54 protein-coding genes and 1 riboswitch (1 of these 55 running past the window's edge) are annotated in these 55,028 nt (G+C 64.5%); of the genes, 23 read left to right on the top strand and 31 right to left on the bottom strand.

The features are described 5' to 3' along the window. The 3 genes from glsB to HBJ55_RS16130 form a co-directional block, all read left to right on the top strand. Positions 1 to 528, top strand: partial view of a glutaminase B gene (glsB, locus tag HBJ55_RS16140; protein WP_338072037.1) — the 3' portion only. 429 nt of this gene lie to the left of the window's left edge; 528 of the gene's 957 nt are visible here — the last part of the coding sequence; its start codon lies beyond the left edge, outside the window; it ends in the stop codon at positions 526 to 528. Between the two features lie 117 nt (positions 529 to 645). Continuing rightward, positions 646 to 1,815 (top strand): zinc-dependent alcohol dehydrogenase, encoded by a 1,170-nt coding sequence (locus tag HBJ55_RS16135; RefSeq protein WP_167117210.1) that lies wholly within the window; start codon positions 646 to 648, stop codon positions 1,813 to 1,815. Between the two features lie 43 nt (positions 1,816 to 1,858). Continuing rightward, on the top strand, positions 1,859 to 2,452 hold the full coding sequence (locus HBJ55_RS16130; protein WP_167117206.1) for a hypothetical protein: 594 nt from the start codon (positions 1,859 to 1,861) through the stop codon (positions 2,450 to 2,452). Positions 2,453 to 2,581: 129 nt separating this feature from the next. Here HBJ55_RS16130 and HBJ55_RS16125 read toward each other — a convergent pair whose 3' ends face one another. Continuing rightward, positions 2,582 to 2,761, bottom strand: a complete 180-nt coding sequence (locus HBJ55_RS16125; protein WP_167117203.1) for a hypothetical protein — start codon at positions 2,759 to 2,761, stop codon at positions 2,582 to 2,584. A 157-nt stretch (positions 2,762 to 2,918) separates the two neighbouring features. Here HBJ55_RS16125 and HBJ55_RS16120 point away from each other — a divergent pair, with 157 nt between their 5' ends. Then, positions 2,919 to 4,256 (top strand): deoxyguanosinetriphosphate triphosphohydrolase, encoded by a 1,338-nt coding sequence (locus HBJ55_RS16120; RefSeq protein ID WP_167117200.1) that lies wholly within the window; start codon positions 2,919 to 2,921, stop codon positions 4,254 to 4,256. 4 nt (positions 4,257 to 4,260) lie between these two features. Beyond that, positions 4,261 to 5,037 carry a ribonuclease T2 family protein gene (locus HBJ55_RS16115; protein ID WP_167117197.1) on the top strand — a complete coding sequence of 259 codons (777 nt, stop codon included), beginning with the start codon at positions 4,261 to 4,263 and terminating at the stop codon, positions 5,035 to 5,037. Between the two features lie 34 nt (positions 5,038 to 5,071). Here the strand turns inward: HBJ55_RS16115 and HBJ55_RS16110 are convergent, their stop codons facing one another. Continuing rightward, a complete protein-coding gene (locus tag HBJ55_RS16110) occupies positions 5,072 to 5,986 on the bottom strand; it encodes a nuclease-related domain-containing protein (protein ID WP_167117194.1) in 915 nt (304 codons plus the stop codon). 150 nt (positions 5,987 to 6,136) lie between these two features. On the opposite strand from HBJ55_RS16110, the gene HBJ55_RS16105 reads away from it, so the two are divergent. Continuing rightward, positions 6,137 to 7,006 carry an NAD-dependent protein deacetylase gene (locus tag HBJ55_RS16105; RefSeq protein ID WP_167117191.1) on the top strand — a complete coding sequence of 290 codons (870 nt, stop codon included), beginning with the start codon at positions 6,137 to 6,139 and terminating at the stop codon, positions 7,004 to 7,006. Here the strand turns inward: HBJ55_RS16105 and HBJ55_RS16100 are convergent. From HBJ55_RS16100 to HBJ55_RS16090, 3 genes are all read right to left on the bottom strand, one after another. Next, the gene (locus HBJ55_RS16100) at positions 6,978 to 7,382 is read right to left on the bottom strand and encodes a YbaY family lipoprotein (protein ID WP_167117188.1); all 405 of its coding nucleotides are present in this window, start codon (positions 7,380 to 7,382) and stop codon (positions 6,978 to 6,980) included. The genes HBJ55_RS16105 and HBJ55_RS16100 overlap by 29 nt on opposite strands. Before the next feature lie 13 nt (positions 7,383 to 7,395). Continuing rightward, a complete protein-coding gene (locus HBJ55_RS16095; protein WP_167117185.1) occupies positions 7,396 to 7,770 on the bottom strand; it encodes a translation initiation factor Sui1 in 375 nt (124 codons plus the stop codon). A 125-nt stretch (positions 7,771 to 7,895) separates the two neighbouring features. After that, positions 7,896 to 8,594 (bottom strand): HAD family hydrolase, encoded by a 699-nt coding sequence (locus HBJ55_RS16090; RefSeq protein ID WP_167117182.1) that lies wholly within the window; start codon positions 8,592 to 8,594, stop codon positions 7,896 to 7,898. 438 nt (positions 8,595 to 9,032) lie between these two features. On the opposite strand from HBJ55_RS16090, the gene HBJ55_RS16085 reads away from it, so the two are divergent. Beyond that, the gene (locus HBJ55_RS16085) at positions 9,033 to 9,551 is read left to right on the top strand and encodes a hypothetical protein (RefSeq protein ID WP_167117180.1); all 519 of its coding nucleotides are present in this window, start codon (positions 9,033 to 9,035) and stop codon (positions 9,549 to 9,551) included. A 148-nt stretch (positions 9,552 to 9,699) separates the two neighbouring features. Here the strand turns inward: HBJ55_RS16085 and HBJ55_RS16080 are convergent, their stop codons facing one another. From HBJ55_RS16080 to HBJ55_RS16020, 13 genes are all read right to left on the bottom strand, one after another. Beyond that, positions 9,700 to 10,275, bottom strand: coding sequence for a COG4315 family predicted lipoprotein (locus HBJ55_RS16080; RefSeq protein WP_167117177.1), 576 nt, complete (start codon positions 10,273 to 10,275; stop codon positions 9,700 to 9,702). A 63-nt stretch (positions 10,276 to 10,338) separates the two neighbouring features. Then, positions 10,339 to 10,695 (bottom strand): hypothetical protein, encoded by a 357-nt coding sequence (locus HBJ55_RS16075; RefSeq protein ID WP_240936159.1) that lies wholly within the window; start codon positions 10,693 to 10,695, stop codon positions 10,339 to 10,341. Positions 10,696 to 10,748: 53 nt separating this feature from the next. Then, complete coding sequence (locus HBJ55_RS16070; RefSeq protein WP_167117174.1) at positions 10,749 to 11,447, bottom strand: HAD-IA family hydrolase; 699 nt, start codon at positions 11,445 to 11,447, stop codon at positions 10,749 to 10,751. A 53-nt stretch (positions 11,448 to 11,500) separates the two neighbouring features. Further along, complete coding sequence (locus HBJ55_RS16065; protein ID WP_167117172.1) at positions 11,501 to 12,808, bottom strand: TRAP transporter large permease; 1,308 nt, start codon at positions 12,806 to 12,808, stop codon at positions 11,501 to 11,503. Further along, positions 12,808 to 13,425 carry a TRAP transporter small permease gene (locus HBJ55_RS16060; protein WP_167117169.1) on the bottom strand — a complete coding sequence of 206 codons (618 nt, stop codon included), beginning with the start codon at positions 13,423 to 13,425 and terminating at the stop codon, positions 12,808 to 12,810. Before HBJ55_RS16060 ends, HBJ55_RS16065 begins: the two co-directional genes overlap by 1 nt. Before the next feature lie 55 nt (positions 13,426 to 13,480). Then, complete coding sequence (locus HBJ55_RS16055) at positions 13,481 to 14,494, bottom strand: TRAP transporter substrate-binding protein (protein WP_167117166.1); 1,014 nt, start codon at positions 14,492 to 14,494, stop codon at positions 13,481 to 13,483. Between the two features lie 70 nt (positions 14,495 to 14,564). Next, complete coding sequence (locus HBJ55_RS16050) at positions 14,565 to 15,632, bottom strand: LacI family DNA-binding transcriptional regulator (RefSeq protein WP_167117163.1); 1,068 nt, start codon at positions 15,630 to 15,632, stop codon at positions 14,565 to 14,567. 101 nt (positions 15,633 to 15,733) lie between these two features. Continuing rightward, a complete protein-coding gene (locus HBJ55_RS16045; protein WP_167117161.1) occupies positions 15,734 to 16,717 on the bottom strand; it encodes a 2-hydroxyacid dehydrogenase in 984 nt (327 codons plus the stop codon). 26 nt (positions 16,718 to 16,743) lie between these two features. Further along, positions 16,744 to 17,727, bottom strand: coding sequence for a sugar kinase (locus tag HBJ55_RS16040; RefSeq protein ID WP_167117158.1), 984 nt, complete (start codon positions 17,725 to 17,727; stop codon positions 16,744 to 16,746). Further along, positions 17,724 to 18,797 (bottom strand): LacI family DNA-binding transcriptional regulator, encoded by a 1,074-nt coding sequence (locus tag HBJ55_RS16035; RefSeq protein ID WP_167117155.1) that lies wholly within the window; start codon positions 18,795 to 18,797, stop codon positions 17,724 to 17,726. Before HBJ55_RS16035 ends, HBJ55_RS16040 begins: the two co-directional genes overlap by 4 nt. Positions 18,798 to 18,972: 175 nt before the next feature. Then, positions 18,973 to 20,037, bottom strand: a complete 1,065-nt coding sequence (gene fba / locus HBJ55_RS16030) for a class II fructose-bisphosphate aldolase (protein ID WP_167117152.1) — start codon at positions 20,035 to 20,037, stop codon at positions 18,973 to 18,975. A 75-nt stretch (positions 20,038 to 20,112) separates the two neighbouring features. Next, positions 20,113 to 21,279, bottom strand: a complete 1,167-nt coding sequence (locus tag HBJ55_RS16025) for a phosphoglycerate kinase (protein ID WP_167117149.1) — start codon at positions 21,277 to 21,279, stop codon at positions 20,113 to 20,115. A gap of 49 nt (positions 21,280 to 21,328) precedes the next feature. Next, positions 21,329 to 22,369, bottom strand: a complete 1,041-nt coding sequence (locus HBJ55_RS16020; protein WP_167117146.1) for a type I glyceraldehyde-3-phosphate dehydrogenase — start codon at positions 22,367 to 22,369, stop codon at positions 21,329 to 21,331. 248 nt (positions 22,370 to 22,617) lie between these two features. Between HBJ55_RS16020 and HBJ55_RS16015 the strand changes: the two genes are divergently transcribed. The 3 genes from HBJ55_RS16015 to HBJ55_RS16005 all read left to right on the top strand — a co-directional run bounded on the left by HBJ55_RS16015 (position 22,618) and on the right by HBJ55_RS16005 (position 24,723). Further along, positions 22,618 to 23,079: an Hsp20/alpha crystallin family protein gene (locus HBJ55_RS16015; RefSeq protein ID WP_167117143.1), complete on the top strand. Its 462-nt coding sequence runs from the start codon at positions 22,618 to 22,620 to the stop codon at positions 23,077 to 23,079. A 51-nt stretch (positions 23,080 to 23,130) separates the two neighbouring features. Then, a complete protein-coding gene (locus HBJ55_RS16010; RefSeq protein WP_167117140.1) occupies positions 23,131 to 23,520 on the top strand; it encodes an Hsp20/alpha crystallin family protein in 390 nt (129 codons plus the stop codon). 150 nt (positions 23,521 to 23,670) lie between these two features. Further along, complete coding sequence (locus tag HBJ55_RS16005; RefSeq protein ID WP_167117137.1) at positions 23,671 to 24,723, top strand: class I fructose-bisphosphate aldolase; 1,053 nt, start codon at positions 23,671 to 23,673, stop codon at positions 24,721 to 24,723. A gap of 81 nt (positions 24,724 to 24,804) precedes the next feature. Here the strand turns inward: HBJ55_RS16005 and tkt are convergent, their stop codons facing one another. Then, positions 24,805 to 26,796, bottom strand: coding sequence for a transketolase (gene tkt, locus HBJ55_RS16000; RefSeq protein WP_167117134.1), 1,992 nt, complete (start codon positions 26,794 to 26,796; stop codon positions 24,805 to 24,807). 302 nt (positions 26,797 to 27,098) lie between these two features. Between tkt and metK the strand changes: the two genes are divergently transcribed. From metK to HBJ55_RS15980, 4 genes are all read left to right on the top strand, one after another. Next, the gene (metK, locus tag HBJ55_RS15995; protein ID WP_167117131.1) at positions 27,099 to 28,319 is read left to right on the top strand and encodes a methionine adenosyltransferase; all 1,221 of its coding nucleotides are present in this window, start codon (positions 27,099 to 27,101) and stop codon (positions 28,317 to 28,319) included. Between the two features lie 154 nt (positions 28,320 to 28,473). Then, a complete protein-coding gene (locus HBJ55_RS15990) occupies positions 28,474 to 28,899 on the top strand; it encodes a hypothetical protein (RefSeq protein ID WP_167117128.1) in 426 nt (141 codons plus the stop codon). A 158-nt stretch (positions 28,900 to 29,057) separates the two neighbouring features. After that, positions 29,058 to 29,148, top strand: a riboswitch (S-adenosyl-L-homocysteine riboswitch). 16 nt (positions 29,149 to 29,164) lie between these two features. Beyond that, positions 29,165 to 30,574 (top strand): adenosylhomocysteinase, encoded by a 1,410-nt coding sequence (ahcY, locus tag HBJ55_RS15985; RefSeq protein ID WP_206022704.1) that lies wholly within the window; start codon positions 29,165 to 29,167, stop codon positions 30,572 to 30,574. 172 nt (positions 30,575 to 30,746) lie between these two features. Next, positions 30,747 to 31,079 carry a four-helix bundle copper-binding protein gene (locus HBJ55_RS15980; protein WP_167117123.1) on the top strand — a complete coding sequence of 111 codons (333 nt, stop codon included), beginning with the start codon at positions 30,747 to 30,749 and terminating at the stop codon, positions 31,077 to 31,079. A 14-nt stretch (positions 31,080 to 31,093) separates the two neighbouring features. Here HBJ55_RS15980 and HBJ55_RS15975 read toward each other — a convergent pair whose 3' ends face one another. The 5 genes from HBJ55_RS15975 to HBJ55_RS15955 all read right to left on the bottom strand — a co-directional run bounded on the left by HBJ55_RS15975 (position 31,094) and on the right by HBJ55_RS15955 (position 33,690). Further along, complete coding sequence (locus HBJ55_RS15975; protein WP_167117120.1) at positions 31,094 to 31,558, bottom strand: hypothetical protein; 465 nt, start codon at positions 31,556 to 31,558, stop codon at positions 31,094 to 31,096. 9 nt (positions 31,559 to 31,567) lie between these two features. Beyond that, the gene (locus tag HBJ55_RS15970; protein WP_167117117.1) at positions 31,568 to 31,918 is read right to left on the bottom strand and encodes a DUF6152 family protein; all 351 of its coding nucleotides are present in this window, start codon (positions 31,916 to 31,918) and stop codon (positions 31,568 to 31,570) included. Positions 31,919 to 31,984: 66 nt separating this feature from the next. Then, on the bottom strand, positions 31,985 to 32,914 hold the full coding sequence (locus HBJ55_RS15965; protein ID WP_167117114.1) for an AEC family transporter: 930 nt from the start codon (positions 32,912 to 32,914) through the stop codon (positions 31,985 to 31,987). 92 nt (positions 32,915 to 33,006) lie between these two features. Beyond that, a complete protein-coding gene (locus tag HBJ55_RS15960) occupies positions 33,007 to 33,351 on the bottom strand; it encodes a hypothetical protein (protein WP_167117111.1) in 345 nt (114 codons plus the stop codon). 27 nt (positions 33,352 to 33,378) lie between these two features. After that, positions 33,379 to 33,690, bottom strand: a complete 312-nt coding sequence (locus HBJ55_RS15955; RefSeq protein WP_167117109.1) for a hypothetical protein — start codon at positions 33,688 to 33,690, stop codon at positions 33,379 to 33,381. A gap of 352 nt (positions 33,691 to 34,042) precedes the next feature. Between HBJ55_RS15955 and metF the strand changes: the two genes are divergently transcribed. Beyond that, positions 34,043 to 34,897, top strand: a complete 855-nt coding sequence (gene metF / locus HBJ55_RS15950) for a methylenetetrahydrofolate reductase [NAD(P)H] (RefSeq protein WP_167117106.1) — start codon at positions 34,043 to 34,045, stop codon at positions 34,895 to 34,897. Between the two features lie 56 nt (positions 34,898 to 34,953). Beyond that, complete coding sequence (sodC, locus tag HBJ55_RS15945) at positions 34,954 to 35,496, top strand: superoxide dismutase family protein (RefSeq protein WP_167117103.1); 543 nt, start codon at positions 34,954 to 34,956, stop codon at positions 35,494 to 35,496. Positions 35,497 to 35,582: 86 nt separating this feature from the next. On the opposite strand, the gene HBJ55_RS15940 is transcribed toward sodC, so the two are convergent. The 4 genes from HBJ55_RS15940 to prlC form a co-directional block, all read right to left on the bottom strand. After that, positions 35,583 to 37,778 (bottom strand): TRAP transporter permease, encoded by a 2,196-nt coding sequence (locus HBJ55_RS15940; RefSeq protein WP_167117100.1) that lies wholly within the window; start codon positions 37,776 to 37,778, stop codon positions 35,583 to 35,585. 88 nt (positions 37,779 to 37,866) lie between these two features. Then, positions 37,867 to 38,853 carry a TAXI family TRAP transporter solute-binding subunit gene (locus HBJ55_RS15935; RefSeq protein WP_167117097.1) on the bottom strand — a complete coding sequence of 329 codons (987 nt, stop codon included), beginning with the start codon at positions 38,851 to 38,853 and terminating at the stop codon, positions 37,867 to 37,869. A gap of 417 nt (positions 38,854 to 39,270) precedes the next feature. Next, positions 39,271 to 39,516: a YheV family putative zinc ribbon protein gene (locus HBJ55_RS15930; protein ID WP_167117094.1), complete on the bottom strand. Its 246-nt coding sequence runs from the start codon at positions 39,514 to 39,516 to the stop codon at positions 39,271 to 39,273. Positions 39,517 to 39,589: 73 nt separating this feature from the next. Beyond that, positions 39,590 to 41,641, bottom strand: a complete 2,052-nt coding sequence (gene prlC, locus HBJ55_RS15925) for an oligopeptidase A (protein ID WP_167117091.1) — start codon at positions 41,639 to 41,641, stop codon at positions 39,590 to 39,592. 143 nt (positions 41,642 to 41,784) lie between these two features. On the opposite strand from prlC, the gene HBJ55_RS15920 reads away from it, so the two are divergent. The 3 genes from HBJ55_RS15920 to HBJ55_RS15910 all read left to right on the top strand — a co-directional run bounded on the left by HBJ55_RS15920 (position 41,785) and on the right by HBJ55_RS15910 (position 44,508). Continuing rightward, the gene (locus tag HBJ55_RS15920) at positions 41,785 to 43,125 is read left to right on the top strand and encodes a sodium-dependent transporter (protein WP_167117087.1); all 1,341 of its coding nucleotides are present in this window, start codon (positions 41,785 to 41,787) and stop codon (positions 43,123 to 43,125) included. A gap of 41 nt (positions 43,126 to 43,166) precedes the next feature. Beyond that, the gene (locus HBJ55_RS15915; RefSeq protein WP_167117084.1) at positions 43,167 to 43,730 is read left to right on the top strand and encodes a gamma carbonic anhydrase family protein; all 564 of its coding nucleotides are present in this window, start codon (positions 43,167 to 43,169) and stop codon (positions 43,728 to 43,730) included. 106 nt (positions 43,731 to 43,836) lie between these two features. After that, positions 43,837 to 44,508: a metal-dependent hydrolase gene (locus HBJ55_RS15910; RefSeq protein ID WP_167117080.1), complete on the top strand. Its 672-nt coding sequence runs from the start codon at positions 43,837 to 43,839 to the stop codon at positions 44,506 to 44,508. Here the strand turns inward: HBJ55_RS15910 and HBJ55_RS15905 are convergent. Genes HBJ55_RS15905 through HBJ55_RS15895 form a run of 3 tightly spaced genes read right to left on the bottom strand, consistent with a single transcriptional unit; the run spans position 44,484 to position 48,559 of the window. Continuing rightward, entirely contained in the window at positions 44,484 to 45,866 is a 1,383-nt protein-coding gene (locus tag HBJ55_RS15905; RefSeq protein WP_167117077.1) for a sigma-54-dependent transcriptional regulator, read from the bottom strand. The genes HBJ55_RS15910 and HBJ55_RS15905 overlap by 25 nt on opposite strands. Then, positions 45,859 to 47,775, bottom strand: a complete 1,917-nt coding sequence (locus HBJ55_RS15900; RefSeq protein ID WP_338072036.1) for a sensor histidine kinase — start codon at positions 47,773 to 47,775, stop codon at positions 45,859 to 45,861. The genes HBJ55_RS15905 and HBJ55_RS15900 overlap by 8 nt, the downstream gene beginning before the upstream one ends. Positions 47,776 to 47,785: 10 nt before the next feature. Next, complete coding sequence (locus HBJ55_RS15895) at positions 47,786 to 48,559, bottom strand: GntR family transcriptional regulator (protein ID WP_167117071.1); 774 nt, start codon at positions 48,557 to 48,559, stop codon at positions 47,786 to 47,788. A 312-nt stretch (positions 48,560 to 48,871) separates the two neighbouring features. Here HBJ55_RS15895 and HBJ55_RS15890 point away from each other — a divergent pair, with 312 nt between their 5' ends. Genes HBJ55_RS15890 through HBJ55_RS15875 form a run of 4 tightly spaced genes read left to right on the top strand, consistent with a single transcriptional unit; the run spans position 48,872 to position 54,610 of the window. Further along, positions 48,872 to 49,627: a (Fe-S)-binding protein gene (locus tag HBJ55_RS15890; protein ID WP_167117068.1), complete on the top strand. Its 756-nt coding sequence runs from the start codon at positions 48,872 to 48,874 to the stop codon at positions 49,625 to 49,627. Further along, complete coding sequence (locus HBJ55_RS15885) at positions 49,624 to 51,078, top strand: LutB/LldF family L-lactate oxidation iron-sulfur protein (protein ID WP_167117065.1); 1,455 nt, start codon at positions 49,624 to 49,626, stop codon at positions 51,076 to 51,078. The genes HBJ55_RS15890 and HBJ55_RS15885 overlap by 4 nt, the downstream gene beginning before the upstream one ends. Then, complete coding sequence (locus HBJ55_RS15880; protein WP_167117062.1) at positions 51,075 to 51,743, top strand: LutC/YkgG family protein; 669 nt, start codon at positions 51,075 to 51,077, stop codon at positions 51,741 to 51,743. The genes HBJ55_RS15885 and HBJ55_RS15880 overlap by 4 nt, the downstream gene beginning before the upstream one ends. Beyond that, on the top strand, positions 51,740 to 54,610 hold the full coding sequence (locus HBJ55_RS15875; protein ID WP_167117059.1) for an FAD-binding and (Fe-S)-binding domain-containing protein: 2,871 nt from the start codon (positions 51,740 to 51,742) through the stop codon (positions 54,608 to 54,610). Before HBJ55_RS15880 ends, HBJ55_RS15875 begins: the two co-directional genes overlap by 4 nt. Positions 54,611 to 55,028: the final 418 nt, after the last annotated feature.

Below are 55,028 nucleotides of genomic sequence, written 5' to 3'. Positions count from 1 at the left end.
CAGCAGACGATCCGTGAGCATGTCAGGCGGCTCTCGGCCACGCCGAGCGTCGACTTCGACGAGCGCGTGGCGCGTTCGGAAATGGATCACAAGGCGCACAACGCGGCGCTCGCCTATTTGATGCAGGCCTACGGCAACATTCGCAACGACGTCGAGGTGGTGCTCGACGCTTACTTCCACAGCTGTTCGCTGGCGATGAACTGCGTCGAGTTGGCCAGGAGCTTCGCCTTCCTGGCCAATCACGGGGTCAGCCCGTTCGACGGCCAGGCGGTGCTCTCTCCGGTACAGACCCGCCAGATGAACGCGCTGCTGCTGACCTGCGGGCTCTACGACGCGGCGGGCGACTTCGCCTGGCGGGTCGGCCTGCCGGGCAAGAGCGGGGTGGGGGGCGGCATCGTTGCCATCCTGCCGCGGCGCATGAGCATCTGCGTCTGGTCGCCGCGGCTCGACAGCTACGGTAACTCCATCGCCGGCCGCCATGCGCTGGAAGGGCTGGTCGAAGGGCTGAACGTCACGCCGCTGGGCTAGCCGAAGCAGCCCTGGATAAGGTCCGTTACCCAGCCGCTCAATTCCCTTACCTGCTGTCTCAGGCGGCTGAACTATGGTGGTGAGAGAGCCTTCGTTCGGACAACAGGGAGAGAGTCCATGAAAGCGCTGTGTTGGCACGGCAAGAACGATATCCGCTATGAGACGGTTCCCGACCCCCATATCGAGCATTCACGCGACGCCATCGTCAATGTGAGTAGCTGCGCTATCTGCGGTTCCGACCTGCATCTCTATCATCATTTCATTCCCGGCATGGAGTCCGGCGACGTGGTGGGCCATGAGTTCATGGGCGAAGTCATGGAGGTCGGGGGCGATACCCGCGACCTCAAGGTCGGCGACCGGGTCGTGGTGCCCTTCACCATCACCTGCGGCGAATGCGACCAGTGCCGGCGCGGCAACTACTCCGTATGCGAGCGCTCCAACCGCAACAAGGCGCTGGCGGACAAGGTCTTCGGCCACGGCGGGGCGGGGCTGTTCGGCTATTCGCATCTCACCGGCGGCTATGCCGGCGGCCAGGCGGAGTACGTGCGCGTGCCTTTCGCCGATCAGACGCACATCAAGGTGCCGGACAGCCTGACCGACGAGCAGGTGCTGTTCCTCGGCGATATCTTTCCTACCGGCTGGCAGGCCGCCGTGGCCTGCGAGATCGAGCCCACCGACACCGTGGCGATCTGGGGGGCGGGACCGGTCGGCCAGTTCTGTGTGCGCAGCGCTGTGCTGCTGGGCGCCGAACAGGTCGTGGTGATCGATAACGTACCCGAGCGCTTGGCCATGGCGGAGGCCGGCGGAGCGATCACCATCAACTTCGACGAGGAGAGCGTGCTCGCCCGCCTGCAGGAACTGACCCACGGCAAGGGGCCGGAGAAGTGCATCGATGCGGTGGGTCTGGAGTCTCACGTGCCGCGTTCGATCGATTCGGTCTACGACCGGGTCAAGCAGGCCATGATGCTGGAGAGCGACCGGGCCCACGTGCTGCGCGAGATGATCTACGTCTGCCGCCCGGCCGGCATCCTGTCGATCCCCGGCGTCTACGGCGGCCTGGTCGACAAGGTACCCATGGGGCCGCTGATGAATAAGGGGCTAACGGTGCGTACCGGCCAGACTCACGTCAAACGCTGGACCGACGACCTGCTGCGCTTGATCGATGAGGGTCAGATCGACCCTTCCTTCGTGGTGACGCATACCGCTGGACTGGAACAGGGCCCGGACATGTACAACACCTTTCGCGACAAGCAGGACGGCTGTGTGAAGGTGGTGCTCAAGCCGTGAGCGAAACGAGCCGGACAGGCGCATAAACGACAAGGAGGTGAACATGAATCTAGATCGTAGCCGTTCATTGCAACCCAGCGACAGGCTGGCGCGCGGACTGGGTTGGCTGGGCATCGGCCTGGGACTCTACCAGCTGTTGGCGCCGCGCAGCGTGACCCGAGCGCTGGGTGTCGAGGGTGCGGAAGCCGTCGTGCGCAGCTGTGGGGCGCGCGGGGTTGCCACCGGCATTGGTGCGCTGACCGTCAACCCCAAGCCTGCACTCTGGGCGCGCAGCGCCGGCGACGCTCTGGACCTGGCGGCGCTGCTGGTCTTGCTCGCCGATCGCGACCATCCCAAGCGCGGCAGCGTCAAGCTGGCCTTGCTGGCAGTGGGGGCGAGTACAGCGGCGAGCCTGTATTGCGCTCAGGCCCAGACCCGGCGCCATTCCTACCAGAGTGGGCGCACGCCCGATTACAGCGGGCGCAGCGGTTTTCCCCAAGGTGTGAAACGCGCCCGCGGTGCCGCGGCGGGCGGCGGCCTGTCCACGCGACCTGCCGCGCTGCCTTCTCCGGCCCGCTCGCCGGGTCCGAGGACGCCGGCCTCGACGTCGCGCCCCACCAGTACGGGCTACGTTCGCGGCAGCGACTACGACTACTGAGCGTCACGCAGCCTGCCCGAGCCATACCGCAAGGCTGGCCAGGTCGTCGCCAAGCCAACGGCAAAGCGAGAGGGCCGAACCTTCGGGTTCGGCCCTCCTGCATTCTTGTCACCGCGAGAGAGCGGCAGCTCAGCCGCCGCCGATCCCTTCGACGACGTAACCGGAACCTCCGCACTCGGGGCAGGTGCGGTTCTCGATTCGTCCGTCGCCCTTGCACTTGGGGCATACGTTCTGCCCGGTGCCGGGAGTCCCCGGGGGCGCCTCGTCGCCAGGCTGCTCGGGCCGGGTTGCATCGGGTTTGCCTGCCATGTTCTGCCTCCTTGCCGACTACGTGGCCTCACTGAAAGAGAAGAGTGCTCTGACAAGTTAGGCAACCCCGGAGGCTGGCGGCAAGCGAGACGGTTTCGACGACCATGGTCATGCCACCCCTGGCAGTGCCAGAATGGAGCCTTCAGGAGGAAGTCCCATGACGCAGATGCACTGGCCGCAGTTGCTCGACCCCTCACGGCTGCACGGAAAACCCACCAGCGGCCGTGACGAAATCGGCCGTAGCCCGTTTCACAAGGATCACGATCGCATCGTCTTTTCCGGCTCGTTCCGTCGCCTGGGGCGCAAGACGCAAGTTCATCCGCTGACCGACAACGACCACATCCATACGCGCCTGACTCACTCGCTGGAGGTGGGCTGCGTGGGCCGCAGCCTGGGCATGATCGTGGGGGAACTGCTGCGCGAGCGGCTGCCGAACTGGATCACCCCGGCCGACCTCGGCGTGATCGTACAGGCCGCCTGCCTGGGCCACGACATCGGCAACCCGCCTTTCGGCCATGCCGGCGAGTATGCCATTCGCGACTGGTTCAAGCGTGCCGAGGCCGACGGTAGTGGATTGCTCGAGGGGCTGACCGAGCGCGAGCGCGCCGACCTGTTGACCTACGAGGGCAACGCCCAGGGATTTCGCATCGTCACCCAGATCGAATACAACCAGTTCCGCGGCGGCATGCGTCTGACCGCGGCGACTCTGGGTACCTTGCTGAAATATCCCTGGACCGTGGAGCACGGTGGCGGGGCCGGCAAGTTCGGCTGCTACCAGTCGGAGCGATCGCTGCTGGAGGACGTGACGCGCTGCCTGGGGCTGCTGCCGCGCGGCGAGGGGCGCTGGTGCCGACATCCGCTGGCCTGGTTGGTCGAGGCGGCCGACGACATCTGCTATGCGCTGCTGGATCTCGAGGACGGCTTGGAAATGGGCATCCTGCGCTTCGAGGAGGTCGCCGACGTGCTGCTGCAGATCGCTGGCGACGCGCCGTCCGATTATTCGCGCATGGCCCGCGATGGCGTCTCGCAGCGGCGCCGTATTGCCGCCCTGCGGGGCGCGGCCATGGAGCGGGCGGTCAACGACGTGGGGGCGGTGTTCGTCGAGCACGAGACGGCACTGCTCAACGGTACCCTGACCTCCGACCTGCTCGAGCTCTGCCATCCCGACCTGGGCTGGGGCGTGGCGGCGGCCAAGCAGCTCGCCCGCGAGCGCATCTTCCAGAACGAGCGCAAGGCCAAGCTGGAAATCGGCGCCTACACCACCCTCGGCATCCTGCTCGAGGCCTTTATCGGCGCCGCCCACGAGCTGCACTACACCGGCCAGGCAAGTTTCAAGCATCAGCGGGTACTGGCGTTGATCGGCGAGAATACGCCGCGCCCCTCCTGGCCGCTGTACGACAGCTATCGGCGTATGCTCGACTTCATCGGCGGCATGACCGACCACTACGCGGTGGACCTGGCCCAGGAGATGGGCGGTCGCCTCAGGGGGGACTGAGCGGATGAGGCACTGGCAGCGAGGGCTCTGTGCCGGGCTGGCACTCTTGCTGCTGGCTTCGGCGGCTCCGGCAGATACGGCCATGGAGCCGTTGCATGCGGAAAACTTCGAGCACTACACCCTGGCCTTGACCTGGCATCCCGGTTTCTGCAGCACTCGCAGCCGGCCACCGCGGGAGTGTCGCGAGCCGTCGCAGCAAGCGCAAACCGCACGCGGTTTCGTGCTGCACGGCCTGTGGCCTTCGCTGCCGCGGCGCTTCGCCGAGCAGGGTATCGACCGCCGACGCTGGTGGCAGGAAGGATGTTTTCTGGAAGAGCCGCGCGCAGACGGCGGCTTCTGTCGTGCCCATCCGCCTTTCGACCTGGACGAAGCCTTGGCCGACAGCCTGGACGAGGCCATGCCGGGGCGGGCCAGTTGCCTCGACCGCTACCAGTACGCCAAGCATGCAGCCTGCCTGGGGCTACCCGAAGAGGACTACTTTGCCACCTCGGTTACGCTGGTGGAGATTGTCAACGAGAGTGCCTTCGGCGCCTTCGTGGCGCTCAATCAGGGCGGAGAAGTGAATCGCAACGATCTGATCGCGGCGTTCGAGGCGGCTTTCGGCGAAGGCTCCGGCCGTGCGCTGCGCCTGGAATGCCACGGTCGCGGCAACCGTATCCTGACCGAAGTGCGCATCGGTATCGCCGCCGATCGTCTGGCCGACTTCCCGGCACGCGATAGCCTGGTAGCCCAGGGGCGGGGGCGCTGCGCCACTCGGCTGCGTATCGCCGTTTTCGACTAAATCCTATGGCGAAGCGCTTCGGCAGAGCAGGCGACTAGATCGAGGGCTCGTTCAGTGTCGGGTTTTCGTCCAGCTCCGCGGACCGCTCGATCAGGGCCGCGATCACCTTGTCGTGCAGTGCGTCGTCCAACGGGCCGAGGTGGCGTTCACTGAGCTGGTGGGACAGCTCTTCGCCACTGACCACCATCAGGCCATCGGGGGTGCCGGCGCAGGCAATGTCCCACCCCGGCAAGGCGAGTACTCCCTGCACCGGTACCGGCTGGCCACAGCGCTGTTCGAGCCATGAGGCCAGCCAGCGCGAGGCGCGCAGGGCCTTGACCAGCGGGCGGTGTTCGCTCCAGCCGGGAAAGCGCAGCCGCTCCGGTTCGACCGTGACCAGGTTGATCTCGCGTCCGTCCGCGGTGAACGGCCGTGTCCGGGCGCGTGTCTCAACCACGAACACACCGTGAGGGGTCACGGCCACGTGATCGATGATGTCGCTGTCAGTCGGCACATCGTGGAACACGTAGTAGGGATGCGCCTCGGGATGCACCAGGCGCTCCAGTTCCTGGCCTACGGCCAGCTCGCAAGCCAGCCCCAGCTTGATGCGCCGGATATGCTGAAAGTCGCGAATCAGCAAAAAGCAGTAGACCAAGACCAACACGGTGCTCAGTGCGCCGTAGAGCGCCCATTCGAGCCAGTTCTGCTGATTGGCGAAGAGCATGCGACCCATGCCGTATACGAGTGGCGCCAAGGTCACGATGGGGCCCAGGGCGCCGTTGAGGAACAACGTGGCGAAGGCGCGGTCGAGCCGGTCGCGCAGGGCCTGGCCGGGCTCGCGCAACTGACGAGCATTGAAAGGCGAGCGAACCCGGGCATCATGCAGGTTGCGCAAGGCGATGACGATGACGGCCATGGCCCCGAGGGGGAACAGGAAGATGAGAGGCAGCAAGTATTCCAGCCAGGCCATCGAGGGTTCGTCCCTGCCGGTGAGAGTCACATAAGCATTACATTCTAGACAACCTGAGGTACGCAGGGCCATGTTCAGTACTAACATTGTCCGAAAACTGTCTTTTCAGACTATGCCTAGGGCAACGCGCTGCATCATGACGGATAGACGATGAACGATACACGACAGCCCGCCGTGACAGAAGCCATCGAACGCCTGCGCGAGTTCATGGTCCAGCATACGCGACTGACCGTACTCACCGGCGCCGGGGTCAGCACCGACAGCGGCATCCCCGACTATCGCGACGACACGGGGGCCTGGAAGTGCGCCCCGCCCATGCAGCACCGCCAGTTCATGACCAGTCATGCCGCGCGGCAACGCTACTGGGCCCGCGCGCTGGTAGGATTTCGCACGCTGCATCGAGCACGCCCGGGTGACGCCCACCGGGCCCTGGCCCGGCTGGAGGAAGCCGGGGGCGTCCGCGGCCTCATTACCCAGAACGTCGATGGGTTGCACCAGAAGGCCGGTTCGCGGTGTGTGATCGACCTGCATGGCCGCGCCGAGCAAGTGCGCTGCATGAGCTGTGGCGCCCTGCGCATGCGCCATGACCTGCATGCTGAGCTGGCCGAGCGCAATCCCTTCTGGCTGAAGATCGAAGCCGAGGTGCGCCCCGATGGCGATGCCGATATCGAGACGGGCTTCGCCGACTTCGAGGTGCCAAGCTGCCGCCGTTGCGGCCAGGGAATCTGGAAGCCCGACGTGGTGTTCTTCGGAGACAGCGTGCCGTCCGAGCGGGTGGCGCGGGCGCGGGCCATGGTCGATGAGGCCGAGGCCCTGCTGGTAGTGGGTTCGTCGCTAATGGTCTATTCCGGCTATCGTTTCGTGCGCCAGGCCCATGCCAGCGGCAAGCCGATCGCCTGCCTCAACCTGGGGCGCACCCGCGCCGATGCGCTCTACTCGCTCAAGCTCGAGGCACCGATAGGAAAGGTTCTCGCGGCGGCAGTCGCCACAGCTACGGGCGAGGGTCGAGCGGCAAGCTGACCGGCCCTGCTCCAGGATCCGGCATGGCTACCGGCTCGGAGGTCACATGGGTCAGGCTGCCTTGCTGACGCAGCTCGGCCGACAGCCGCAGCGAGTGGGCCGCGTCGAGCGTGCGACGATCGAAGCGTAGCGTGACCGGCCAGGGTCCGCTTCCGCTTGGGCTGGAGCGGGTTTCCGCCAAGGTTCCTCCGGCATCCCGCAGTTGCACTCGCAGTTCGGCATCCCCGGTAGCCTCGAGCCCGGCTGGTGGCTCGACGTGAGCCTCGAGTTCGGCAAAGTCGGGGGCGCCGGCACAGCCAGCCAATGCCAACAGGACCCCGATACCGAGAAGCCACCGGCCTGCGGCGGTTTGCGTTGCATTACGTGATAAAGACATGCCGTTCCCTCGTTCAGCCGCCTGCCAGCTTGACGGTATAGCCCAGGCGCTCGAGCTCGGCCTTGAGCAGTTCGCGGTGGTCACCCTGGATCTCGATGACTCCGTCCTGTACCGAGCCTCCGGTACCGCAACGCTTCTTGAGCGCCTTGGCCAGTGCCTTGAGCTCCTTACTGGCCAAGGGTACGCCGCTGACGGTGGTCACGCCCTTGCCCTTGCGGCCACTCGTTTCGCGTCGAATGCGCACGATACCGTCGAGCGTGGCAAGGCGCTCCTGCTCGGCCAACTCGGTGCAGCGGCAGTCGTCCTGTGGTTGTCGGCAGTTGGGGCAGATGTCGCCATGTTCGGTGGAATAGACCAGGCCGCGCAGCTGGTCCTGCAATGAAGCCATGGAAGCTCCTGGCGTGGCTCGCAAATGGGTTGCCGTGATGATAACGCCCGGCGGAGCTCGTGCATATGCTACGGGGTCACTGCGCAGCTGCAGCGATGAGGCGATAGGAAGGTAGGCAGAAGGGCTCAGCGGGCGTGGGCGACCTGGCGGTTATCCAGGGCCCTGGCGTGCGCCAGATTCTCGATGACCGTAGGCAGCTGGTACATGCTGCTGATCATGATCGCCCCTTCCGGCGTTTCCTCTGCATCGGGATAGCGGTTCAGGTGGATAACCGTCATGCCTGCATCGAGCGCGGCCTTGACCCCCACCAAGGCATCGTCGATGGCAATGCAGTCTTCGGCATCGAAGCCCATCAGGTTGGCGGCGTGCAGGTAGAGGCGGGGATCGGGCTTCCAGCACTTGGCGGTATAGCCACTGTAGAGATGCGTGCCGAAGAAATCGGAGAAACCGATGGCCTTCAAGGAGGTGACGATCTTGTTCTCCGGCCCATTGGAAACCACGCCGCACGGGTAGTTGGCCAGTGCCAGGAGGGCTTCGCGGGCTCCCGTGATCGCCGACAGTTCGGTCTCGAGCCGACGGTTCAGGTTGCTGCGCATCTCGGTTTCGGTTTCGGCAAGGTGCAGTGGGTCGACGCTGCCGTAGCGGTCCTCGAGAACCGCCACGATATTACGAAAGCGGCTACCGCGGAATTCACCGACGTAGTCACTGGCCTGGAAGGGTAGCCCCAGCCGGGTCAGGCTGGCGGCCATTTCGGCGGCCAGCAGAGGCTCGCTGTCTACCAGCGTGCCATCACAATCGAAAAGTAGGCATAGGGGGCGAATCATACCAATTTTTCCTTCGCAGTCCTGTGACTGTCGAGCACCGTTACTTCTAGTATCGGCATGCGGGCCGTGAAGTTTAGGCTGCCGCACGTTTGCGAACGCTGTTTCCTAAGTATTGCCCTTAAGCGCACCGTGTTCAAGTCTCTGAGCCATATCTCGTTGCGTCTCCAGCTAAGCCGAAAAGGGAGCTTCGAAAAGCTGGGTGAACCTGCCTAGAACAGACCCATGTGCCAGATGTCACCACCCCCAGGCCCTTTCTTGGCAACGCTTTGCCATACCCTGCTTTTCTTGACCTGTTGGCCCAACTGCTGCACTACTCAGTGTGAGTACGACATGTCGGTCGAGACGGAGCATCAGATGGATTCGCTATCTCACCGACATGAGCAGTGAAGCTCCGGCTTCGGTAAAAACTCACGTTCAACTCCACCTGGAGGTGCGAACATGATGTCCAAGGAATTTCTCAAGAAACTCGGCATTGTAGGTATCACTTTTGGCCTGACCGCCAGCCCGTTGGCCTTTGCCGATTTCCATGACGAAGAGGACGAGCAAGGAGCCGTGCCTCAGGAAACGGCACCGAATGATACAGGTGGTGCCATGGGTACCGATGACACGGGTACTAGTGGAGGCATGGACGCAGACACTGGCGTTGAGGCTGGTTCCGAAACTGGCGACAGCGGCCTGGGTACCGACGCTGGCACCGAAGCAGGTGCGGGTGCAGGTACCGACATGGGTACCAGCGGTACCGGTGTGGGCACAGACGCTGGTGGCGAAATGGGTACCGATGACACGGGCACCAGTGCAGGTGCTGGCGCTGATACCGGCATCGAAGCTGGCGCCGAGACTGGTGACAGCGGCCTGGGCACCGATGCCGACACCAACACCGACGCAAATGCCGAGTGGGAAGAAGAGAACGAAGAGGAAGAGTGGGAAGAGGATCAGGATGAAGACCAGGAGTGGTAAGGTTTGATGCCCAAGGAAGGGTCGTCGCTACCAAGGACGATGGCGACCTCATCCTGTAGGTTGACGATTCGTCAACCGCCTCGGACCCGCCCCCGGCCACGCCGGGGGCGGTTCTTCGTATAAGCGCTTTAAATCGTGAGGTGCTCTCTCAGGGCTCCGCGGGCTCGGCCTGTTTCGGTGAGGCTTCTTCGATGGTTTCACCCTCGGGCGAGAGCAGATACCAATGGCCACCCATGTGGTCGCGAGCCTGGCCAAGGGCATCGCCGGGATAGACGTCACGAGCAAAGTAATAGAGCGGCCAGCCGTCGTAGGTGACCTGCTGTGTGCCATCTTCCCTTTCGATCATGCCCAAGCGGTTTTCTTCGATATGTTCGCCGCCGCCCGGCGATTCCTCGGTGGTATAGGGAGGCCAGGCGATGGCACAGCTCTCGTAGCAGGTGCTGTACTCAGCGCCCTGCTCGTCCTGCATGAAGACATAAAGGCTCTTGCCGTCCTGGTTGGTCAGGTAGCGCCCCAGAGTTTCATGCTCGGCGGTTTCGACGCGGGCCTGGTTGATAGGGGGCGAGGTCGCCTCCAACTGCTGCTCCGACTCCTCGGGGCTCATGCCTTCCACTTGGGTTGGATCGTCGTTCTCGCCGGTCTCGGCCGTTTCAGGTGCGGCGTGTGCCGGGGCGATGACGAAAGTCGCCGCCAGTATGCCGCTTGCCAGCACGCTCGACTTCATGTCGACCTCTCCTTGGTAAGGCGCTGCTTTAACTGTAGGTAGGCCCAAGGTGGTGGCGCAAGATCAGCGTTGGCGGGACAGCCGCCTCGAATTGGCGCTGCTCCGGCGGTGATAAGGGGTCATGGTGCGCCGGCTGGTAATCCACCAGGGAGCCGTTTGGCCGAACGCCATATGGAGCATGGCTTTCTGGATCTCGAAGCCGGTTTCCATGCCGGCCTCGAGCTTTTCGGTCACCATTCGCTGGTTCTCCTTCAGCATTCGGGCGCTGGTGGGAGACTGGGTCTGCCACAGTCCATTGCGCATGACGATGGTGCTGAACGAAGTGGTCCACAGCTCGAATGCCATGACGCTCAGTTTCCATACGTCCAGCATGGCGGCAGGCGTCGAGGGCACGAACGGATAATAGGATGGGGATGGCATTATGACTCCTTGTCATCGGGTGGAGGCGCTCCTGCGCCTCCTCAATTCATAGGTCATTTGATGCTGCATTGCAACGTGGAATGGGACTCGGCGCAAGGTGATAGGCGCGCGACCGCTGCTGGCAGTTCGCTGGCATGATGAATGGCAATGGCCCCGGCCGGCGTTGCCTCCACGTCGGGGAAATGGTTGAGATGGACCACCTGCATGCCGGCGGCGAGGCCGGCGGCGACGCCTACGGCGGCATCGTCGATCACCACGCAGCGCTCCGGCGGGTGGCCCATGGCCTCGGCCGCCTTGAGATAGAGAGCGGGGTCCGGCTTCCAGGCGCCCAGGGTGTAGGCACTGAACAGGTTGTCGCCGAAGTGGTGCGCGAAACCGACGCACTCCATGGCACAGCGAATCTTGCGTTCCGGACCGTTGGACACCACGGCGCGAGGGTGGCCCCGCAGCGCCTCCAGCGCTTCGGCCATGCCGGCGACGGGCATCAGCTGCGCGCGCATGCGCACTTCCATCGACTCGCGCATCGCCGCCTCCATGGCCTGCCGCTGAGTCTCGCCCAGCTCTCGATGACGACGCTCCAGCTCGAGCACGATGGACAGGAAGCGAACGCCGCGGAACTCCTCCATGTACTGCGCGGCCGTAAAGGGCAAGCCATGGCGGGGCAGGACCTCGCCCATGACCTCGGCGAGCAGGATCTCGCTGTCGACCAGGGTGCCGTCGGAGTCGAAGAGCAGACAGAGCGGAGCGGACATACGAAGCCTCTTGAAGAGGCGTCACGCCTGTATGTGGCGGCGTGACGCGGGGGTTAGACGAAATCCGGCACCAGCAGTTCGGGAATCGCCAGGATCAGCTGAGGATAGAGAATCAGCAGCAGGATCACAGCGAGCATGATGGCCAGATACAGCATGGTGGTCCCCAGCGCCTTGAGCAGCGGGATGCCGCCGATCTTGGCCGAGATCATCAGGCACAGCCCGTAGGGCGGTGTGATCAGGCCGAGCCCCAGCGCCATGACGCCGATCACCCCGAACTGCACCGGATGGATGCCTGCCTGCATCGCCAAGGGCTGGAAGATCGGTGCCATGATCGCCATCGCCGGCAGGGAATCCATGAAGGTGCCGATGACCAGCATCACCGCGGTCATGATCAGCAGCAGCACGACCGGGTCGGAGATGTTGACCCCGGCCATCAGCTTGGGCGGGATCTGGTAGAAGCTGATCAGGTAGCCGAAGATCGCTGCTCCCACCAGGCTGAACAGTGACAGCGAGCACAGCCGCACGGTGGCGGTGGAAGCGTCGAGCACGTCGCGGAACCTGAGTTCGCGATAGACGATGAAACCCAGCGCCAGTGCATAGAGTACCGCGATCATGGCCGCTTCGGTGGGTGTGACGATGCCGAGCGTGATGCCGCCGATGATCACCACCGGGATGCCCGCCGCCATCATGCCGTCCTTGCCCGAACGCAGCAGCTCGACGAATGAGGCGCGTGGGCGCACCGGCACTTGGTAGCGGCGCACATAGCCCAGATTCAGGGCGAGCTGGGCCACGCCGATCAGGATCCCCGGCAGGATGCCGCCGAGGAACAGCCCGGCGATCGAGGTATTGGTCAAGGCGCCCCAGACGATCATGTTGATCGAGGGCGGAATGATGATACCCATCACCGACGAGGCGGCGGTGACCGCCACGGCGAAGTGTGCCGGATAGCCCTCGCGTTTCATGGCCGGTATCAGCACCGTGCCGACCCCGGCGCTGTCGGCGGTGGAGGAACCGGATACCCCGGCGAAGAGCATGCTCACCATTACGTTGACATGGGCCAGAGCGCCCTTGAAGTGGCCGACCAGCAGCATGCACAGCGTGATCAGCCGGTCGGTGATGCGCGCTGCGTTCATCAGGTTGCCGGCCAGCAGGAACAGCGGCACGGCCAGCAGCACGAACGAATCCATGCCGTTGTACATGCGTTGGAACATCACCCAGAAGGTCAGGCGAGGGTCGAGCACGATGATGCCGGCGGCGGTGAGAATCAACGCCATGGCGATCGGCACGCCGGCCACGATGAGCACTCCCAGCAGGCCGAACAGTAGCCAGGGCAAGAAGAATATCCACTCCATGGGCAGCATCAGCGGTCGCCTCCATGCCGGTTGGGATCGAGAGGAGTGTCGCCGTGCTTGACGTTCAGCGGCGTGTTGCCCGACTCACTGACATCGATGGCGTCGAGGTCGCTCGGCGTGTTCAGGCTCCGCTCCATGGCGTCCATGCCGTACAGCGCGGCATGCAGCAATCGCTGGAGGCTGAACAGCACAATGAACGCCCCGCTGACGGCGAAGACCGAATAGACGTAGACCATCGACAGCCCCGAGGCGGTGGCATTGCGGCGCAGTCCGGACAGGCCGAAGTCCTTGCCGTACACGACGAAGAGGATGCCGAGCAGCAGGCAGGCCAGATCGCGAACGACGCGGGTTAACAGGTCGGCCCGCGTACCGCGGGGAAAGGCTTCGAGCACGAAATGGTCGGCATGCAGAACGCCGACGGCAGCACCCAGCATGACCATCCACTGGAAGGCGAAACGACTGAACTCCTCGGTCCAGTAGAGACGTGGCATGAAGGGAAGGTTGCGGCTCAGCACCTGGTAGATGATGAACAGGATGAAGCCGAACACCAGCGCCAGCAGCAGCCCATGCAGCAGACGCTCGATACCGCGATTGAGCCATGCCAGGCCTTGAAGCAAACGGGACATGACGATTTCCTGTGGGGTCGGGAGAGGGGCGCCCGGCATTGCCGGGCGCGGGTGCTCACTCGGCGTCGAGGATCATGCGATGCAGGTCGGCAAGGCCCATTTCCTCGATCACGCTCTGCAACGGCTCCTTTACCACTTCCTGCATGCGCTCACGGTCGAGTTCGTGCAGGGTGGCACCCTCTTCGGCCAGCAGGTCGAGCGCCTCGGCGTCCTGCTCGAGCTGTACCTCGCGGGCGTAGCTCGCCGACTCCTCGGCGGCTTCTTGCACCATCTGTTGCTGCTCTTCGGAGAGGCGATCCCAGCTCATCTGCGACATGGTCAGCAGGCGCACGGTGATGTCGTGCTCGGAGAGCCCGATGTGCGGCGCGACCTCATGGAAGCGCATGCGATGAATCCATTCGGCCTCGTTGAGCAGACCGTCGATGGCGCCCACCTGCAGGCCGGTGTAGATCTCTTCCCACTCCATCACCGTGGGATCGGCGCCCAGCGCCTCCCAAGCGGTGATCAGTGGCTTGGTGGGATTGGTGCGCAGCTTCAAGCCTTCGAGATCGTCGAGGCTCTCCAGCGGCTCGGTACTGACGATCTGGCGCTTGCCGCCGCCATAGAAGGCGAGAATGCGCACGTCGGTCTCCTCACTGATGCGATCGGCGATCTCGCGGCCCACCTCGCCGTCGAGCACCGTCTGCCAGTGTTCCTCGTCGCGATAGAGGAAAGGGATCGAGAACACGTTGGCGGTAGAGGAGAAGTCGGTGATCAGCCCGGGGTTGATGATCGAGAGGTCGAGCGCCCCGGCCATCTGCTGCTCGAACATTTCGGTCTCGTGACCGAGCACCGAGTTGCCCAGGATCTCGACGCCGATCTCGCCGTCGCTCTTCTCGTTGAGCAGTTCCTTGAACCGGGTCGCGCCCAGGTGATAGGCGGTGTCTTCGGTGCCGCCGTGGCCGAAGCGCAGCTCCGCGGCCTGCGCCGTGCCGGCCATGCCCAGGGCGGCGACCAGCGTGGCGCCGGAGAGCAGGCCGGCGGCGATGGGGCGAAGAGCGGTTTTTGGATCGATCCAGCTGAGAGTCATAAGAACACCTCTTGTTATGTCGAAGCCACTGAGTTGCGTGGGTGGCTGGCGTTCGCGGCAGCTGCCGCTTTCAGGGAGTCGGTGCGAGTGACCTGTCGCGGGCCAGCGAGGCGCCGCAGGACTCGCGCACCCTGAGCTGGGGGGCGAGCACGACCTGCTCGCGCGCCCCGTCGGGGTTCTGGATACGCCGCAGGGCCAGGCGGGCCGCCTCCCGGCCGACGGCGTAGGGGTGGGTGGCGATGCTGGTCAGTGCCGGGGCGCTCAGCGCCGCCTCTTCGACGTCATCGGTGCCGATCACCGCGCAGTCCACCCCCGGAGTGAGCCCCTGGCGCTGCAGGCCGAGCATGGCGCCGAAGGCGACCAGGTCGTTGTGGCACACCACGGCGGTAGGGGCCGGTGATTCACCCAGCAGTTGCTGAATGGCCTCGAAGCCGTCGCGACGGGTCACCGTCGAGCGCAGCAGGCGCTGATAGCCGAGGCCATGGTGGGCGATGGCCTCGCGATAGCCCTGCCAGCGCTCGCGAGTCGCCGAGTGCTCGGTGTGCCCGCCGATAAAGGCGATACGCTCGTGGCCGTGCGCAACCAGATGGTCGATGGCCAGATTCACTCCGCGACGGAAATCCGTACCGGCATAATCGTAGGGCGGCGTGCCGATATGGCGCAGCACCTGCACGCAGGGCAGCTTCCACGCTTCCAGCGTTGCGACCAGGGCGGGGTCGGTACCTTCCGCGGGGCACAGTAGGATGCCGTCGACGCGATGCTCGCGCATGCGCTCCAGGAAACGCTGCTGGCGCTCGGGGGAGTCCTCGCTGTTGGCCAGGAAGGAGACATAGCCTTCGCGGTTCAGCGCGGCGTCGATACCCGCCACCATGGCGCCGAAGAAGGGGTTGGCGATGTCGTAAACCACCACGCCCAGGGTCGAGGTGCGGGTTGCCCGCAGCGCGGCAGCGCCCCGGTTGTAGACGTAACCCAGCGCCTTGATCGAGCGGCGGACCTGTTCACGGGTGCGCTTGGCGACCAACGGGCTCTCGCGCAGCACCAGCGAGACCGTAGAGCGTGAGACCCCCGCGTGCGCGGCGATGTCCTGCAGCGTCACGTTGCCGGAGGGCTGGCTCTTCTTGCGTGTCTCGTCGGTCATTGCATGAACGTCTCGGTCATTGTTTTTTGGATTGATCCAAAACTAGAAGAGCCGAGTGTCAAGGCCAAGGCTGCTTTAGTCGTAGAACCCTGGCCGATAACTCAACTGCGTTGCTGCCAGGCCGCCTCGTTGACCAGGCTGATCGGTCGCTTGCCATCGAGCGCGAGCAGGATGTTGTCCACCGCGCGCTGGGCCATGGCATCGCGGGTTTCGTGGGTGGCCGAACCGATGTGCGGCAGCGCCACCACATTGGGCATGTGCGGCAGCGGCGACTCCGGCGAGAGCGGCTCCTGCTCGAACACGTCGAGCCCGGCGGCATGAATCTCGCCATTCTCCAGCGCGCCGATCAGAGCCGCCTCGTCGACCACCTTGCCGCGGGCGATGTTGACGAAGATCGCCGAGCGCTTCATCAGGCCGAACTCGCGCTTGCCGATCAGGTGTGTCGTCTCGGCCGACAGAGGCACGGTCACGCAGACGAAGTCGCTCTTGGCCAGCAGCTCGTCCAGCTCGCAGCGCACGGCATCCAGTTCTCGCTCCAGCTCGGGCTTGGGCGAGGCATTGGAATAGAGTACCTGCATGCCGAAGCCCAGCGCACCGCGGCGGGCCACGGCGGCGCCGATACGGCCCAGGCCGATCATACCCAGCGTCTTGCCGTGCACGTCGCTGCCGAAGTGGGCCTCGCCGATGCTCTCCCGCCAGTCGCCGCGCTTGACGAACTCGGCCAGCTCCACTGCGCGTCTGGCCGTTGCCATGATCAGCAGGAAGCCGGTGTCGGCGGTGGTCTCGGTAAGCACGTCCGGGGTGTTGCACAGCAGGATGCCGCGTTGGGTCAGCGCCTCGACGGGGTAGTTGTCGTAGCCCACCGAGATGCTGGCGATGGCCTCCAAGTGTGGTGCCTGGTCGAGCAGTTCGGGCGTGATGGCGAGGCTCGAGCCGACGATGCCGTGGGCCTGCCCCAGCGCCTTGAGAAAATCGGGGTCATCGGTGCTCTTCAGGGCTTCGAAGTAATCGACGTGGAAGCGCTGCCTGAGCTGATCGAGATGCGTCGGCTTGAGGCGGCTATAGGCGACGATGCGTTTTGTCATTGTCTCACTCCGGGTTGGTCTGGCGGTTAAGGCAAGTCTGGCAGGTCGCGTTCGAGCTCTGTCAGGCGCGTGCGGCTCGGCAGGCCCTCCATGTCGCCCTGCACCTGCACGGCCTCGGCGCCGATCAGGTTGCCGCGGCGAGCAGCGGCCTGGGGCGAGCGGCCATCGAGCAGGGCGCTGATTACGCCCACGGCGAAGCCGTCACCGGCGCCTACGGTGTCCACCACTCGCTCGACGGGAAAGCCCGGCACGGTGGCTTCCGCCTCGTGGCCGTCCAGTACGCCGCGGTAGTAGGCGCCTTCCGGCCCGAGCTTGAGGAACACGGCCTGAGCGCCGCGCTCGAGATAGAAGGCGGCGATGTCGCGGGGCGATTCGAGACCGGTCAGCAGGCGCCCTTCGGCCAGGCCCGGCAGCACCCAGTCGGCCTTGGCCGCCAGCGCGTTGAGCGTCTCGCGCATCTCCGCCTCGCTGGGCCACAGGCTGGGGCGAAGGTTGGGGTCGAAGGAGATGCTCCCTCCCTGTGCGTGGACCCGGTCGAGCATGTGCAGAGTCAGCTCGCGGCAACTGGCGGAAAGGGCGGGAGGAATGCCGGTGGCGTGCAGGTGGCGGGCGGCGGTGAAGTCCACCTGGGCGGCATCCTCCGGGGACATATGGCTGGCCGCACTGCCGCGTCGGAAGTACGCCACCCTGGGGTCGGCGCCGCCCTCGGCGCGCTCCTTGAATACCAGACCTGTCGTATGGTCGGCATCCATCGTCAGGTAGCGGCAGTCGAGTCCCTCGGCCTCGAGCGTCCGGCGGATATAGCTGCCGAAACCATCGCTGCCGACACGGCTAAGCCAACCGACGCGAAAGCCGAGCCGGGCCAGGCCGATGGCGACGTTGGTATCGGCGCCGGCAATGCCGCGGCGGAAACACTCCACCTCGGCCATGGCCCCCGGGGTTTCGGCAACGAACAGGGCCATGGCTTCGCCAAAGGCGAGCACTTCCGGTGGGAGAGTACGGGTGTTCATGGCGTCTCCTTGGCGTTTTCCGAATGGTTATCAGGCGCTTTGTCGAAAGTCGTAAGGCGGGTCGAGCCGCGTTCGTTAAGCGTCGGAGGAAACAGGGTGCGGCGTGGTGGCAGCGTCGATCCGCTGTCATCGAGTCGTGCCTGCAGCTGCTGCACGGCGGCGCGGCCGATGGCCTCGGTGGGCTGCGCCAGGGTTGTGATGCCGGGTGGAACGAGGCCGCACCAGTCGAGCTCGTCGATGCCGAGCAGACCGACCTCTCCCAGGCGAATGCCCAGAGCCTGCAGGGCCCGGGTAGCGGCAAGGGTCACGTTGCCGTTGGCGCACAGCAGCGCGGCGGGACGGTTCGCTCGGGCGAGAAAGTCGCCCACGACCTGCTGCACGGCTTCACCGTCGAGTGGTGGGTCGTGGCGCTCTCCGTTCAGTGCCGGCTCGTCGGCCAGGCGTTGCTCGAAACGCTGCCAGCGCTGCTGGCGCGGGCTGGCCTGCCCCACCGGTTCGCTGAGAAACAGCAAATGGCGGTAGCCCTGCGCGCTCAGGTGATCGATGGCCATGTCGACAGCCAGGGCATTGTCGAGCCCGACCCTGTCCGCATCGAGCTCCTCCAGCCATCGGTCGAGGAGCACCAGCGGCAAGCCTTGCTCGGCCAGGTCCTGCAGTTCGTGGGTGGGGCTGCCGGCGGCGTTGATCACCAGCCCCTCGACCCGATAGGAGGTCAGCAGGGCCAGGTGGGTGCGCTCCTGGGCGGGGTCATTGTCGGTGTTGGCCACCAGCAGCGAAAGGCCGCGTTCGCGACAGGCCTGTTCGACACCATGCATCACCGCCACCGAGTAGGGGTTGCGAATGTCCGCCACCAGCATGCCGAGCAGCCGCGAACGGCCGCCCTTGAGGCCTCGGGCCATCTGGTTGGGGCGATAGCCGAGCTGGCGTGCAGCCTCGCCGATACGCCGTTGCAGCGCCGGCGAGAGCCGCTCACGCTCGCCGCTGAAATAACGCGACACGCTGGTCTTCGAGGCGTTGGCTTCGCGTGCCACTTCGAGCAGGGTGGCGTGTCGTGAGGAGCGAGCAGGCATGTCGGATCTCTGAATGGGAACGTTCCCATCCTAGGCCGCGAAAGGCGCTGGGGCAAGTTTAAGAGCAGGCGAGCGGGCAAGCGCCGAGAGGGTCAGGCATGGGAGAAAGAGGACGTAGCGTGAGCAAGAGAAAGGGCGGCCCAAGGGCCGCCCTGTCAGCTTCGAGCTGGGACGCTCACTTCACCTTGGGGTCGAGCTCGCCGCGGGCGTAGCGCTCGAACATCGCCTCGAGGCTGATCGGCTTGATGCGGCTGGCATTGCCGGCGGTGCCGAAGGCTTCGTAGCGGGCGATACAGATCTCGCGCATGGCGGACACGGTTTCCTTGAGGAACTTGCGCGGGTCGAACTCGCTGGGATTCTTGGCCAGGAAACGACGCACCGCACCGGTGGAGGCCAGGCGCAGGTCGGTGTCGATGTTGACCTTGCGCACGCCGTGCTTGATGCCCTCGACGATCTCCTCGACCGGCACGCCGTAGGTCTCGGGGATCTCGCCGCCGAACTCGTTGATGACGGCGAGCCACTCCTGGGGCACCGAGGAGGAGCCGTGCATCACCAGATGGGTATCGGGAATGCGGGCGTGGATCTCCTTGATGCGCTGGATCGACAGGGTGTCGCCGGTGGGCGGCCGGGTGAATTTGTAGGCGCCGTGGCTGGTGCCGATGGCGATGGCCAGGGCGTCGACCTGGGTCGCCTTGACGAAGTCCGCAGCCTCTTCCGGGTCGGTCAGCAACTGGTCGTGGGAGAGCACGCCCTCGGCGCCGATGCCATCTTCTTCACCGGCCATGCCGGTCTCAAGACTGCCCAGGCAGCCCAGCTCGCCCTCCACCGAGACGCCGCAGGCGTGCGCCATCTCGACGGTGCGGCGGGTGACGTCGACGTTGTAGTCGTAGTCCATCGGCGTCTTGCCGTCCTCACCCAGCGAGCCGTCCATCATCACCGAGGAGAAGCCGAGCTGGATCGAGCGCTGGCACACCGCGGGAGAGGTGCCGTGGTCCTGGTGCATCACCACCGGAATGTGGGGGAACTCCTCCACAGCGGCCAGGATGAGATGGCGAAGGAAGGGCGCGCCAGCGTACTTCCGCGCACCGGCGGAAGCCTGGACGATCACCGGGGAGTCGGTTGCGTCGGCCGCTTCCATGATGGCGCGCATCTGTTCGAGGTTGTTGACGTTGAAGGCTGGAATGCCATAGCCGCGCTCGGCGGCGTGGTCCAGCATCTGGCGCATGCTGATCAGTGCCATGTACTCACCTGTTCTCTTCTACGGTCTGTCTGGAGTGATGAATGCCGCCCGGTGCATGGGCGGCATTGGGTTGGGTCAGCGTGCGGCGGCGTCTTCCAGGGCCTTGACGGCGGGTAACGTCTTGCCTTCCACGTATTCGAGGAAGGCGCCGCCGCCGGTGGAGATATAGGAGACCTGCTCCTCGATCCCGTACTTGTCGATGGCGGCCAGGGTGTCGCCGCCGCCGGCGATGGAGAAGCCGTTGCTCTCGGCGATAGCCTTCGACAGCGCTTCGGTGCCGTGGCCGAACTGATCGATCTCGAACACGCCCACCGGGCCGTTCCACAGGATGGTGCCGGCGTTCTTGAGCAGGCCGGCCAGCCGCCCGGCGGTGTCGGGACCGATGTCGAGGATCATCTCTTCGTCGCCCACCTGGTCGACCGGCTTGACCACGGCCTCGGCAGAATCGGAGAATTCGGTGGCCACCACCACGTCGGTGGGCAGCGGAATCTCGACCTTGGCCATCAACGCCTTGGCCTGCTCGACCAGGTCGGCTTCATACAGCGACTTGCCGACGTTGTGACCGGCCGCGGCGACGAAGGTGTTGGCGATGCCGCCGCCGACGATGAGCTGGTCGCACTTGTCGGAGAGGGCATTGAGCACATCGAGCTTGGTCGAGACCTTGGATCCGCCGACGATGGCGACCATCGGTCGCTTGGGCGTGGCCAGGGCCTTCTCCAGGGCGTCGAGCTCGGCGGCCAGCAGCGGGCCGGCGCAGGCCTGTGGGGCGAAGCGCGCCACGCCGTGAGTCGAGGCCTGGGCGCGATGAGCGGTGCCGAAGGCGTCCATCACGTAGATGTCGCACAGCGCGGCGTACTGCTGCGAAAGCGTCTCGTCATCCTTCTTCTCGCCGACGTTGAAGCGCACGTTCTCGAGCAGCACCACCTCGCCGTCGGCCAGGTCCTGGGCGCTGTCGGGGTAGTCCTCGACCAGGCGTACCGGGCGTCCGAGCAGCTCGCCCAGGCGCTCGGCCACCGGCGCCAGCGAGAACTCCTCGGCCGGCTCGCCTTCGGTCGGGCGCCCCAGGTGGCTCATCAGCATCACCTTGGCGCCGGCCTCCATGGCTGCCTTGATGGTTGGCAGGCTGGCCCGCAGGCGGGCGTCGCTGGTCACCTTGCCGTGCTTGACGGGTACGTTCAGGTCCTCACGGATCAGCACGCGCTGACCGCGCAGGTCGAGGTCGGTCATCTTGAGCACGTTCATCGGGCGTCTTCCTTTCCTTGATTGAGGGAAACCGAAGCCGGGGTCGGGGTCATCGGGGCACCGCGGGAAGCGCCGCCATGCGCTGGGCGACGTCGAGCATGCGGTTGGCGAACCCCCACTCGTTGTCGAACCAGCACAGCAGCTTGATCAGGCGATGGCCCGCCACCCGGGTCTGAGTGGCGTCAACGATACCCGAGCGGGGGTCGTGGTTGAAGTCGACCGAGGCCATGGGCTCCTCGGTGTAGCCGAGCAGGCCGGCCAGGCGCCCGGCGCTGGCCTCGTGCAGCAGGGCGTTGACTTCTGCCGCGGTGGTGTCGCGGCGCACGCAGATCGACAGGTCCATGGCCGATACGTTGATCGTCGGTACGCGCATGTGCAGGCATTCGAAACGTCCGGCCAGGTGCGGCATCAGGCGGTTGATGCCGCGCGCCAGGCTGGTGTCGACGGGGACGATGGAATGCATCGCCGAGCGCGTCAGGCGCAGGTCGGTCTGGTGGTAGGCGTCGATTACCGGCTGATCGTTCATTGCCGAGTGCACCGTGGTGGTCACGCCATGCTCGATGCCCAGCGCCTCGTCGAGCACTGTAAGTACCGGCACCAGGCAGTTGGTGGTGCATGAGGCCGCCGAGACGATGCGATGCTCGGCGACGAGCTCGCCATCATTGATGCCGCAGACGATGGTGGCGTCGACGTCGCTCTCGGCGGGCTGGGAGAACAACAGTCGCCCGGCGCCGGCGGCGAGATGGCGCTCGGCGGTGGCGCGATCCTTGAAGCTGCCAGAGCACTCCAGTACCAGGTCGATGCCCAGCTCGCTCCAGGGCAGACGTGCGGGCTTCGGTTCGGTCAGTATCGCAATGGGCGCGCCGTCGACGATCATCCGGCCCTCGGCCTTCTCCACCTGGCCGGGAAATCGGCCGTGGGTGGTGTCGTAGCGGGTCAGATAGGCGATGGTGTCGAGGTCCGAGAGCTCATTGATCGCGACCACCTCCAGCGTCGGATCGCCGGTGCGGCTCGACTGGCGCTCCAGCAGCGCGCGCAGTACGCACTGGCCGATACGACCGTAACCGTTGATGGCGATGCGCTGGGCCATGAAGCGGGCTCTCTTGCCGGCGGAAAGCGGCGATTCTAGCGCATTTTCGATACATTTGCCCACGTGGCCGGCGGGGTGGATTGTGCCGAGCGGCGCGCAAATTCAGGCACTCAGCGGGTCTTGAAAAACCTTGCGGCGACCCTATAAGAAGGGATACGGCACCGGTGCGGCCCTGAGCCACCACCAGTGCCGCGGTTCGGGTTGACCCGCAATATCCAAAAAGCCTGATAGCGTAGGAGGTGTTCGATATGTTCGGAGATCTCAGGCGTTTCGATGCCGGCATCTCGCCGGGGGCGGACTGGTTCCGCCAGTGGCTCGACGAGGTTTTCTCTGATGAAGGGGCGGCTGACATCCGCTCGGTGCCGCGCGGCAGCTTCCCGATGATCAACGTCGGGCGCACCGATGATGCCGTGCGTGTCTATGTTCTCGCGGCCGGCCTGGCCAAGGACGATCTCGAGATCAGCGTACAGGACAACGTGCTGACCCTGAGGGGGCGGCGTGACGCTTTGCCCGGAGGTGACGATAGCGAGCGCAAGCGGCCCTGCTTCCGTCGCGAGCGCTTCGACGGCGAGTTCGTGCGCTCCATCGCGCTGCCCGAAGGAATCGACGTCGAGCGAGCCGAGGCACGTTGTCACGACGGCGTGTTCGAGATCCACCTGCCCAAGCGTGAAGAGCTCAAGCCGCGTCGAATCGAGGTACAGACAGCTTGAGTCTTGCAGTGGAAAGATGAGAACCGATCAGCACGTCAGGAGGTGATGGAAATGAACGAAGTCGCTCGTCATGAACCGCAGGCCGGTGTTCCCGCACGCGAAAGGCGCAGCTCGGCGATGCGGCCTCCCGTTGACATCTACGAGGAAGACAACGCCCTGTTCGTGGTCGCCGACATGCCCGGCGTCACGCGGGATGGCCTGAGCGTTGAAGTCGATGGCAACTTGCTGAGCATCGAAGGCGAAATTGGCATCGATATGCCCGAGGGTATCACCGCGACCTATGCGGAAGCCCAGGCCCAGCGCTACGCACGGCGCTTCACGCTCAGCCACGAGATCGATGCCGCCGCCATCGAGGCGCGCCTGGAGAAGGGGATTCTCCAGCTGCGGCTGCCGAAGAAGGAGAGGCATAGGAGCCGGCGGATCGAGATCCAGGCGGCATAGCAAGATGCCGATTCGTGGAGAGTGTTTACCACTGGGATGGAAGCGCCCTTTCCTTGCGAAAGGGCGCTTCCGTTTGCAAGCAAGGCATACGCTCGGTACGGTTTTCACTACGCTGGGAATAGCGATTCACGACACCATGGAGAGGAAGACATGACCGACATACCCCAACTGCTGGGTGACGACGCCGAATACCTGCTCGATCACCGTTGCCGTGGCTTTCCCCGCGAACAGCTGCACCTGCCGGGGCCGGACTTCGTCAGCCGGGTGGTGGCCGACAGCGACCGCAGCCCGGCGGTGATGCGCAGTCTGCAGGCGCTGTTCGATCACGGTCGGCTGGCGGGTACCGGCTATCTCAGTCTGCTGCCGGTGGACCAGGGCATCGAGCATTCCGCCGGCGCCTCGTTTGCCCCCAACCCGCGCTACTTCGATCCGGCCAACATCGTCGAATTGGCCCTCGAGGGAGGCTGCAACGGCGTGGCCTCCACCCTGGGCGTGCTGTCCTCGGTGGCCCGCCGCTATGCCCATCGCATCCCGATGATGCTCAAGCTCAACCACAACGAGACGTTGAGCTATCCGGCGCTATACGACCAGACCCTGTTCGCCGAGGTGGATCAGGCCCACGACATGGGCTGCGTGGCGGTGGGTGCGACCATCTACTTCGGTTCCCCCGAGAGTCGTCGCCAGATCATGGAGATCAGCGAAGCCTTCGAGCGTGCCCACCAACTGGGCATGGCCACGGTACTCTGGGCTTACCTGCGAAATCCCGCCTTCAAGCACGAGGGCAAGGACTACCACGTGGCGGCCGACCTCACCGGCCAGGCCAACCATCTGGCATCCACGATCAAGGCCGACATCGTCAAGCAGAAGCTGCCCGAGACCAACGGCGGCTATCAGGACATCGGCTTCGGCCACACCCACGCCAAGGTCTACAGCGAGCTGACCTCGGAGCACCCCATCGACCTGGCTCGTTATCAGGTGGCCTGCTGCTACATGGGCCGCGCCGGGCTGATCAACTCCGGCGGCGGCTCCAAGGGCCACTCCGACCTGGGCGAGGCGGTGCGCACCGCGGTGATCAACAAGCGCGCCGGCGGCATGGGCCTGATCTCGGGGCGCAAGGCGTTCCAGAAGCCCATGAGCGAGGGCGTCGAACTGCTTCAGGCGATCCAGGACGTCTACCTGGACAAGGGCGTGACGGTGGCCTGAGTCCTTCTCGGAGGCCTAGATAGCAAAAGGGCACGACCGCCAGGTCGTGCCCTTTCTCGTTACCGTTAACCGAACCGACAATCAGCCCAGCAGCTCCTGGGCCTGCTCGACCACGTTCTCCACGGTGAAGCCGAAGTGCTTGAACAGGTCGCCCGCCGGGGCGGATTCGCCGAAGGTGGTCATGCCGATCACGCGACCGTCGAGGCCGACGTACTTGTACCAGTAGTCGGCGTGGCCGGCCTCGATGGCGATGCGCTGGGTCACCGCCCTGGGCAACACGCTCTCGCGGTATTCGGTGTCCTGGCCGTCGAAGCGGTAGGCCGAGGGCATCGAGACCACGCGTACCGCACGGCCCTGGCCTTCCAGCTCGGCCGCGGCGTCCATGGCCAGCGCGACTTCGGAGCCGGTGGCGATCAGGATCAGTTCGGGCGTTCCTTCGCAATCCTTGAGGACGTAGGCGCCGCGCTGGATCTCGGCCAACTGCTGCTTGCTGCGCTCCTGGTGCGGCAGGTTCTGGCGCGACAGTACCAGCGCCGTGGGGCCGGAGTTGCGCTTGATCGCGGCGTCCCAGGCAGCGGCGGTTTCCACTGCGTCGCAGGGGCGCCAGGTACACAGGTTGGGCGTGGAGCGCAGGTTGGTCAGCTGCTCGATCGGCTGATGGGTGGGGCCGTCCTCGCCCAGGCCGATGGAGTCGTGAGTGAACACGTAGATGGCGCGCTTGCCCATCAGCGCCGCCATGCGCACCGAGTTGCGCATGTACTCCATGAAGATCAGGAAGGTAGCGCCGTAGGGGATGAAGCCGCCGTGCAGCACGATGCCGTTCATGATCGCACCCATGCCGAACTCACGCACTCCGTAGTGCAGGTAGTTGCCGCCCGGATTCTCGCGAGAGATCGGCTTGGCACCGCTCCAGAAAGTCAGGTTGGAGGGCGCCAGGTCGGCGCTGCCGCCGAGCAGTTCGGGCAGCTGCGGGCCGAGTTCGTTGAGGCACTGCAACGACGCCTTGCGCGTGGCGATGGTCTCGCCCTTCTGCTGGCTCTTCTCGATGAAGGCCTCGCTGGTGATCTCCGCCGGTAGCTGGCACTGCACACGGCGGTTGAACTCGCGGGCGAGTTCCGGATGCTCGTCGCGGTAGCGAGCGAAGCGTGCCTGCCAGTCGTTCTGCTGCGACGTGCCGCGCTCGCGCGCATCCCAGCCCTGATAGATCGGCTCGGGCACATGGAACGGTGCGTGCGGCCAGTCGAGCTGCTTGCGCGCGGCGGCCACTTCTTCATCGCCCAGCGGGGCGCCGTGGCACTCCTCCTTGCCCTGCTTGTTGGGGGCGCCGAAACCGATCACGGTCTTGCAGATGATCAGGCTCGGTTTCTCCTCGTGGCTGCGCGCCAGTTCGATGGCGGCCTTGATCTGCTCGGGATCATGGCCGTCGACGTTGGGCACCACGTGCCAGCCGTAGGCCTCGAAGCGCTTGGCGGTGTCGTCGGTGAACCAGCCCTCGACCTCGCCATCGATGGAGATGCCGTTGTCGTCGTAGAACACCGTGAGCTTGCCCAGCCCCAGGGTGCCGGCCAGCGAACTCACTTCGTGGGAGATGCCCTCCATCATGCAGCCGTCACCGACGAAGCAGTAGGTGTGGTGATCGACGATGGTGTGGCCGGGGCGATTGAACTGCGCTGCCAGGGTCTTCTCGGCGATGGCCATGCCCACGGCATTGGCCAGGCCCTGGCCCAGCGGGCCGGTGGTAGTCTCGACGCCCGGCGCGTAGCCGAACTCGGGGTGGCCGGCGGTCTTGGAGTGCAGCTGACGGAAGTTGCGCAGCTGCTCGAGCTCGAGCTCGTAGCCGGTCAGGTGCAGCAGGGAGTAGAGCAGCATCGAGCCGTGGCCGTTGGACAGCACGAAGCGGTCGCGATCGGGCCATTTCGGGTCGTTGGGGTTGTGCTTGAGGTAGTCGTTCCACAGCACTTCGGCGATGTCGGCCATGCCCATCGGGGCGCCGGGATGGCCGGACTTGGCCTTCTGTACGGCATCCATGGACAGGGCGCGAATGGCGTTGGCCAGTTCGAAACGGGATGGCATTGGGTTAGCTCCTCGCCTGCGGCAGAATAGGGCAAGTCATCGGCGGCCTGCCGGGCCTGCCGGTAGCGTTCTGGCTGGGCGCCGCAGGAAGGTACGGCGCAGTCGAATTCGGCCGCCTATTGTCGCCGACTTGTCGTCAGGCATCAAATGACGGGTGCCTCCATGGGTGGCACCATGTAAACTCGGGCTCCACGCCGCTGTGTGCTCGCCGGGCAGGAAGCCGGGCGCCACGCAGTTCGAGGGCCGTCATTCCGGTTGATGGCGCCGCTGCGCTTTGACGATACACAGAAGGGTCGACACGCATGAGCGAATACTCCCTGTTCACTTCCGAATCCGTGTCCGAGGGCCACCCGGACAAGATCGCAGACCAGATCTCCGATGCGGTGCTGGACGCCATCATCGCCCGTGACAAGCATGCCCGGGTGGCCTGCGAGACGCTGGTCAAGACCGGCGTGGCCATCGTCGCCGGAGAGATCAGCACCTCTGCCTGGGTCGATCTGGAAGAGCTGGTGCGTCGGGTGATCATCGACATCGGCTACACCTCCTCGGAGGTCGGTTTCGACGGCGAGACCTGCGGCGTGCTCAACCTGATCGGCAAGCAGAGCGTGGATATCGCCCAAGGGGTGGATCGCAGCAAGCCGGAGGATCAGGGCGCGGGCGACCAGGGCCTGATGTTCGGCTACGCCACCAACGAAACCGATTCGTTCATGCCGGCGCCGATCCACTACGCTCACCGCCTGGTGGAGCGCCAGTCCGAACTGCGCAAGCACGGCCTTTTGCCGTGGCTGCGCCCGGATGCCAAGAGCCAGATCACCTTCCGCTACGACGAGGCGGGCATGCCCTGCGGCGTCGAGGCGGTAGTGCTGTCGACCCAGCACGCCCCGGAGATCGACCAGGAGGAGCTGCGGCGCATGGTCAAGCGCGAGATCATCGAGGAGGTGATCCCCGCCGAGTGGCTCACCGAGCAGACCAAGTTTCACATCAACCCCACCGGCAAGTTCGTCATCGGCGGCCCGGTGGGTGACTGCGGCCTGACCGGGCGCAAGATCATCGTCGACACCTACGGCGGCATGGCACGCCACGGCGGCGGCGCCTTCTCCGGCAAGGACCCCTCCAAGGTCGACCGCAGCGCCGCCTACGCCGGGCGCTACGTGGCCAAGAACGTCGTCGCTGCGGGGCTTGCCGACAAGTGCGAGATACAGGTGTCATATGCCATCGGCGTGGCCGAGCCCACCTCGATGTCGATCAACACCTTCGGCACCGGCAAGGTGGACGAGGCGCGCATCATCGAGCTGGTGCGCGAGCACTTCGACCTGCGCCCCTTCGCCATCACCCGCATGCTCGACCTGCTGCATCCCATGTATCAGCTCACCGCGGCCTACGGCCACTTCGGCCGTGACCCCTTCGAAGCCAGCTACAGCTGGACCGATACCAACGGTCAGGAGCATACCGAGACCTTCACCGCCTTCCCCTGGGAGCGCACCGACCGCGCCGCGGCACTGCGCCAGGCCGCCGGCCTGTAGCCACGCCCCTCGCTCGTACATTCAGCATCGACTCGCCCCGCGTTGGCGAGTCGGTGTGGTGAGATTGGTAGAGACTATTTGTTACCTCAGTCACAATCCAGCTACCCTTGAAAGGCACAGTGGCTGCTAATCGCACGAAACAGGAGAAAACAGCATGGAACAGCGAAAAATTACCTTGATCGCATCACTCATCCTTTCTGGCGCTCTGCTGGCTGGCTGTGGTGATGACGACGAACCCGCCGACGCGGGTGCGACCAACGAGCCGGTCACCGAACAGGAAACGTCTGGTGATGTCGGCGAAGAGCTCGAAGAGGCCGGCGGCGACCTGGAGCAGGCCGGCGATGCTGCCGCCGCCGAGGCTGACGAGGCCGGCGACGAGATGGCTGAGGAGACTCAGGAGGCCGGTCAGGCGCTCGAGGAAGCTGGCGATGAAGTCGCCGCGGAGAGCGAGCAGGCCGGTGACGAAGCTGCCGAGGAAACCGAGCAAGCTCTAGACGAAGCCGCGGAGGAAACCGAAGAGGCGACTGACGAGCTTGAGGAGACCGGCGACGAGATGGCCGACGAGGAGACCAACTCATAATCTCGTTACAAGAGCGCAGCGCGTGAGAGGGGCGGCCATGGCCGCCCCTCTTTTTGTCGGCATGGCCATGCTCCCGATCCAACGGGCGATTGAAAAACCGCTTCTGCTGTAGTGAACTCTGTGAGGTCGACTCCGAGTGGAGTCGGCTCCTGTTGCTGCTGTCCGAGGGGCGCTGCAGTGCACGGGTCCTGTGACTCGTTGCACGAGGCTCGGGCAGGGACATCGCAGATGCAACGGCGCCCATTCCCCGGAATGGAGTATGACGATGACAGCCATGGCAAGTGCCAAAGCCGCCCCGCAGGATTACAAGGTCGCCGATATTTCCCTGGCCGACTGGGGGCGGAGGGAGATCCGCATCGCCGAGACCGAGATGCCGGCCTTGATGAAGATCCGCGCCAAATACCGCGACGAACAGCCCCTCGCCGGAGCGCGCATCGCCGGTTGCATCCATATGACCATCCAGACGGCGGTGCTGATCGAGACGTTGATCGACCTTGGCGCCTCCGTGCGCTGGTCGTCGTGCAACATCTTCTCGACCCAGGATCACGCCGCCGCTGCCATCGCCGCTGCCGGCATTCCCGTTTTCGCCTGGAAGGGCGAGACGGAAGAGGAGTTCTGGTGGTGTATCGAGCAGACCGTGGAGGGGCCCGACGGCTGGACGCCCAACATGGTGCTCGACGACGGCGGCGACCTCACCGCACTGCTCCATGACAAGCGCCCCGAGCTGCTCGACGCCATCCACGGCATCTCCGAGGAAACCACCACCGGCGTGCACCGTCTGCAGGAGATGCTGCGCGACAGGACGCTCAAGGTGCCGGCAATCAACGTCAATGACGCCGTGACCAAGTCGAAGAACGACAACAAGTACGGTTGTCGCCATTCGCTCAACGATGCTATCAAGCGCGGCCTCGACCACCTGCTGGCAGGCAAGCAGGCGCTGGTGGTGGGCTATGGCGACGTGGGCAAGGGTTCGGCGGCTTCGCTGCGCCAGGAGGGCATGATCGTCAAGGTCGCCGAGATCGACCCGATATGCGCCATGCAGGCTTGCATGGATGGCTACGAAGTCGTGTCGCCCTATGTCGATGGCCTCAACCGCGGCAAGGAGAGTATCGACCGGGCGCTGCTCGCGCGCATCGATCTGGTGGTGACCTGTACCGGCAACATCGAAGCCTGCGATGCCGCCATGCTCGAAGCGCTCAAGCCCGGAGCGGTGGTGTGCAACATCGGCCACTTCGACAACGAGATCGATACCGCCTTCATGCGCCGCCACTGGCATTGGGAGGAGGTCAAGCCGCAGGTGCACAAGGTCTACCGCGACAGCACGCCGGGCAACTTCGATCCTGCCAGCAGTGACTACCTGCTGCTGCTCTCGGAGGGGCGCCTGGTCAACCTGGGCAACGCCACCGGCCATCCCTCGCGAGTCATGGATGGCTCCTTTGCCAACCAGGTACTGGCCCAGATACATCTTTATCAACAGCGCTTCGCCGATTTGCCGCCGACCGAGAGGCAGGGTGGCCTGGCGGTCACGGTATTGCCGCGACATCTCGATGAGGAGGTGGCTCGCTACATGGTCGAAGGCTTCGGTGGGGTGCTCACGCGCATGACTGACATCCAGGCCGAATACACCGGGGTGCCCGTGGAAGGGCCGTACAAGCCGAATGCCTACCGCTACTGATACTACTTGCACGGCGAGATCAGCAGACGTCGCCTACGGGCGACGTCTTGCATTTGCTCGGGCCCCCATCGGTTCGCTTGTGGGTCAACCTGGCGTCGACTAGCTTTCATTTACCCGAGGGGATTGAGCGGTTCCCTCGCGTCCCAACCGACCGACAATAGGAGTGAACGAGATGGATTTTGGTCACTACAAGTCGTGTATCGAGGCCTGCCACGTCTGCGCCGCCTACTGCGACCGCTGCGCCACTTCCTGCCTCAAGGAGGACGACGTCAAGATGATGGCGGAGTGCATCCGCCTGGACATGCAGTGTGCGCAGATCTGCCGCCTGGCGGCTTCCTTCATGGCCCAAGACAGCGAATACGCCAACCAGCTGTGCCGTCTGTGCGCCGATGTCTGCAAGGCGTGCGGTGACGAATGCGCCAAGCACGAGGTCGACCACTGCCAGCAGTGCGCCGAGGCGTGCCACCGCTGCGCCGAGGCGTGCATCGCCATGGCGTCGCACTAAGCCTTGCTGGAGAGTCACTCTTCGACGAAGGCGAGAAAGCGCCCGACCAACACTACCGCTGGCCAGAGCAGCAGCGATAGCATACCGGCCAGACGCAAGCGCCGGGGTGTGGCGTTCGCCAGCCCCGGCCCCAAGTTGAGCAGCAGGGCATTGGTAATGGCCAGCGCAATCAGCGTCAACTTGAACAGAAACAGTGGCATGGCCGCGTAGCCACGGGGGTCGGCGAGGAATAGCAGCGCCCCCGCCAACATGGCCAGCCCCAGCCCCGCGGCCGCCACCGGCTGCAGCAGTCGTCCCAGTTCCCGTAGCGGCACCTGCCGCCGCCAGCCCAGCAGGCGCAGGTCGAGGGCCACAATGGCGCCCAGCAGCAGGGCGATACCCAGTATGTGCAAGGCGTTGATCGCGGCATAACCCCAGCGCGAGAGTCGCACCCATTCGGCCAGGGCAGTGTCCGCAAGCCAGTTCAGCAGCGCTTCCACGGCGTTCGGTCAGATCCTGTCAGGGTAGAGTACGTAGTGCTTGTCCCCGATCCAGAGTTGCTCGGCCTTCATCAACCGCTCGCCGGCATGTTCGCCGGAGACGCGCAACTCAACGCCTTCGGCCAGGTCGCCCTCGGCCAGCCCCGCGCGTTCGTTGCGCCAGGGTTGGCCGACCTCCACCGTCCAGATCTCGCCCTCCACATCCAGCTGGACTTCGCCGTGAGGGTTGCCCAGCCGCACGGTGGTGATGGTGCCTTCGATCTCGATGGTCTCGCCGCCGGTCCAGCCATGGTGGGCGTGGGCGGGAGTGAAGAACAGCAGTATGACGATGGCCAGCAGCCATTTTGCCTGACGATGCATGATCGCTTCCTTCCGAGTTGCCTCACTTCAGGCTAGCCTCGCCGGCATCGGCTGCAAGTCGATCTATTACAGTCCGGCCAGTGGCATGAGCAGCTGCAAATAAAGCGGAATCAACAGCGGGGCGGCCAAAGTGGTAACCAGCACTGCCAGGGCGCCCTTCTCCGGCTCGATGCCAAGCTCCACAGCCACGACCACCACGTTGGCGGCCATCGGCACCACGCCCAACAGCAGCAGTGCCAGGGCCAGCCCGTCGGGCAGGGGCAACAGTGCTTGCAGCAGTAATACGACGGCAAGCATCAGCCAGGGCCACAACAAGTAGCGTATTGCCACGCAGCCGGCCATGAAGCGCAGGTCGATCTCGCGAATCGCGACCCGGCCCAGGGTCATGCCGATGATCATCATGCCGAGCAGGGTGTAGGTGGCCGGGAATACAGCCAGGCTTTCCATCAACGCGTCAGGCAGCGTCATGCCGAGCCCACTCACCAGCAGTGCCGCGAGAAAGGCGTAGGTCAGCGGTAGCCTGGCGATCTTGGCCAGGCTCTCACGCACCGAAAAGCGGCCGCGTGCGCTGAGGTAAAAGCCCACCGTGAACTCGTAGAGCGTCACGCCGAGTATGCAGAAGAGATACAGCGTCACCCCTTCGGGCGGCAGCAGAATCATGGCGATCGGCAGGCCGAAGTAGCCGGTGTTGCCGGTGCCGGAGGAGAAGGCCAGCACAGCACTCTCCTGGGGCGACAGGAAACGCTGCGCCAAGGGATTGATGATCGCAGCCACAAGGCTCGCCAGCAGGAAGAGGGCCAGGGTCAGCAGCAGGTAGTATGGGGTGGGACCACCCAGCAATAGGCCGCGGAAAAAGGTCAGCGGCGCGATGAGATAGATCAGCAGCGTGGCAATTGGACGCGGGTCGATCGCCAGTCGCCGCGCGGCGAGCCAGCCCAAGCCGACGAAGGCCAGCAACGTCCAGAGAGGGCCCAGCAGTGCACCAGGGTCGATCATCGCTTGCCTCTCCATTGCCGAAAGCCGATATGATGCCTGTCGGCGGGACGGCTGTCAGCACGCTGCGATCGACCCTGTGTCAAGCCGTGGCTTCAGCCGTTGCGGCGGCTCGACTTGGCCCGCTCGGCCTGTTCGTCGATGTTCTCCTTGTGCGCGGTCTTGTCGCGAGCCACTTGCGTGCCGCGGACCGGCGTCGTCTCCCGTCGTGTATCGATACCCGGTTTCTTGGCGCTATGCTTCTGGTCGTCGACGTTGGCGTCGGGCCGGTAGACATCGTCCTGGGCCGGTGAGCCACGGCCCCCCTTGTGGCCTGCTGTCGGTTCGTCGGGAATATCGCGGTCGGTCAGTCGCCGTGCCCCGTCACGCAGTGTCTCGCGTTGCTCTTCCGGAATCTGGGTGCTTTGCGTACCTGCCCGGTCCTGGCGTGATCTCTCCATGTGACTCTCCTCGTCGTCCTTACGGCTTCAGCTTCCCTTGCCCTCGTCGCCCATGGTGAAGGAGGGAGGGTCGCTGGCCGGGAAGGTCTCGGCGTTGGCCTCGTCCAGTTCGCGCTCCTCCTGCTGTGCTTCGGCCTCGGAGGGCGATATCTCGGTGTAGCCTGGCTCCAGCATCCAGCGCTCGTCGCGATAGGCGATCAGTTGCTTGGGCACCCAGAAGCGGCTTCCCGTCTCGGTGATGATGCCCACCTTCTCGACATCGCTCACATCGGCCACCTTGCCGACCTGCTTGCCCTCGTCATCGAAGACGGCGGTGCCGGTGATGAGATCCTGCGTCATTGGCGTCCCTCCTCATCCGGTTCGATCCCGCCCGGTGCGTTTCCCTGCCCGGGCTCGAAGTCACTCAATTTCAGCGTCGTCGCCACTCGAATCCGGGTCAATACGACTGCCGCGATTTTTTGTTAGCGAAGTTTGATGCCGTGCAGCCGCTCGAGGATTGCGTGAGCCTTTCAGGCAATCTTTATGACCGAAGCTCATGCAGCAGCGTGAAACTTTTCATTGGTCAGGCGTCAGCCGGGGCGGCAGAATGCAGGGATTCGCAAAGCCGAACGCATGTTCTTCTACCAGACTGCCGCCCCAGGGCGACAGGTTGCGCCGATCGAACGGCGCTGTAACAGAGAGAGATTCCTTCATGAGTACGCCGTACCCGCTTGGCATCAGTTTCGAGTTCTTTCCCCCCAATACCGAGGTGGGGCGCGAGAAGCTGATGGGGGTACGTGACGCGCTGGCTGAGCAGAACCCGCGTTTCTTCTCGGTCACTTATGGGGCCGGTGGTTCGACCCAGAGCCGCACGCTGAATACGGTGAAGGCCGTTCGTGAGGCGGGCATCACCACGGCACCGCACCTGTCCTGCATTGGCAGCGAGAAGGCGCAGTTGCGCGATCTGCTGGCTCAGTATCGCGAGGAGGGCATCGACAGTATCGTGGCTCTGCGTGGCGACCTGCCCTCCGGCATGGGCGGCATCGGCGAGCTGCGCTATGCCAATGAACTGGTGGAGTTCATCCGCGAGGAAACCGGTGACCACTTCGAGATCGCCGTAGCGGCCTATCCCGAATCCCATCCCCAGGCGCCGAACTTCGAGCGCGACCTCGAAAACTTCGCGCGTAAGGTGAAGGCTGGGGCCGACCTGGCCATCACGCAATACTTCTTCAGCGCCGAAGCCTACTTTCATTTCGTCGAGCGTGCCCGGGCCTTGGGCGTCGAGGCACCTATCGTGCCCGGCATCATGCCGATCACCAACTACACAAAACTGGCGCGTTTCTCCGACGCCTGCGGTGCCGAGATCCCGCGCTGGATCCGCAAACAGCTCGAGGCTTACGGCGACGACAGCGATGCCATTGCCAAGTTCGGGACCGAGGTGGTGTCGCGGCTGTGCCAACGGTTGCTCGAGGGCGGTGCCCCCGGCCTGCACTTCTACACTCTCAACCAGGCCGATCCCTGCCTGAGGATCCTCGACAACCTGGACGGCTCTCTGGCAGCACGCTGAATCTGGGTCTAGCCTGTTCCTGCATGTCCATGGATTCAGGAACAGGAGGACGCTAGATGCGCCATGCCAATTTTGCAGGAGCGGCCGTTGCCACTCTTCTGCTCACCGGTCTCGGCCAAGCCCAGGCTCAGGAGAGCCAGGAAGTCGAGATGAACTGGGTGAAGGCCGACGGTGTCGAGGAGTCCATCGGCACCATCTCCTTCGAGGATACCGATCACGGCCTGCTGCTTACCCCTGACCTGAGTGAGCTGCCTCCCGGTGTCTACGGTTTTCACGTTCACGAGAATGCCAGCTGCGAGCCGGGTGAGAACGACTCGGGTGAAATGCAGGCTGCCGGTAAGGCAGGCGGTCATTACGACCCCGAAGATGCCGGTAGTCATGAGGGCCCTTATGGAGAAGGTCACCTCGGCGACCTGCCAGTACTGATCGTCAACGAGGACGGGAAAGCGACCCTGCCGGTGCTGGCGCCGCGGCTCAGCGTCGAAGACCTTCAGGATCGCAGCCTGATGATCCACGAAGGCGGCGATAACTACTCCGACGAACCCGAGCCGCTGGGCGGCGGCGGCAGCCGCATGGCTTGCGGTGTGGTCGGCGCCTGACTGGGGCTGATCCGAGCGCGCCCAAGCAAAAGGGCCTCGCCAAATGGCGAGGCCCTTCTTGCTCGAGGCAGTACGATTAACTGCCGTTAGCCTGAAGTGACGGGCTTGGCGCCGCCTCCATGAATGGAGCGCTGGAACAGGAACAGCGCCCCGCCGATGGCCAGACCTATGATGTCGGTGTAGATGCCACCATAGATCAGGAACAGGGCGCCTATGAACATCACCAGGCGCATCCACGCCTTGACTGGGCCGAAGAACCACGCCTGTACCGTCGCTGAGAGCAGCACGATGCCCAGCGTTGCGGTAACCCCGACGCGCAGGATCTGCATCCAGGACCCCTCCATCAGCATGGCCGGGCTGTAGAAGAACATGAACGGCACGATGAAGGCGGCGAGGCCGATCTTGAAGGAAGCCACGGAGGTGGACATGGCGTTGTCGCCGGAGATGCCCGCTGCTGCGTACGACGCCAGCGCGACCGGCGGCGTGATCGCCGAGACCACCGCGAAGTAGAACACGAAGAAGTGCGCCACCAGCGGCTGGATGCCGATATTGATCAGACCAGGAGCCACCACCGATGCGGCCACGGCATAGGCCGCCGTGGTGGGCATGCCCATCCCCAGCAGGATGCTGATGCACATGGCGAAGAACAGCGCCAGTAGCTGACTGACCCCGGCGAGACCCAGCAGCAGCGAGGAGAAGCGCGCGCCGACGCCGGTCAGCGAGATCACGCCGACGATGAGGCCGGCACAGGCACATACGGCGATGATCTGGATCGCCATCACGCCAGCCAGTTGCAGCGCCCTGAGGATTGCCGCCGGGCCCATCTTGTTGGGCGAGATCCAGCTCACTACGGCGGCCGAGGCGGTGGCCAGGGTACCGGCGCGGATCACCGAATAGCCCATGAACAGCGCGGCGATCAGGATGATGATCGGGGCGAACAGATAGACCTGCTTGACCAGGCGACGGAACTGCGGGATCTCATCCTTGTTCATGCCGCGCATGCCCTTGCGGGCCGCCTCGAAATCCACCATGAAGTAGATCGACGCGAAGTAGAGAATGGCCGGGATGAGTGCCGCTACGGCGATCTCGGTATACGGGATACCGGTCACCTCGGCCATGATGAAGGCGCCTGCCCCCATGATGGGGGGCATGATCTGACCGCCGGTGGAGGCGGCTGCCTCGATGGCGCCGGCGCTGCGGCCCGGATAGCCCACCTTCTTCATCAGCGGGATGGTCAGCGAGCCGGTGGAGACGACGTTGCCGGCGCTGGTGCCGTTGATCATGCCCATCAGGCCGGAAGCGAAGATCGCCACCTTGGCGGGGCCACCACGGGCGCGGCCGGCAGCGGCGAAGGCGAAGTTGACGAAGTAGTCGCCGACCTTCGAGGCCTGCAGGAAGGCGGCGAAGATGATGAACAGGATGATGTAGGTCGAGGAGACCGCCGTGGTCGGCCCGAGGATGCCGGTGTCGGTGTAGACCTGGCTGAAGAAGCGGTTCAACGACAGGCCCGGGTAGCCGAGAAAGCCCGGCAGGTAGGGGCCGGCGAACACGTAGAGCAGGAAAATGGCGGAAATGCTCACCAATGCCAGTCCGGCGACGCGGCGGGTCAGCTCGAGAATCAGCAGCGAGCCGGAGATGGCCGCCCAGGTGATGCCGACGGGGGCGAAGGAAGTACCGGTAGAGGCACGCAGCGGGGTGTTGAAAACCACCAGCAGGTAGCCGGCGCTCGCCACGGCGCAGACCATCAGCACCAAGTCGGCGGGCGACAGCTTCTCGCGTACCTGACGATAACTCCAGGCCAGCAGGATGCCGCCGACGGTGGCAAGCAGCAGCGGATAGCCGAAGTGCCAGGTCTCGATCTGCGGATCGATGCGCATGGCGCCGCCGCTGATCGTCTGGTTCATCAAGAAGACCTGGATCAGGGCGTAAATGGCAGGGATCAGCAGCGCGTAGCTCGCCCAGGCCAACCAGGCGGGCGAACGGTCGGTACCTTCCGTGTCGGCGAAGCGGCTCCCGGCATAGAGGGCATAGCCGAGCACGAGCGCACCTGCGATATGCACGATACGGAACGACCAGGTTTCCATCGGATAGACGTTCAGCGAGAACAGATGGAAACCGGAGTAGAGAATGGCCAGGGCGGCGACCACCAGCCAGTGCCAGCCGACGTAGAGTCTACGGTTGGATTCGACGATGTCCTCGTCGACCCCTTCGGCGATGGAGTCAGGGGTCTTTTCGACCGCCTCCTCGGATGCCCCGGAACGGGGGTCGGAAGTGTTGCTCATGGGGATGTCACCCTCGGGTGTAGTGCTGCAGCTGTGTCATGACATGCCCCGCACCGAGCGGTGCAGGGCATTGGCCGAACGACGGCGCTTACTTCTTCAATGAATCGTCGATCTCGTAGCCGTTCTCCTCGTACCAGCGCACGGCACCCGGGTGGAACGGCAGCACCTTGTTGTGCTCCAGGTTCTCGGGAATGCTGTGCTCGGCGCTGCGATGCACGTTACGCATCTTGTCGTTGTTCTCCATGGTCACCTTGGTGACTTCGTAGACGAAGTCCTCCGGCAGGTCGCAACCGGCGATGGCGAAGTTCCACATGGAGACGGCACGCGCGTCTTCCTCCAGCGTCTCGTAGGTGCTGGCAGGAATCATGAACTCGGAAACGGGAAAGGCGTCGATGACCTGCTGTTGCTCTTCTTCGGTGAACTGGATGATATTCACGTCGGTCTGCACTTCCAGCTGACTGACCGCCGGAATCGGAATGCCGGCCGCGAAGGCGATCACGTCCAGCAGGCCATCCTGCAGCTGGCCGCCCAGGTCGTTCCAGCCGCCGTTGCGGCGTTCGAAGTTCACTCCCAACTCCTCCAGCATGGCCGGGAAGTAGGTATCCGAGGTGGAGGCCGCCGGGCCGAAGCCGATGCGGGCGCCGTCGGGAATGTCCGAGATCGATTCGATGCCTGAGCTGGACAGGGCAGTAATGGAGAACGGCGTCTCATACATCGGGAAGAGCGCACAGACGTTATCCATCGGCACGCCCGGCGCCAGCGGGCTTTCGCCTTTCACCGCGTCCGAAGCCGGGCCCATGGTGGTCAGGCCGAAGGCCACGTCGCCGCCATGCACCAGCGCCAGGTTCTGGGTCGGGCCGCCGGTAACTTCGCCGCCGCCGGAGATGTCGAGTTCGTCAGCGATCAGGTTGGCCCAGCCGGAGCCATAGACGAAATAGGTGCCGCCCTGGCTGGCAGTGCCCACGGTGAAGTTGCTCGGCCAGTCGGAACGATCCTGGGCCGAGGCCGACGCTGCCGCGAGCACGAGGGCGCTGGCCAGGGTTCCGGTGAGCACTTTGGGAGTGACGTTGCGCATGGCTATCTCCGTTGCATTTGTGGTTATACCTCAGCGGTCTGACGACACGCTGGACATTCAGTATGGTGCAGAAACTGCCCTGGCGCGGTGAGCGCCGGACTGACGTTTGGCATAGGATATATAGCAGTCGCTGTGCCACTTGTAATTTTACTGAACGGTATCAATGTGTTGCCATTGATTTGTTAGACCAAGGTCGAACGCTTCCGAACGAGTCGGGGATGGAGTCCCGCACAGTTGCCTGGGCGCGATATGCGGAAATCCGCACACTCCTGATCCCTTGGCAGGAGACTGCTCTCAGTGAGGGCGGGTTCCGCCAGGGGAAGAGACGGTGGGCTGGTGAGTACGCGACGTACATCGCATAAAGGCCGTGCCCCGGCCGGGCGACATCGTCAGCGCGAAGACTGAAAAGTCGATCCCTCAGCGGCTTCGAGGGTCGAGAATTTTCACGGTCTGGATGGTGTCGCGCTGTTGCTCCTCGCGCTCACGGTTGACGCGCGTCTCCAGTTCGGCAGCCGCTTCGTCCTCGATCGGTGCCTGCTCGAAGAAATCGCAGCTGACGCAGTCGCGGTAACGCACGCCGTTCTGCTCCCAGGAGCGAATGCGATCCATCTCGGCACAGCGGGGGCAGATAGCGCCGGCAATGAAGCGTTTCTGAACGGCCATGGAATCTCCCTAGGATGGCCGCCGGTGAGTCCGGCGGCGCTGTGGCTAACGATACCTTGCCGTGCTCGCGGTGTCAGGCAGCACGGATACCGCTGTGGCGCAGCAGTGGCTCGACGCTTGGCTCGCGACCGCGAAAAGCCCGGAACAGCTCTGCGGCGTCGCGAGCACCGCCCTGCTCGAGGATCTCGCGGCGGAAGCGACGCCCGGTCTCCGAATCGAAGATGCCGGCCTCCTCGAAGGCGCTCCAGGCGTCGGCAGAGAGTACCTCGGCCCACTTGTAACTGTAGTAGCCTGCGGCATAGCCGCCGGCGAAGATGTGGCTGAAACCGTTCTGAAAACGGTTGAAGTCGGCCTTCGGCACGACCGACACGGCGTCGCGCACCTCGTCGAGCAGGGCCTGCACCTCGGCCGCCGTGGGCGCGCTTAGCTCATGATGCAGGCGCAGGTCGAACAGCGAAAACTCCAGCTGGCGCAGCAGGCCCATGGCCGACTGGAAGTTCTTGGCGGCCTGCAGTCGCTCCAGCAGCTCGGCGGGCAATGCCTCGCCGCTATCGACATGTCCGGCGATCAGGTCGAGTCCCTCGCGCTCCCAGCAGTAGTTCTCCATGAACTGGCTGGGCAGTTCCACTGCGTCCCAAGCCACGCCGTTGATGCCGGACACTTCGGCCACCGTCTGCCGGGTCAGCATGTGGTGCAGGCCATGGCCGAACTCGTGGAACAGGGTGGTGACTTCATCGTGGGTCAGTAGCGCCGGCTTGTCGCCCACGGGGCGGGTGAAGTTGCAGGTCAGGTAGGCCACAGGCAACTGAAGGCTGCCATCCTCGTGGCAGCGGCGTACCCGGCACTCGTCCATCCAGGCCCCGCCGCGCTTTCCTTCGCGCGCGTAGAGGTCGAGGTAGAAGCCGGCAATGGGCTCGCCATTCTCCAGGATGCGGAAATAGCGCACCTCGGGATGATAGCGGGGCGCCTGGAGATCCTCTTCGAAGGTGACGCCGTAGAGTCGCTCGACGACGCGGAACAGGCCGTCGACCACTCTTGGCGCGGGGAAGTAGGGGCGTAGCTGCTCCTGGGAGATGGCGTGGCGAGCCTCGCGCAGCTTTTCGCTGGCATAGCCGATATCCCAGGGGGCCAGCGCGGGGATGTCCAAACTCTCGCGAGCATAGGCTTCGAGTTCGGTGAACTCCTCCCGGGCTTGAGGCACCGCACGGCGCGCAAGGTCGTCGAGAAAATCCAGCACCTGGCGGGGTGACTCGGCCATCTTGGTGGCCAAGGACAGGTCGGCATAGCTGGCGAAGCCGAGCAGCTCGGCCAGTTCGTGGCGCAAGGCCAAGGTCTCCTCGATGATCGGTGCGTTGTCGTACTCGCCGGCATTGGGACCCTGGTCCGAAGCGCGGGTGACGAAGGCGGTATAGACCTCGCGGCGCAGCTCGCGGTCGTCGGCAAATGTCAGCACCGGGTAGAAGCTGGGGAAATCGAGGGTGATGCGGTAGCCCTTGAGGCCCTTGGCCTCGGCATTGGCGGCCAGTGTCGCCAGGGCGCTCTCCGGTAAGCCGGCCAGTCTGGCCGTATCGTCGATGTCCTTGTGCCATGCCTGGGTGGCATCGAGCAGTTGGTTGGAGAAGGTATTGGAGAGTTCCGACAGGCGCGCCTTGATCTCGCCGTAGCGCTTCTTCTGCTCCGCCGGCAAGTCGACCCCGGCGAGGCGGAAGTCGCGCAGGGTATTGTCGACGCTGCGGCGCTGGGCTTCATCCAGCTCGGCCCAGGCCGGCCCCTCCTTGAGCGACTGCCAGGCGCGGAACAGCCCCTCATGCTGGCCCAGCCAGGTGCTGTAATCCGAGAGCTTGCCCAGACAGGCCTGGTAGGCCTCGCGCAGGGCCGGTGAGTTCATGGTGCCATTGAGGTGCGAAACCGGTGACCAGGCACGAGACAGCCGGTCGTTGAGCGCCTCGAGTGGCGCGGCCAGGCTCTCCCAGGTCGGCGCCTCCTGCTGCGCTCGCTCGACCAGGGCCTCGGTGCCAGCACGATTGTCGGCGAGCAGCTTCTCGATCGCCGGTACCACGTGCTCCGGCTTGATCGCGGCGAAGGGGGGCAGCTCATGTGACTCAAGCAGCGGATTGTGGGGCATGCGCACCTCGGGTTGAAGTCGGGCGGGTAAAAGCGAATAGCAGTTAGATGCGGCCGCAGGAGGCGGGTTTCAATCCCCAAGGGGATTGGTGGTTATGGGCCGGCCTGATAGGCTTGCGCCTCCACGAAAGTCGAGGTGACGGCATGAACGCAACCCTGGAACGCTGGAGTACGCGGCGGGCCTTCATCCTGGCCGTGACGGGCGCTGCGGTGGGACTTGGCAACATCTGGCGCTTCCCGTACATCACCGGAGAGAATGGCGGGGCTGCCTTCCTGGTGCTCTATGTGGCTTTCGTGCTGCTGCTGGGACTGCCGGTCATGATGGCCGAGATCCTGATCGGTCGCGCGGGACGGCGTGCGCCCATGCAGTCGCTGGGTCATCTGGCCGGCCTGGTCGGGGCCAGCCGTCACTGGCGCCTGCTGGGACTGTTCGGCGCCTTTACCGTGTTCTGCATCCTGTCGTTCTACTCCGTCGTTTCGGGCTGGTCCATCGAGTTTCTCATCACGGCGGTCAATGGCGGCTTCGTCGGCCGCGGCGCCGACGAGATAGCCGCCGGGTTCGAGACTTTCCTGGGCGATTCGCGCCGAATGGCCTTCAACCATACGCTTTTCCTTTTCATGACCATGACCGTGGTCGCGGGGGGCGTAGCCAAGGGGCTGGAGCGGCTCAACAACCTGCTGATGCCGTTGCTCTACCTGCTGCTGGTTTTGCTTGCCGGCTACGCTGCCACTACCGATGGGTTCGGCGCGGCGCTGGCCTGGCTGTTCAAGCCGGATTTTTCGGCCATCACTCCGCTGGTGGTCATGCACGCCATGGGGCATGCCTTCTTTACTCTGGCGCTAGGGGCCTGTGCACTGATGGCTTACGGCGCCTATATGCCGGAGCATCAGAGCCTGCCGCGTGCGGCCGGAGCGGTAGCCGTGCTCGACGTCGGCGTGGCATTGCTGGCCGGTATCGCCATCTTCTCGGTGGTGTTCACCCAGGGCATGGATCCCGGCGAGGGGCCGGGACTGATGTTCGTCACTCTGCCTATCGCCTTTGCCGAGCTGCCCTGGGGGGCGCTGTGGCTCAGTGTGTTTTTCCTGTTGCTGCTGCTCGCGACCTGGACCTCTTCGATCAACCTGGCCGAACCCATGGTGGCCACCCTGCAAGGAATGGGGCTGAGTCGCGGCAAAGCCGCGGCGGTGGTTGGTGTCTCGGTGTGGCTGGTGGGGCTGCTATCGGTGTTGTCTTTCTCCGCCCTGGCCGAATGGCGCCCTCTGTTCGGCATGAACTTCTTCGACCTGGTCACCACCATTCCCACCGAGATCTTCCTGCCGGTGGGTGGTCTTCTGATCGCCGTCTTCGCCGCCTGGATCATGTCGCGACGGGAGGCACAGGCAGCCCTGGGCGCCGGTGAGTCGGGCTTTCGCCTGTGGCAAGTGGTGGTACGCTGGGTCTCGATCCCCCTGGTGGCCGCTGTACTGGTGGCGGGGTTGTTGTAAAACACTTGATGCGACCGGCGAGGGCGCCGGCTGGAGATAGCATGAACGCAAACGATCCCATTCGCCGCTGGCAAGGCACGCGACCCTCTCTGGGGGCGAGAGTCTACGTAGACCCGTCCTGCATGGTGCTGGGCGACGTGACGTTGGGCGACGACTGTTCGGTCTGGCCCATGGCGGTGATTCGTGGTGACATGCATCGCATCCGCATCGGTGCCCGTACCAGCGTGCAGGATGGCAGCGTGCTACACATCACACACGCCAGCGATTTCAACCCCGACGGTTTTCCTTTGACCATTGGCGACGACGTCACCATCGGCCACAAGGCGATCCTGCACGGCTGCACCCTGGGCAATCGTATCCTGGTGGGCATGGGCGCCATCGTCATGGACGGCGCAGTGGTCGAGGATGAGGTGATCATCGCTGCCGGTGCCGTGGTGACCCCAGGAAAGCGCCTCGAGAGCGGCTTCGTCTATGCCGGCAATCCGGCCAAGGCGCTGCGTCCGCTGAAGGACAAGGAGCGTGCTTTTTTCCCCTATACCGCTGGCAACTACGTGCGGCTGAAGGATCAGTATCTGGCTGAATATGGTGAGTCGTCAGCGGGGTAACGCTGCGCTACGTGACTTGACAACGAGAGACTTCCAAGTCTTTGTTTTTCTGCGCTGGGCAAGCGATAATCTGTATATTTATTCAGCTAAAGAGGGTTTGCCCGGCATGGCCGATTTTCGCACCCATCTGAGTGCCGCCGTGGGCGGCGGCGCCCTGCTGGCCTTTGCCGGCTGGCAGGGTGGGGTCTGGACGCCGAGCGAGGCGTTACCGCTTGGGGCATTGACCGCCTTCGGGGGCATCCTGCCCGATATCGATGCCGATCATTCCCACGCCGTGCGCCTGATCTTCAATACCATGGCCGTGCTGGCGGTAATGGTGGGAGTGCTCCTGCTGCACGCTCAGCTCGAGCCAGGTGCGCTGCTGATGGTGTGCGGCGGGCTCTATGTCGGGGTGCGCCTCGTACTCAGCCCGATTTTCAAGCGCTTTTCCGTGCATCGCGGCATCTGGCACTCGCTGCTGGCTGCCGTGCTGTGCGGCTTGGCGACCAGCGTTGCCGGCTACCAGTGGCTCGGCCAGCCGGCCTGGCTTGCCTGGGCCCAAGGGCTGGCACTGCTGCTGGGCTACTGCATCCATCTGCTGCTCGATGAGCTCTACAGCGTGGATCTTACCGGTGCGCGGCTCAAGCGCTCCTTCGGCACGGCAATCAAGCCGTTCGATTACAATGCACCGGGTAATTCGCTGTTCATGCTGCTGGTCGCGGCGAGTCTGCTGCCTTGGCTGCCGCCCTTCACCACCCTTCAGGAGCTGGTGCTTCAGGGGTCGACTTTCTGGCGGTAGTCCTCGGCCCTGAGACTGTATTTACGCAGCTTGTCGTAGAGCGTCTTGCGCGGCAGCCCGAGGTGTTCGCAGACCTCCGTGATGCGTCCACGGTGGCTGACCAATGACTGGCTGATCAGGCTCTTCTCGAACAGTTCCACCTGCTGCGGCAGCGCCAGCTCGGGGTTGTCCGCCTCGACGCCCTCCAGCAACCCATCGAGGCGGTAATCGAAGGCCGAACCCAGGAGTACGTAGCGCTCGGCCAGATTGCGTAGCTCGCGCACGTTGCCGGGCCAGTCGTGAGCCATGAGGGAGGAGATGCCGCCGGTGTCCAGCGGCGGGGCTTCCAGCCCGCTGCGGTTGGCGGCGACCACGGCGAAGTGCTGAAACAGCAGAGGAATGTCCTCTCGCCGTTCGCGCAGCGGCGGGATCGGCAGGGTGACGACGTTGAGCCGGTAATAGAGATCCTCGCGGAATTCACCGGCTTCTGCGGCCAGCTTGAGGTCCACCTTGGTCGCGGCAATGACGCGAATGTCCAGTGGCACGGCCTCATTGGCGCCGAGACGCTCGACGCAGCGCTCCTGCAGCACTCGCAGCAGCTTGACCTGCAGCGCCAGTGGCATGGATTCGATTTCGTCGAGGAACACGCTGCCGCCGTTGGCGTGCTCGAACTTGCCGATGCGCCGTTCCACGGCGCCGGTGAAGGCGCCTTTTTCATGGCCGAACAGCTCCGACTCGATGATGCTCTCTGGTACCGCGCCGCAGTTGATGGCGACGAAGGGGTGTCCGCCGCGTGGGCTGCGCTCATGAATGGCTCGCGCCACCAGATCCTTGCCAGTGCCGGTCTCGCCGAACAGCAGTACATCGGTTTCCACCTGGGCGATGCGCTGCACCATGGAGGCGAGGCGCTGGATGGCAGGGGTTCGCCCCACCAGGCGTGGGCCGGGGGCGGCCTGCTGTGCTTCCAGTTCGGCTTTCAACTGGCGGTTCTCCAGGCTCAGGCGTCGCTTGTCGACTCCGCGGCGAACCATCTCGACCAGCCGCTCCCCGGCAAAGGGCTTCTCCAGAAAGTCCCAGGCGCCCTCGCGCATGGCTTCCACGGCGGTGGAGATGTCGCCGTGACCGGTGATCAGGATGACCGGCAGGTCGGGGTCGCGCAGGCGGACTTCGCGCAGCAGCGCCATGCCATCCATGCCGGGCATGCGGATGTCGCTGACGATCACGCCGGGAAAGTCGGGCGCGAGCGCTTCCAGAGCACTCTCGGCGCTGGCGTGGGGTTCCGGCTGGTAGCCGGCCAGCTCCAGGGTCTGGCCGGCGGAAATGCGCAGGTGGGGTTCGTCGTCGATGATGAGTACCGGAATGGCCGCCGGGTCATGCATGTGAGCTCTGCTCCTGGGTTGGCGATGGCTGGGAAGCGCCGGGACGTTCCTCGCGAGGCAGGGTAATGGTGAAGCAGGCACCGGCGCCAGGTTGATTGGTGGCTTCGATGCTGCCTCCCAAGTCCTTGATGATGCGCGCCGAGATCGACAATCCCAGCCCCAGTCCGCTACCTGGGGATTTGGTGGTGAAGAAGGGCTCGAAGATGCGCGACAGATGCGGCTGCGGAATGCCGGGGCCGGTATCGGTAACGCTGATCCTCACCTGGGCCAGCTCTACCTCGATGCCAAGGGTGAGCTTGGACACGGGCGATTCCGTCATGGCCTGAAGCGCATTGCCGATCAGGTTGACCAGCACCTGCTCGAGGCGAACCAGGTCGGCATGCACCCAGACCTCATCATCCCAGCAGCGTATCACCTCGACCTCGCGTAGGCGGTTCTGGTAGAGCCGCAGCGCATAATCGAAACATGCCTGCACCGATACCGCCGTCAACGAGCTATCGCTCTTGCGCGAGAATTGGCGCAGCTGTGCGCTGATCTCGGCCATGCGCTCGGTCAGCTCGACGACCTGGGCCAGGTTGGCATCGGCGGCTTCCAGGCGCTGGCGCTCGAGGAAGGCGCGGGCATTCTCGGCGTAGGCGCGAATGGCGGCCAACGGCTGGTTGAGTTCATGATTGATGCCGGCGGCCAATTGGCCGAGCACGGCAAGCTTGGCGGCCTGGATCAGTTCGTCGCGAGTCTGGCGAAGATTCTCCTCCGCCCGACGTCGCTCCTCGATCTCGTCGGAGAGCAGGCGGTTGGTCTCCAGCAAGTCGCGGGTGCGGTGCTCCACATTGCGCTCCAGCTCATCCCGCGCTCGGGCCAGGGTGTGGCGCTCGCGCTCGGCGAACAGCTCCCGTTCCCGACGCAGCCGCAGGCGCTGCCAGCCGATGCCGCCGGCCAGGACGACCACACCGTAGAGCCCACCGGCCAGCGCGGCGGCCAGCCACTGTGCCTGATAAACGGTGCCGAGTGGCTTGAGGATGTGCATGTTCCATCCGAATGCTTCCATGGGGCGGGCCAGGCCGAGATAGCGGCTGCCGGCCAGCGCCCCCTGATTGAAGCGCACCAGTTGGCTACCATCGCTGCGCTGGGAGAAGACTTCGATGCCCGATGGCGACAGCGGCTCGTCGGCGTAGCGGCGAGTGGCCAGCAGCGCCTGGCGCTCCTGCTCGGAGAGCGGATGCAGTGCGGCCATACGCAGCGCGGGATGGCTGGCCATGAAGATAATGTCGTCTTCGTCGGTCACCATCAGTTCGGCGTCCTGCTCGGCCCAACTCTCCTCGATCGCATCGAGCAGCACCTTGATCACCATCACTCCGCTGGGGCGGGCGTCGGGGGCGGTATCGTCGAGCCACACCGGGGCCGAGAAATAGTAACCACGCTCCAGCGATTGGACGCCCAGACCGTAGAAACGGCCGCGTTTGCCCTGGATGGCATCCTGGTAGTAGCTGCGGAAGGCGTAGTTCTGGCCAATGAAGGTATCGGGCCGATGCCAGTTGCTGGCAGCCACGGTATTCGCGTTTGCATCCAGCAGGTAGACATCCGAGACATCGGCGGTGGCACGGAACTGGTCGAGCAGCAGGTTGAGCGGCATCGGATCCTGCTGCCCCTGGTTGAGCAGGAAGCGTCGCACCACTTCCCGTGAGGCCAGCAGCTGAGGCAGGTAATCGTGGCGAGTTAGATGCCCTTCGAGGCCGGCGGCGGAGAGGCGCAGCTCGTTCTCGGCTTCGCGCATCAACGTTAGCAGCGCCTGCTCGCGCGCCACTTGGGCGGCCTGCCACATGACCACGACCAGGCCCAGCGGCAGTAGTAACAGCAGCAGCCGGCGCAGGCGAGCCGAGATGCGAGGCGGGCGGTGCGGACCTTTCACACGGCGCTCCTCAGGGCTGGATTTCCGGCAGCGCCTGGGCGCGTCGCAGTGCTCGCTGAGCACGGGTCTCGGCACGCTCCATCTCGAGCAGTTCCTCCTCGACGAAGACCAGATGCTCATGGGAGCGCGCGCGGGCATCCTCGGCCCGGCCTTCGAGAATGGCGTCGAGCAGGGCTCGGTGCTGCTTCATCAGCATCGGCCGTGACTGGGGTTTCTCGAACAGGTGGGCAAGATTGTCGACGATACTCTTTTCCAGTAAGTGGAAAATACCGCGAATGGTATGCAGCAGCAGCACGTTGTGCGCCGCTTCGGCGATGGCTAGGTGGAAGGCAGCATCCGCCTTGGCTTCCAGCTCCGGGTCGCGTCCGGCAAAGCAGGCTTCCAGCTCCTCGAAGCGCTTGATCAGCATGGCGCGATCGGCCGGGGTGGAGCGCAGCGCGGCATAATAGGCCGAAATACCCTCCATGGCGTCGCGGAACTCGAGCAGATCCAGGTGGAACTCCTGGTGTCTGGCCAGCATGTCGAGCAGCGGATCGCTGTAGCCGCTATTGAGCTCGCGCGTGACGAAGGTGCCGCCGCCCTGGCGGCTGGTCAGCAGGCCACGGGTCGCCAGCTTCTGGATGGCTTCACGCAGCGAGGGACGCGACACCCCGAAGCGCTCGGCCAGCTCGCGCTCCGGTGGCAGGCGCTGGCCGGGCTTGAGGCTGCCCTCGAGAATCATCGCCTCGAGGCGCTCGGTGATGACGTCGGCCAGCCGCGGCTGGCGCACGTTCTGATAGGTCATGCGGACTCCTTGGAGAGTCGGTGTTCGCTTAATTGGTCTTACCAATAGTGGCCTGAAATACATCTCCTTGCAAATGACTTGACACTAATGCCAAGTCCAATTTCCTTGAAGAAGTCATTAAGGCAGGTGGCGGATAGACGAAAGTCTATGCGGGCTCGGGCTGTAAAATGGGACTTGGCGTTGACACTGCCAATGGTGAGTCCTAAGGTTCAACGACCTATTTAGGTAAATTGGTTTTACCAATTATCACATAACCAGAAAGCTATAATCAGCAGACCGTTACTGCCTCCGGGCCGACAGTGAGGGAGCCTCATGACGCCAGTCAAGCTGTATCCACCCAAGCCGGAGAAGGTCTACTTCTTCGGCACTTGCCTGATCGACCTGTTCTACCCGGACGCCGGTCTGGATGGCATTCGCTTGCTCGAGCGTGAAGGTATCGAGGTGATTTTCCCCCAAGGGCAGACCTGCTGCGGCCAGCCGGCCTACACATCTGGCTATCACGATGAGGCGCGGGCTGTGGCGATGGCCCAGCTCGACCTTTTCCCCGAGTCCTGGCCGATCGTCGTTCCTTCAGGCTCGTGCAGCGGCATGATGCGTACCCACTACCCCCAGCTCTTCGCCGGTACCGAGCACGAGGCGCAGGCAAAAGAAGTGGCCGGGCGGATATTCGAGCTTACCGAATTTCTGCTGCATGTTTGCCAGCTCAGGCTCGAGGACCGCGGGCAGCCCGAGAAAATCGCCATGCATACTTCCTGCAGCGCCAGACGTGAGATGGGGCTGGGCGAAACAGGCCCGACACTGCTGGCCAGGATGGGCCAGGTCGAACTGGTGGAGCAGGCGCGTGCCGCTGAGTGCTGCGGCTTCGGTGGTACCTTTGCGGTGCGCCACCCCGAGGTTTCTGCCGCCATGGTCGAGGACAAGACCCAGGCGATCGAGGCCACCGGAGCGACGCGTTTCGTTACCTCCGACTGCGGCTGCCTGATGAACATCGCCGGCCGCTTCGAGCATCAGGACAAGGCGATCGAGGGCGAGCATATCGCCAGCTACCTGTGGCGGAGAACCTCATGAGCTCAGCACGCGAGTCGGTGCAGACCTACACACCACGCGAATTTCATCGTCAGGCCCACGATGCCCTCGGCAACCCCCAGATCCGCGCCAATTTCCGTCGGGCGATGGATGGCCTGATGGGTAAGCGGCGTGACGTGTTCAGCGACTGGGATCTCGAAACCCTGCGCGAGCTGGGTGCCAGCATTCGCCTGCGGGCGCTGGCCAAGCTGCCCGACTTGCTCGAGCGGCTCGAGGCCAACTGCCAGGCCAACGGCATCCAGGTGCACTGGGCCGAGAATGGCGACGAGGCGTGCCGCATCATCCGCGAGATCTGCCAGCGCCACGATGCCAAGGCCGTGATCAAGGGCAAGTCGATGGTTTCCGAGGAGATGCATCTCAACGCCCATCTGGAAGAGGCGGGCATCGTGGCGCTGGAGTCCGACCTGGGCGAGTACCTGGTGCAGCTCAACGAGCAGACGCCCTCTCACATCATCATGCCGGCGATCCATCTCAATACCGATGAGATCTCCGACATCATGCACGACAAGACGGGTATCGAGCGCACCCGGGACGTCGACTATATGACCGCGGCGGCACGGGCCCAGTTGCGCGAGCGCTTCATGGCAGCCGACGTGGGCATCTCGGGGGTCAACTTCGCCGTCGCCGAGACCGGCACCCTGTGCCTGGTGGAAAATGAGGGCAACGGTCGCATGACGACTGCGGTGCCGCCGGTACATGTCGCCGTGACCGGCATCGAGAAGGTGGTCGAGCATTTGCGCGACGTGCCACCACTGTATGCGCTGCTCACTCGCTCGGCCACCGGCCAGCACGTCACCACCTACTTCAACATGATCAGCTCACCGCGAAAGCCGGGCGAGCACGATGGGCCGAAAGAGGTTCATCTGGTATTGGTCGACAGCGGCCGTTCGAATATTTATCAGGACAACGAGCTGCTCGACACCCTGCGCTGCATCCGCTGCGGTGCCTGCATGAATCACTGCCCGGTCTATACCCGAGTGGGGGGCCACACTTACGGGACCACCTATCCCGGCCCCATCGGAAGCATCTTGATGCCGCACATGATGGGGCTGGAAGAAACCAAGGATCTACCCACCGCCTCGAGCCTGTGCGGCGCCTGCGGCGAGGTATGTCCGGTGAAGATCCCGATACCCGACCTGCTGGTGCGCCTGCGACGCGAGTCGGTGGGCGAGGGGCGCGGCAACGTGCCTGGCGCCGGGGTCAAGCGCACCAGGAAGGAAGCGGCGGCCTGGAAGGGTTTCCAGTGGCTGGCCACACACCCCACCGCTTGGCGCAGTGGTGCGGCGCTTGCCGGCAAGCTGCGGGCATTGGCCCCGTCGAAGCTGGGGCCATGGACCGAATACCGCACCGCGCCCAAGCCGGCCAAGAAATCGCTGCATGAACTGGTCAAGCGGCACCAGGCGGAAAAGGCCAAAAGGGAGGAGCGTCCATGAGCGCCCGGGACAATATTTTCAAGCGCCTGCGTGAACGCGCCGACGGCCCGCTGACGGCCCCCGAGAGCGACTTTGCCGTAGTCACAGGGCGCGGCTGGGGGCGCGAAGAGCGACTGGCGCGCTTCGAGCGTTGGATCACCTCCGTGCATGGCGAGGTGATCCATACCTCCTGCGATGCCTGGGCTTCCGCCTTGGTCGAAGTGCTAGAGGCCAAAGGCATTCGCCGCCTGGCGCTGGGCCGGGAGCATCCCGTGGCCGCCGAGGCGCGTGCGGCACTCGCCGAGGGCGGCGTCGTACTGATCGACGCCGACCGCGACATCGAAGCCTGGCGACACGAGCAGTTCCACGACGCCGACGCCGGCCTGACCTCCACCCGCGGGGCTATCGCCGAGACCGGCAGCCTGTGGCTGTGGCCGACGCCCGACGAGCCGCGCCTGCTGAGCCTGGTGCCGCCGATCCATATCGCCGTGCTCGATGCCGACACCGTCGAGGACACCTTTTTCGACGTGATCGAGCGCAACGGCTGGGCCGACGACATGCCCACCAACGCTCTGCTGATTTCGGGGCCGAGCAAGACCGCCGATATCGAGCAGACCCTGGCCTACGGCGTGCATGGCCCTCGCGAGCTGGTCGTTCTGCTGCGCCACCGCGAGCAATGCCCATGAGGGCTGCAACGGGGGCGACACCTGCCGACGCCTGGCACGAGCTCAAGCGTGAGCTGCTCGAAATCATGGATGTCGAGCGACTTATCGACGACCCGCTGCGCACCCTGGCCTACGGTACCGATGCCAGCTTCTACCGGTTGATTCCCAGGCTGGTGGTTCGTCCGGTGAATGAAGACGAACTGATGGCGGTGCTGGCCGGCTGTCGCAAGCGCGGCCTGCCTGTTACCTTTCGCGCCGCCGGGACCTCGCTGTCGGGGCAGGCGGTAACCGACTCGGTGCTGATCCAGCTGCGCGAGGGCTGGCGCGGGCACGAGATCCTCGAGGGCGGCCGGGCCATCCGCCTGCAGCCCGGGGTGATCGGCGCGCGGGCCAATCAGCTGCTGGCCCCCTTCGGGCGCAAGATCGGCCCCGATCCGGCCTCCATCAACAGCTGCATGGTGGGCGGAATCGCCGCCAACAACGCCTCGGGCATGTGCTGCGGCACGGCGCAGAACAGCTACCGCACGGTGCGCGACATGCGGGTGATACTGGCCGACGGCACCCGCCTGGACACCGCCGACCCGGCCAGCCGCGAGGCGTTCCGGCGTAGCCATGCCGAACTCGTCGAAGGGCTCGAGCGGCTCGCTGCCGAGACCCGGGGCAACGAGCCGCTTGCCGAGAAAATTCGCCACAAGTATCGGCTCAAGAACACTACCGGTTACGCGCTCAACAGTCTGATCGACTTCGACGATGGCATCGAGATTCTCAAGCACCTCATGATCGGCTCCGAGGGCACGCTCGGTTTCATCAGCACCATTACCTACGAGACGGTAGTCGACGAGCTGCACAAGGCCGCCGCGCTGGTGTTCTTGCCCGACATGGCCACCACCTGCCGCGCCACCATCGCACTGAAGCAGGCGCCGGTCTGGGCGGTGGAGTTGATGGACCGCGCCGCACTGCGCTCGGTCGAGAGCAAGCCGGGCATGCCCGAAGTGCTCAAGACTCTGCCCGACGGGGCGGCGGCGCTTCTCATCGATGTGCGTGGCGACGACGAGTTGCAGCTCGAAGAGCGGCTCCAGGCGGTACAGGCCATCTTCGAGGGTATACACACCCTGGAGCCAGTTGCCTTTACCCATGACAAGGGCACCTACGAGCTCTACTGGAAGATCCGCAAGGGGCTCTTTCCCGCCGTCGGCGCGGTGCGCGACACCGGTACCACGGTGATCATCGAGGACGTCGCCTTTCCCATCGAGCGCCTCGACGAGGGCGTGCTGGCATTGACCGAGGTCTTCCATCGCCACGGCTATCCGGAGGCGATCCTGTTCGGCCATGCGCTGGAGGGCAATCTTCACTTCGTCTTTCCTCAAGGCTTCGAGAAGCCCGGCGAGGTGGAGCGCTACCAGGCATTGATGGACGAGGTCGCGCAACTGGTCGGCGTCAAATATGGTGGTTCGCTCAAGGCGGAGCACGGCACCGGACGCAACATGGCACCTTATGTGGAACTCGAGTGGGGCCCCGAAGCCTATGCCCTGATGTGGCAGATCAAGGCACTGTTCGATTCCGAGAACCTGTTGAACCCGGATGTCATTCTCAGCCGCAACCCGACGCTGCACCTGGAGAACCTCAAGCCGCTACCGGCCGCCGACCCCATCGTCGACAAGTGCATCGAGTGTGGCTTCTGCGAGCATGTCTGCCCCTCTCGGGACCTCACCCTGACGCCGCGTCAACGTATCGTCGCCGCCCGCGAAATGGCCAGGCTCGAGGCACTGGGCGCAAGCCTCGACAGCGAAGAGGCCGAACGGCTCAAGAGGCTGCGCGAGGATTATCGCTACGCCGGCGACGAGACTTGTGCCGTCGATGGGCTCTGTGCCACCCAGTGCCCGGTGGGTATCAATACCGGCGAGCTGATACGCGAGCTACGTCATGAGCGGCTGGCCCAGCATGCTGATATGGCCCGGCGGGTGGGGCGGCATTTCTCCGGCACCACGCGCCTGGCTCGGGGCGTGCTCAACCTGGCGAGTACCGGGCGGGCCATACTCGGCGAGCATGGGCTCTCCAGGGTCAGCGGAGCCATTACCCAGGCGAGTGGCAGGCGCGTGCCGCAATGGATACCTACCCTGCCCAAGGCGGCCCCGGTACGCGTGCTCGGCCGGGGGCGCGTTTCCGACAGCACGCGAGAAAAAGTGATCTACTTTCCCTCCTGTGCCACCCGAGTATTCGGCGCAGGACATGGCGATAGCGAGAGTCGTTCGATCATGGAGACCACGCTCTCGCTGCTCGACAAGGCCGGCTTCGAGGTGATCGTGCCCGAGATGTCGGGGCATCTCTGCTGTGGCATGGCCTTCCAGTCCAAGGGCCAGTTCGACGAGGCAACACACAAGGCGCGCGAGCTCAATCGAGAGCTGCTGGTGGCAAGCCAGAACGGACGCTACCCGATTCTCAGCGACACCAGCCCCTGCGTGCTGCATATGCAGGGGCGGTTGGATGGGCGCCTTACCGTGCAGGAGCCAGTGGCCTTCGCTCACGATCATCTTTTACCGCGCCTGGAGATCACTCCCCTCGATGAACGCGTGGCTGTCCATGTGACCTGCTCGAGTACCCATATGGGACTGGGTGAGCGCATGGTGGCCCTGGCTCGGGCCTGTGCCCGTGAAGTCGTTGTGCCGGCCGAGATCACCTGTTGTGGTTTCGCCGGCGACAAGGGGTTGGTTACGCCGGAGCTTAATGCCTCGGCGCTCAAGGGGCTGGCCGGGCAGGTGGAAGCGTGCGACGCCGGCTACTCCAACTCGCGCACCTGCGAGATCGGCCTGTCGCTGCATGGCGGCATCCCGTATCGTTCCATCCTGTCGCTGCTGGATCGCGCCAGTCGCAACCGGATTGGCGCTTGAGCTTGTGATTTCATCCACAGGCGCTCGCCTGCGAGCGCCTGTGGATAGCGCTGCCGTCATCGAACCTTCATGAGCTTGCCGTCATTCTGAAACTTTTTTACAAGCGGCCCTTGCAGGGGCGCGGGGAAAACCGTAAAGTACGCATCCGCTGCCGGCGACGGGCAACGTAGCCAGCGGTGGGAAGAGTGGTAAGTGACTGTCCCGCTTTGGATTTTTCGACTCGCTTCGCAAAATTCCGGCTTGACGGACACGGCGGATTCGGTAGAATGCGCCCCACGCGAAACGACCGCCGGCGACGCCGGTCCTCGACGCCAGGTTCACTACGGTGACGGCCTCGAAGAGAGTTGACAAGCTCGGTCGGATCGGTAGAATACGCCTTCCTCGCAGGGCGCTGGCGAGGCCGCTGACAGAGTCAGCT

This window comes from Billgrantia bachuensis (genome assembly GCF_011742165.1).
GTDB classification, from domain to species: Bacteria; Pseudomonadota; Gammaproteobacteria; order Pseudomonadales; family Halomonadaceae; genus Halomonas; species Halomonas bachuensis.
Note: the sequence above shows the minus strand (reverse complement) of the source record. Positions and strands in the feature narration are given on the sequence as shown.

Bases quoted from the DNA above. Each gene is read 5' to 3' on its own strand.
- HBJ55_RS16135 (WP_167117210.1), top strand. From the start codon at position 646: ATGAAAGCGCTGTGTTGGCACGGCAAGAACGATATCCGCTATGAGACG.
- HBJ55_RS16130 (WP_167117206.1), top strand. From the start codon at position 1,859: ATGAATCTAGATCGTAGCCGTTCATTGCAACCCAGCGACAGGCTGGCG.
- HBJ55_RS16125 (WP_167117203.1), bottom strand. From the start codon at position 2,761: ATGGCAGGCAAACCCGATGCAACCCGGCCCGAGCAGCCTGGCGACGAG.
- HBJ55_RS16120 (WP_167117200.1), top strand. From the start codon at position 2,919: ATGACGCAGATGCACTGGCCGCAGTTGCTCGACCCCTCACGGCTGCAC.
- HBJ55_RS16115 (WP_167117197.1), top strand. From the start codon at position 4,261: ATGAGGCACTGGCAGCGAGGGCTCTGTGCCGGGCTGGCACTCTTGCTG.
- HBJ55_RS16110 (WP_167117194.1), bottom strand. From the start codon at position 5,986: ATGGCCTGGCTGGAATACTTGCTGCCTCTCATCTTCCTGTTCCCCCTC.
- HBJ55_RS16105 (WP_167117191.1), top strand. From the start codon at position 6,137: ATGAACGATACACGACAGCCCGCCGTGACAGAAGCCATCGAACGCCTG.
- HBJ55_RS16100 (WP_167117188.1), bottom strand. From the start codon at position 7,382: ATGTCTTTATCACGTAATGCAACGCAAACCGCCGCAGGCCGGTGGCTT.
- HBJ55_RS16095 (WP_167117185.1), bottom strand. From the start codon at position 7,770: ATGGCTTCATTGCAGGACCAGCTGCGCGGCCTGGTCTATTCCACCGAA.
- HBJ55_RS16090 (WP_167117182.1), bottom strand. From the start codon at position 8,594: ATGATTCGCCCCCTATGCCTACTTTTCGATTGTGATGGCACGCTGGTA.
- HBJ55_RS16085 (WP_167117180.1), top strand. From the start codon at position 9,033: ATGATGTCCAAGGAATTTCTCAAGAAACTCGGCATTGTAGGTATCACT.
- HBJ55_RS16080 (WP_167117177.1), bottom strand. From the start codon at position 10,275: ATGAAGTCGAGCGTGCTGGCAAGCGGCATACTGGCGGCGACTTTCGTC.
- HBJ55_RS16075 (WP_240936159.1), bottom strand. From the start codon at position 10,695: ATGCCATCCCCATCCTATTATCCGTTCGTGCCCTCGACGCCTGCCGCC.
- HBJ55_RS16070 (WP_167117174.1), bottom strand. From the start codon at position 11,447: ATGTCCGCTCCGCTCTGTCTGCTCTTCGACTCCGACGGCACCCTGGTC.
- HBJ55_RS16065 (WP_167117172.1), bottom strand. From the start codon at position 12,808: ATGCTGCCCATGGAGTGGATATTCTTCTTGCCCTGGCTACTGTTCGGC.
- HBJ55_RS16060 (WP_167117169.1), bottom strand. From the start codon at position 13,425: ATGTCCCGTTTGCTTCAAGGCCTGGCATGGCTCAATCGCGGTATCGAG.
- HBJ55_RS16055 (WP_167117166.1), bottom strand. From the start codon at position 14,494: ATGACTCTCAGCTGGATCGATCCAAAAACCGCTCTTCGCCCCATCGCC.
- HBJ55_RS16050 (WP_167117163.1), bottom strand. From the start codon at position 15,632: ATGACCGACGAGACACGCAAGAAGAGCCAGCCCTCCGGCAACGTGACG.
- HBJ55_RS16045 (WP_167117161.1), bottom strand. From the start codon at position 16,717: ATGACAAAACGCATCGTCGCCTATAGCCGCCTCAAGCCGACGCATCTC.
- HBJ55_RS16040 (WP_167117158.1), bottom strand. From the start codon at position 17,727: ATGAACACCCGTACTCTCCCACCGGAAGTGCTCGCCTTTGGCGAAGCC.
- HBJ55_RS16035 (WP_167117155.1), bottom strand. From the start codon at position 18,797: ATGCCTGCTCGCTCCTCACGACACGCCACCCTGCTCGAAGTGGCACGC.
- fba (WP_167117152.1), bottom strand. From the start codon at position 20,037: ATGGCACTGATCAGCATGCGCCAGATGCTGGACCACGCCGCCGAGCGC.
- HBJ55_RS16025 (WP_167117149.1), bottom strand. From the start codon at position 21,279: ATGAACGTGCTCAAGATGACCGACCTCGACCTGCGCGGTCAGCGCGTG.
- HBJ55_RS16020 (WP_167117146.1), bottom strand. From the start codon at position 22,369: ATGGCCCAGCGCATCGCCATCAACGGTTACGGTCGTATCGGCCAGTGC.
- HBJ55_RS16015 (WP_167117143.1), top strand. From the start codon at position 22,618: ATGTTCGGAGATCTCAGGCGTTTCGATGCCGGCATCTCGCCGGGGGCG.
- HBJ55_RS16010 (WP_167117140.1), top strand. From the start codon at position 23,131: ATGAACGAAGTCGCTCGTCATGAACCGCAGGCCGGTGTTCCCGCACGC.
- HBJ55_RS16005 (WP_167117137.1), top strand. From the start codon at position 23,671: ATGACCGACATACCCCAACTGCTGGGTGACGACGCCGAATACCTGCTC.
- tkt (WP_167117134.1), bottom strand. From the start codon at position 26,796: ATGCCATCCCGTTTCGAACTGGCCAACGCCATTCGCGCCCTGTCCATG.
- metK (WP_167117131.1), top strand. From the start codon at position 27,099: ATGAGCGAATACTCCCTGTTCACTTCCGAATCCGTGTCCGAGGGCCAC.
- HBJ55_RS15990 (WP_167117128.1), top strand. From the start codon at position 28,474: ATGGAACAGCGAAAAATTACCTTGATCGCATCACTCATCCTTTCTGGC.
- ahcY (WP_206022704.1), top strand. From the start codon at position 29,165: ATGACAGCCATGGCAAGTGCCAAAGCCGCCCCGCAGGATTACAAGGTC.
- HBJ55_RS15980 (WP_167117123.1), top strand. From the start codon at position 30,747: ATGGATTTTGGTCACTACAAGTCGTGTATCGAGGCCTGCCACGTCTGC.
- HBJ55_RS15970 (WP_167117117.1), bottom strand. From the start codon at position 31,918: ATGCATCGTCAGGCAAAATGGCTGCTGGCCATCGTCATACTGCTGTTC.
- HBJ55_RS15965 (WP_167117114.1), bottom strand. From the start codon at position 32,914: ATGATCGACCCTGGTGCACTGCTGGGCCCTCTCTGGACGTTGCTGGCC.
- HBJ55_RS15960 (WP_167117111.1), bottom strand. From the start codon at position 33,351: ATGGAGAGATCACGCCAGGACCGGGCAGGTACGCAAAGCACCCAGATT.
- HBJ55_RS15955 (WP_167117109.1), bottom strand. From the start codon at position 33,690: ATGACGCAGGATCTCATCACCGGCACCGCCGTCTTCGATGACGAGGGC.
- metF (WP_167117106.1), top strand. From the start codon at position 34,043: ATGAGTACGCCGTACCCGCTTGGCATCAGTTTCGAGTTCTTTCCCCCC.
- sodC (WP_167117103.1), top strand. From the start codon at position 34,954: ATGCGCCATGCCAATTTTGCAGGAGCGGCCGTTGCCACTCTTCTGCTC.
- HBJ55_RS15940 (WP_167117100.1), bottom strand. From the start codon at position 37,778: ATGAGCAACACTTCCGACCCCCGTTCCGGGGCATCCGAGGAGGCGGTC.
- HBJ55_RS15935 (WP_167117097.1), bottom strand. From the start codon at position 38,853: ATGCGCAACGTCACTCCCAAAGTGCTCACCGGAACCCTGGCCAGCGCC.
- HBJ55_RS15930 (WP_167117094.1), bottom strand. From the start codon at position 39,516: ATGGCCGTTCAGAAACGCTTCATTGCCGGCGCTATCTGCCCCCGCTGT.
- prlC (WP_167117091.1), bottom strand. From the start codon at position 41,641: ATGCCCCACAATCCGCTGCTTGAGTCACATGAGCTGCCCCCCTTCGCC.
- HBJ55_RS15920 (WP_167117087.1), top strand. From the start codon at position 41,785: ATGAACGCAACCCTGGAACGCTGGAGTACGCGGCGGGCCTTCATCCTG.
- HBJ55_RS15915 (WP_167117084.1), top strand. From the start codon at position 43,167: ATGAACGCAAACGATCCCATTCGCCGCTGGCAAGGCACGCGACCCTCT.
- HBJ55_RS15910 (WP_167117080.1), top strand. From the start codon at position 43,837: ATGGCCGATTTTCGCACCCATCTGAGTGCCGCCGTGGGCGGCGGCGCC.
- HBJ55_RS15905 (WP_167117077.1), bottom strand. From the start codon at position 45,866: ATGCATGACCCGGCGGCCATTCCGGTACTCATCATCGACGACGAACCC.
- HBJ55_RS15895 (WP_167117071.1), bottom strand. From the start codon at position 48,559: ATGACCTATCAGAACGTGCGCCAGCCGCGGCTGGCCGACGTCATCACC.
- HBJ55_RS15890 (WP_167117068.1), top strand. From the start codon at position 48,872: ATGACGCCAGTCAAGCTGTATCCACCCAAGCCGGAGAAGGTCTACTTC.
- HBJ55_RS15885 (WP_167117065.1), top strand. From the start codon at position 49,624: ATGAGCTCAGCACGCGAGTCGGTGCAGACCTACACACCACGCGAATTT.
- HBJ55_RS15880 (WP_167117062.1), top strand. From the start codon at position 51,075: ATGAGCGCCCGGGACAATATTTTCAAGCGCCTGCGTGAACGCGCCGAC.
- HBJ55_RS15875 (WP_167117059.1), top strand. From the start codon at position 51,740: ATGAGGGCTGCAACGGGGGCGACACCTGCCGACGCCTGGCACGAGCTC.